Source organism: Mucilaginibacter sp. (assembly GCF_965225845.1).
Classification (GTDB): Bacteria; Bacteroidota; Bacteroidia; order Sphingobacteriales; family Sphingobacteriaceae; genus Mucilaginibacter.
Map to the genome: position 1 here is coordinate 1,959,111 of NZ_CBDDBL010000002.1, position 57,671 is coordinate 2,016,781.

Annotated in this window: 45 protein-coding genes and 1 tRNA gene (2 of these 46 cut by a window edge); 14 read left to right on the plus strand and 32 right to left on the minus strand. The window is 39.4% G+C overall.

From position 1 onward, the window contains the following. On the plus strand, window positions 1-387 hold the 3' portion of the coding sequence (locus ACYZ0U_RS12805) for a 2-C-methyl-D-erythritol 4-phosphate cytidylyltransferase (protein ID WP_461452828.1). 333 nt of this gene lie to the left of the window's left edge; 387 of the gene's 720 nt are visible here — the last part of the coding sequence; its start codon lies beyond the left edge, outside the window; its stop codon occupies window positions 385-387. A 32-nt stretch (window positions 388-419) separates the two neighbouring features. Here ACYZ0U_RS12805 and ACYZ0U_RS12810 read toward each other — a convergent pair whose 3' ends face one another. The 3 genes from ACYZ0U_RS12810 to ACYZ0U_RS12820 all read right to left on the minus strand — a co-directional run bounded on the left by ACYZ0U_RS12810 (window position 420) and on the right by ACYZ0U_RS12820 (window position 1,537). After that, window positions 420-566 (minus strand): lmo0937 family membrane protein, encoded by a 147-nt coding sequence (locus tag ACYZ0U_RS12810; RefSeq protein WP_158995895.1) that lies wholly within the window; start codon window positions 564-566, stop codon window positions 420-422. 112 nt (window positions 567-678) lie between these two features. Then, window positions 679-900: a DUF2795 domain-containing protein gene (locus tag ACYZ0U_RS12815; RefSeq protein ID WP_002996718.1), complete on the minus strand. Its 222-nt coding sequence runs from the start codon at window positions 898-900 to the stop codon at window positions 679-681. Window positions 901-988: 88 nt separating this feature from the next. Beyond that, entirely contained in the window at window positions 989-1,537 is a 549-nt protein-coding gene (locus ACYZ0U_RS12820; RefSeq protein ID WP_461452832.1) for a cob(I)yrinic acid a,c-diamide adenosyltransferase, read from the minus strand. A 110-nt stretch (window positions 1,538-1,647) separates the two neighbouring features. Here ACYZ0U_RS12820 and ACYZ0U_RS12825 point away from each other — a divergent pair, with 110 nt between their 5' ends. Further along, window positions 1,648-2,655, plus strand: a complete 1,008-nt coding sequence (locus ACYZ0U_RS12825) for a chitinase (protein ID WP_461452834.1) — start codon at window positions 1,648-1,650, stop codon at window positions 2,653-2,655. A gap of 9 nt (window positions 2,656-2,664) precedes the next feature. Here ACYZ0U_RS12825 and gpmA read toward each other — a convergent pair whose 3' ends face one another. Then, the gene (gpmA, locus tag ACYZ0U_RS12830; protein WP_461452836.1) at window positions 2,665-3,354 is read right to left on the minus strand and encodes a 2,3-diphosphoglycerate-dependent phosphoglycerate mutase; all 690 of its coding nucleotides are present in this window, start codon (window positions 3,352-3,354) and stop codon (window positions 2,665-2,667) included. A gap of 80 nt (window positions 3,355-3,434) precedes the next feature. Here gpmA and ACYZ0U_RS12835 point away from each other — a divergent pair, with 80 nt between their 5' ends. Then, window positions 3,435-3,815 (plus strand): SRPBCC domain-containing protein, encoded by a 381-nt coding sequence (locus ACYZ0U_RS12835; protein ID WP_461452838.1) that lies wholly within the window; start codon window positions 3,435-3,437, stop codon window positions 3,813-3,815. Window positions 3,816-3,821: 6 nt separating this feature from the next. Here the strand turns inward: ACYZ0U_RS12835 and ACYZ0U_RS12840 are convergent, their stop codons facing one another. From ACYZ0U_RS12840 to ACYZ0U_RS12935, 20 genes are all read right to left on the minus strand, one after another. After that, entirely contained in the window at window positions 3,822-5,438 is a 1,617-nt protein-coding gene (locus ACYZ0U_RS12840) for a fucose isomerase (RefSeq protein ID WP_461452840.1), read from the minus strand. 197 nt (window positions 5,439-5,635) lie between these two features. After that, entirely contained in the window at window positions 5,636-6,577 is a 942-nt protein-coding gene (locus tag ACYZ0U_RS12845) for a dihydrodipicolinate synthase family protein (protein WP_461452842.1), read from the minus strand. Between the two features lie 10 nt (window positions 6,578-6,587). Further along, window positions 6,588-8,156: a sodium:solute symporter family protein gene (locus ACYZ0U_RS12850; protein WP_461452844.1), complete on the minus strand. Its 1,569-nt coding sequence runs from the start codon at window positions 8,154-8,156 to the stop codon at window positions 6,588-6,590. 240 nt (window positions 8,157-8,396) lie between these two features. Beyond that, window positions 8,397-10,697 carry a GH92 family glycosyl hydrolase gene (locus tag ACYZ0U_RS12855; RefSeq protein WP_461452846.1) on the minus strand — a complete coding sequence of 767 codons (2,301 nt, stop codon included), beginning with the start codon at window positions 10,695-10,697 and terminating at the stop codon, window positions 8,397-8,399. 159 nt (window positions 10,698-10,856) lie between these two features. Continuing rightward, complete coding sequence (locus tag ACYZ0U_RS12860) at window positions 10,857-12,179, minus strand: paraquat-inducible protein A (RefSeq protein ID WP_461452848.1); 1,323 nt, start codon at window positions 12,177-12,179, stop codon at window positions 10,857-10,859. A gap of 34 nt (window positions 12,180-12,213) precedes the next feature. Then, the gene (locus tag ACYZ0U_RS12865) at window positions 12,214-13,470 is read right to left on the minus strand and encodes a paraquat-inducible protein A (RefSeq protein WP_461452850.1); all 1,257 of its coding nucleotides are present in this window, start codon (window positions 13,468-13,470) and stop codon (window positions 12,214-12,216) included. A gap of 386 nt (window positions 13,471-13,856) precedes the next feature. Continuing rightward, on the minus strand, window positions 13,857-16,145 hold the full coding sequence (gene bglX, locus ACYZ0U_RS12870; RefSeq protein ID WP_461452852.1) for a beta-glucosidase BglX: 2,289 nt from the start codon (window positions 16,143-16,145) through the stop codon (window positions 13,857-13,859). Between the two features lie 31 nt (window positions 16,146-16,176). After that, window positions 16,177-17,520, minus strand: a complete 1,344-nt coding sequence (locus ACYZ0U_RS12875) for a glucoamylase family protein (RefSeq protein ID WP_461452854.1) — start codon at window positions 17,518-17,520, stop codon at window positions 16,177-16,179. 16 nt (window positions 17,521-17,536) lie between these two features. Further along, window positions 17,537-19,210 (minus strand): glucoamylase family protein, encoded by a 1,674-nt coding sequence (locus tag ACYZ0U_RS12880; protein ID WP_461452856.1) that lies wholly within the window; start codon window positions 19,208-19,210, stop codon window positions 17,537-17,539. A 93-nt stretch (window positions 19,211-19,303) separates the two neighbouring features. Then, window positions 19,304-20,152 carry a LamG domain-containing protein gene (locus ACYZ0U_RS12885; protein ID WP_461452858.1) on the minus strand — a complete coding sequence of 283 codons (849 nt, stop codon included), beginning with the start codon at window positions 20,150-20,152 and terminating at the stop codon, window positions 19,304-19,306. Between the two features lie 19 nt (window positions 20,153-20,171). Beyond that, window positions 20,172-21,659, minus strand: coding sequence for a RagB/SusD family nutrient uptake outer membrane protein (locus ACYZ0U_RS12890; protein ID WP_461452860.1), 1,488 nt, complete (start codon window positions 21,657-21,659; stop codon window positions 20,172-20,174). 11 nt (window positions 21,660-21,670) lie between these two features. Next, window positions 21,671-24,697 (minus strand): SusC/RagA family TonB-linked outer membrane protein, encoded by a 3,027-nt coding sequence (locus ACYZ0U_RS12895; RefSeq protein WP_461452862.1) that lies wholly within the window; start codon window positions 24,695-24,697, stop codon window positions 21,671-21,673. A 257-nt stretch (window positions 24,698-24,954) separates the two neighbouring features. Next, window positions 24,955-27,852 (minus strand): triple tyrosine motif-containing protein, encoded by a 2,898-nt coding sequence (locus tag ACYZ0U_RS12900; RefSeq protein ID WP_461452864.1) that lies wholly within the window; start codon window positions 27,850-27,852, stop codon window positions 24,955-24,957. Between the two features lie 230 nt (window positions 27,853-28,082). Then, the gene (locus tag ACYZ0U_RS12905; protein WP_461452866.1) at window positions 28,083-28,640 is read right to left on the minus strand and encodes a DUF1543 domain-containing protein; all 558 of its coding nucleotides are present in this window, start codon (window positions 28,638-28,640) and stop codon (window positions 28,083-28,085) included. Between the two features lie 200 nt (window positions 28,641-28,840). Further along, complete coding sequence (locus tag ACYZ0U_RS12910) at window positions 28,841-30,532, minus strand: FAD/NAD(P)-binding protein (RefSeq protein ID WP_461452868.1); 1,692 nt, start codon at window positions 30,530-30,532, stop codon at window positions 28,841-28,843. Window positions 30,533-30,534: 2 nt separating this feature from the next. Next, the gene (locus tag ACYZ0U_RS12915; RefSeq protein ID WP_461452870.1) at window positions 30,535-30,657 is read right to left on the minus strand and encodes a hypothetical protein; all 123 of its coding nucleotides are present in this window, start codon (window positions 30,655-30,657) and stop codon (window positions 30,535-30,537) included. A gap of 295 nt (window positions 30,658-30,952) precedes the next feature. Next, window positions 30,953-31,025, minus strand: a tRNA-Lys gene (locus tag ACYZ0U_RS12920). A gap of 397 nt (window positions 31,026-31,422) precedes the next feature. Next, window positions 31,423-32,250, minus strand: coding sequence for a formyltetrahydrofolate deformylase (gene purU, locus ACYZ0U_RS12925; RefSeq protein WP_461452872.1), 828 nt, complete (start codon window positions 32,248-32,250; stop codon window positions 31,423-31,425). 140 nt (window positions 32,251-32,390) lie between these two features. Further along, window positions 32,391-32,717, minus strand: coding sequence for an RNA recognition motif domain-containing protein (locus tag ACYZ0U_RS12930; protein ID WP_461452874.1), 327 nt, complete (start codon window positions 32,715-32,717; stop codon window positions 32,391-32,393). A 9-nt stretch (window positions 32,718-32,726) separates the two neighbouring features. Next, a complete protein-coding gene (locus tag ACYZ0U_RS12935; protein WP_461452876.1) occupies window positions 32,727-33,173 on the minus strand; it encodes an RrF2 family transcriptional regulator in 447 nt (148 codons plus the stop codon). A gap of 276 nt (window positions 33,174-33,449) precedes the next feature. On the opposite strand from ACYZ0U_RS12935, the gene ACYZ0U_RS12940 reads away from it, so the two are divergent. After that, the gene (locus tag ACYZ0U_RS12940; protein ID WP_461452878.1) at window positions 33,450-35,624 is read left to right on the plus strand and encodes a tetratricopeptide repeat-containing sensor histidine kinase; all 2,175 of its coding nucleotides are present in this window, start codon (window positions 33,450-33,452) and stop codon (window positions 35,622-35,624) included. Here the strand turns inward: ACYZ0U_RS12940 and ACYZ0U_RS12945 are convergent. Genes ACYZ0U_RS12945 through ACYZ0U_RS12955 form a run of 3 tightly spaced genes read right to left on the minus strand, consistent with a single transcriptional unit; the run spans window position 35,621 to window position 38,157 of the window. Next, window positions 35,621-36,223: a TMEM175 family protein gene (locus ACYZ0U_RS12945; protein WP_461452880.1), complete on the minus strand. Its 603-nt coding sequence runs from the start codon at window positions 36,221-36,223 to the stop codon at window positions 35,621-35,623. The two genes, ACYZ0U_RS12940 and ACYZ0U_RS12945, sit on opposite strands and share 4 nt — an antisense overlap. Window positions 36,224-36,271: 48 nt before the next feature. Then, a complete protein-coding gene (locus ACYZ0U_RS12950) occupies window positions 36,272-37,705 on the minus strand; it encodes a phytoene desaturase family protein (RefSeq protein WP_461452882.1) in 1,434 nt (477 codons plus the stop codon). Between the two features lie 17 nt (window positions 37,706-37,722). Next, window positions 37,723-38,157 (minus strand): DUF6526 family protein, encoded by a 435-nt coding sequence (locus ACYZ0U_RS12955; RefSeq protein WP_461452884.1) that lies wholly within the window; start codon window positions 38,155-38,157, stop codon window positions 37,723-37,725. Between the two features lie 127 nt (window positions 38,158-38,284). Here ACYZ0U_RS12955 and ACYZ0U_RS12960 point away from each other — a divergent pair, with 127 nt between their 5' ends. Further along, window positions 38,285-39,145, plus strand: a complete 861-nt coding sequence (locus tag ACYZ0U_RS12960; protein WP_461452886.1) for an aldo/keto reductase — start codon at window positions 38,285-38,287, stop codon at window positions 39,143-39,145. A 94-nt stretch (window positions 39,146-39,239) separates the two neighbouring features. After that, window positions 39,240-39,995 carry a hypothetical protein gene (locus tag ACYZ0U_RS12965; protein ID WP_461452888.1) on the plus strand — a complete coding sequence of 252 codons (756 nt, stop codon included), beginning with the start codon at window positions 39,240-39,242 and terminating at the stop codon, window positions 39,993-39,995. Window positions 39,996-40,066: 71 nt separating this feature from the next. On the opposite strand, the gene ACYZ0U_RS12970 is transcribed toward ACYZ0U_RS12965, so the two are convergent. Then, window positions 40,067-40,357 (minus strand): YciI family protein, encoded by a 291-nt coding sequence (locus tag ACYZ0U_RS12970; protein WP_461452890.1) that lies wholly within the window; start codon window positions 40,355-40,357, stop codon window positions 40,067-40,069. Window positions 40,358-40,511: 154 nt separating this feature from the next. Here ACYZ0U_RS12970 and ACYZ0U_RS12975 point away from each other — a divergent pair, with 154 nt between their 5' ends. Both ACYZ0U_RS12975 and ACYZ0U_RS12980 read left to right on the plus strand, forming a co-directional pair. Then, the gene (locus tag ACYZ0U_RS12975) at window positions 40,512-41,666 is read left to right on the plus strand and encodes a galactokinase (RefSeq protein ID WP_461452892.1); all 1,155 of its coding nucleotides are present in this window, start codon (window positions 40,512-40,514) and stop codon (window positions 41,664-41,666) included. Window positions 41,667-41,705: 39 nt separating this feature from the next. Then, window positions 41,706-42,254 (plus strand): RNA methyltransferase, encoded by a 549-nt coding sequence (locus ACYZ0U_RS12980; RefSeq protein ID WP_461452894.1) that lies wholly within the window; start codon window positions 41,706-41,708, stop codon window positions 42,252-42,254. Between the two features lie 38 nt (window positions 42,255-42,292). Here the strand turns inward: ACYZ0U_RS12980 and ACYZ0U_RS12985 are convergent, their stop codons facing one another. Beyond that, window positions 42,293-42,418, minus strand: coding sequence for a hypothetical protein (locus ACYZ0U_RS12985; protein WP_461452896.1), 126 nt, complete (start codon window positions 42,416-42,418; stop codon window positions 42,293-42,295). A 74-nt stretch (window positions 42,419-42,492) separates the two neighbouring features. Between ACYZ0U_RS12985 and ACYZ0U_RS12990 the strand changes: the two genes are divergently transcribed. Beyond that, window positions 42,493-43,152, plus strand: a complete 660-nt coding sequence (locus tag ACYZ0U_RS12990; RefSeq protein WP_461452898.1) for a YdeI/OmpD-associated family protein — start codon at window positions 42,493-42,495, stop codon at window positions 43,150-43,152. A gap of 57 nt (window positions 43,153-43,209) precedes the next feature. Here the strand turns inward: ACYZ0U_RS12990 and ACYZ0U_RS12995 are convergent, their stop codons facing one another. The 3 genes from ACYZ0U_RS12995 to ACYZ0U_RS13005 form a co-directional block, all read right to left on the minus strand. Continuing rightward, window positions 43,210-44,688, minus strand: coding sequence for a glutamate synthase subunit beta (locus tag ACYZ0U_RS12995; protein ID WP_461452900.1), 1,479 nt, complete (start codon window positions 44,686-44,688; stop codon window positions 43,210-43,212). Window positions 44,689-44,695: 7 nt separating this feature from the next. After that, entirely contained in the window at window positions 44,696-49,219 is a 4,524-nt protein-coding gene (gene gltB, locus ACYZ0U_RS13000; RefSeq protein ID WP_461452902.1) for a glutamate synthase large subunit, read from the minus strand. 261 nt (window positions 49,220-49,480) lie between these two features. After that, complete coding sequence (locus ACYZ0U_RS13005) at window positions 49,481-50,872, minus strand: S41 family peptidase (protein WP_461452904.1); 1,392 nt, start codon at window positions 50,870-50,872, stop codon at window positions 49,481-49,483. Between the two features lie 175 nt (window positions 50,873-51,047). On the opposite strand from ACYZ0U_RS13005, the gene ACYZ0U_RS13010 reads away from it, so the two are divergent. The 5 genes from ACYZ0U_RS13010 to ACYZ0U_RS13030 form a co-directional block, all read left to right on the plus strand. Further along, window positions 51,048-51,539: a D-glycero-alpha-D-manno-heptose-1,7-bisphosphate 7-phosphatase gene (locus tag ACYZ0U_RS13010; RefSeq protein ID WP_461452906.1), complete on the plus strand. Its 492-nt coding sequence runs from the start codon at window positions 51,048-51,050 to the stop codon at window positions 51,537-51,539. Between the two features lie 3 nt (window positions 51,540-51,542). Next, window positions 51,543-53,051, plus strand: a complete 1,509-nt coding sequence (locus tag ACYZ0U_RS13015) for a hypothetical protein (protein WP_461452908.1) — start codon at window positions 51,543-51,545, stop codon at window positions 53,049-53,051. A gap of 161 nt (window positions 53,052-53,212) precedes the next feature. Next, window positions 53,213-54,823, plus strand: a complete 1,611-nt coding sequence (locus ACYZ0U_RS13020; RefSeq protein WP_461452910.1) for a CTP synthase — start codon at window positions 53,213-53,215, stop codon at window positions 54,821-54,823. Between the two features lie 16 nt (window positions 54,824-54,839). Next, window positions 54,840-56,687 carry a membrane protein insertase YidC gene (gene yidC, locus ACYZ0U_RS13025; protein ID WP_461452912.1) on the plus strand — a complete coding sequence of 616 codons (1,848 nt, stop codon included), beginning with the start codon at window positions 54,840-54,842 and terminating at the stop codon, window positions 56,685-56,687. Between the two features lie 170 nt (window positions 56,688-56,857). After that, window positions 56,858-57,671: the 5' portion of a hypothetical protein gene (locus ACYZ0U_RS13030; protein ID WP_461452914.1), read on the plus strand. 236 nt of this gene lie beyond the right edge of the window; only the first 814 of its 1,050 coding nucleotides appear in the window; the start codon lies at window positions 56,858-56,860; the stop codon falls past the right edge of the window.

Consider the following 57,671-nt stretch of genomic DNA (forward strand, 5'->3'; position numbering starts at 1 on the left):
ACCGTAATAGCTATACAAGACGCTGTACGACCTTTAACTTCAGGAAGCATAATAGATAACTCCTTTAACTATGCAACGACTTATGGGAACGCTATAACGGCAGTTAAAAGTCGCGACTCGATCAGACAGATGCAGGGAAACCACACCGTAAATTTATTGCGTGAACATATTTACCTGATACAAACTCCACAAACCTTCCGGTTCGAGATACTTAAAAAAGCTTATGATCAACCTTTCGATCCAAAATTTACAGATGACGCCAGTGTGGTAGAAAGCTCCGGCGAAAAGATACACCTGATTGATGGGAATTATGAAAATATCAAACTAACATTCCCGGAAGATATCGCTATAGCCGAAGCTTTATTAAATAAAAAGCCATTTGCCTGAAGCAAATGGCCTAATAATTTTATTGAGTATACTCAAGCCCTTCTAATCAAACCTAAAAGTAATGCGATAATAGCTATTACTAATAATACGTGGATTAATCCGGTAGCCGAATAAAAGAATACTCCTAATGCCCATCCAATTATCAGGATAACAGCAATGATGTATAATAAACCTCTCATCTTTTAAGTTTTAGTTGATAAATATATAATCATCATTACTAAAATCATTCCAAAAAAAGTGAAAATAAAAAAACCCCGCGAAAGCAGGGTTATTTAGCTAAAAAAGTCTCAACTAATATTCGTCTTCGTTAAAAAAGAAGTCGTCTTTGGTCGGATAGTCCGGCCATATTTCTTCAATGTTTTCGTAAGGCTCACCATCGTCTTCAAGTGCCTGCAGGTTTTCAATAACCTCTACGGGCGCGCCTGAACGTATAGCATAGTCAATCAATTCGTCTTTTGTGGCAGGCCAGGGTGCATCTTCAAGGTGAGATGCTAGTTCAAGTGTCCAGTACATATTTTATTTTTATAATAATTACACTAAATTACTTTTTCGCAAAAGTAATTTATTTTTAAATTGAATATCAATATTTTTTTTCACATTTTCAAATGCGCGGAATCCAAATATTTTCAGGTACCGATTGTTCATTTCCTACCTTACGAGCTAAAGTGAACAGGTAATCGCTCAATCTGTTCAAATAAATGTTCACTTTTTCATCCACATGGCTGTCCTCGGCTAAATGAACAGTTATGCGTTCTGCCCTACGGCAAACACATCTTGCAATATGGCAAAACGAAATGGTATTATTACCACCCGGCAAAATAAAATGTTTTAAAGCTGGTAATATATTATTCATCGCATCCATTTCCTGCTCCAACAGCACAATATCTTCATTATGCAAATCAGGAATTACCATTTTTGATTTTTCAGGATCAGCAGCTAAAGAAGCACCAATGGTAAACAACCTGTCCTGTATTAATTTCAATATCTCCTTGTCGTGTTCTGTTATTTCCTGATCACGTATCAAACCAATATACGAATTTAGCTCATCTACAGTACCATAACTTTCAATACGCAGGTGGTGCTTAGGCACACGCGTGCCTCCTATCAATGAAGTTAAGCCTTTATCCCCGGTTTTAGTATATATTTTCATTAATTAAACACACATTTGTGTTGCTTTAAAATTTAAAAGTACGCTTTTAAACTATTTAAATTAAACCTGTTTAAATATAAAGTGTTATACCTTAATTCGCTATATAAATCATGAGATCTATCATACTAACAACCAGGTTAATACTTATTTTACTTTCGGCAACATTATTATTAAATGCCAAATGCCATAGCACGCCTATTAACTATGATGCTACCAACATGCCTGTTATTAAAAAAACACCTGTAAGCAGTTTTTTAAGTGAGGCCGAGTTTAACTCCTTATTTCCAATGCATGATAAATTTTATAGCTATGCATCATTTATAAAAGCTATTAACGAATTGGGGGACATCAAAGTAAAGGTTACTCGCAGATCAACCTCCATCTTTCAATTCATACGTACAGATGAAGTCACCGGTAAATCAACCATCGTACGCCAGGATGCTGATTGGACTGAGACATGGGCAAAGACAAAACCTGACACCTCTTACATCATTGATTATGGGGCTTTTTGTAGCGGAAGCAGCCTGCAGTTGGATAAAAAGGAATTGGCCGCATTTTTTGCTCAGATTGCTCACGAAACACGTCATGGCGAAGATGGTAAATATAACGATGGCTTAATGTTTACCCACGAATTAAATACAGCTTTAACTTACATTGCTGATAATGACGACTATCCTGCCGTTAAAGGCAAAAAATATTATGGTCGCGGACCTATGCAATTGAGTTATAATGGAAATTATGGCTATGCATCCACTTGTATTTTTGGAGATAAAAACGTGTTATTGAATGATCCGGATCTGGTGCAAAACGACCCAGTTATAGCGTTTAAAACCGCTATTTATTTTTGGATGACACCCCAATTGCCAAAACCATCTGCCCATGATGTAATGACAGGCATATGGCAGCCCAGCGCTGCCGACAAAGCCGCAGGACGCACACCTGGATTTGGTATGACTGTAAATATTGTTAACGGATTAATAGAGTGCAACAAAGGCGACAATATTCAAAGCATGAATGACCGAATAGGTTACTATCAGCACTTTTTAAAATTGATGGGCGTAAGCGATCCTAATTGCGCTTGTAGTTGCGGTAATATGAAACCATATACCCAGCAATAGATATATCAATTAATGTAAAGCATAGTGCCTAATGCGGTTTAGGCCTTCGTCCAGTTCATAAACTATGGGCACCCCAGTTGGGATCTCTAATTTGGTAACGTCTTCATCTGTAAGGTTATCGATATATTTGATGAGTGCCCTTAAACTATTACCATGAGCGCAAATGATTGTTTTTTGATTTTTACGCATCGCAGGCACAATTACCTCGTTCCAGTAAGGCAACACACGCTCCATGGTTTCGCTTAAGTTTTCAGTTAGTGGCAACTCACGTTCAGTAAGGTCTTTATAACGAATGTCTTTTCCGGGATAACGCTCATCATCCTTGGTGATTGGAGGCGGTAACGAGTTTGGGTCGCGTCGCCATAAATGCACCTGCTCTTCGCCGAATTGTTTAACCGTTTCGTCCTTATTCAACCCTTGCAAAGCACCGTAAAAACGCTCGTTCAATCTCCATGATTTTTGAACAGGAATCCACAAATGATCTAATTCCTCCAATAAGATATGTAATGTTTTTATTGATCTTTTTAATACCGAACAGAATCCTGCATCAAAATTATACCCATTCTTTTTGAGCAATTGCCCTGCAAGCTTTGCCTGTTCCATACCTGCGGGTGATAGGTCAACATCGGCCCAGCCTGTAAAACGGTTCTCTAAATTATAAACACTTTCTCCGTGGCGTATTAGGACAAGTTTTTGCATACCTATTTAACATTAAAGGTAAGTATCAGTTTGTGTTAAATTGAACGGAATGATTTAAATCATTTAATTAGATTTGCGCATTGAAAGATTTTAAAAAATACTATGTTCTTCCGGCCACGCCCGAAGAAATATATACGGCATTAACTAACCCGCTAACCATTGAATTATGGACAGGCGAGTCAGCTGTTATGTCAACTGAGATTGGTTCAGAATTTTCTATGTGGGACGGCAGCATTGTTGGTAAAAACCTGGAGTTTGAAGAAAACAAAAAGATCGTTCAGCAATGGTATTTTGACGGACAGGAAGCTGAATCGATCGTTACCATTAAACTTCACCCCGACAAAAACGGATGCTCTGCCGAATTAAGGCATACCAACATACCGGATAGCGATTATGAAGATATGACCGAAGGCTGGAGCGAAGCTTATTTTGGATCACTATTTGAGTTCTTTAGCTTATAAATCCATTTAACTCATCTCTACATTTCCACAAAAATGCACTTCAATGCCTAAACCATCCATTGCTGCTGCTTTAATTCGGCAAGCCTTGTGTGCTTGTTCCTTACTATCAGTATAAACCACATGAATATGGTTTGCCTGGTGCCTTGCCATCAATTGGTCTCTGGATACTCCATCTAACACCGCATGCATAATTGGCCATTGCGGTGTTGTTAGCTGCCAGCGACGCTCTGTTTCCTCGTCGCTCAATTTAACAGCCTCACCCACCCCAAGATCGCAGTGGAGCTTATCGTTCATCACATATACCCTGCTCCAAACTAAACTCCCCGGTTTACTTACACCTTTTAATGTTCCTCCGCCCATTTTAAAATACATCGGCGGTTGGCGATCGCTGCTCGCATCTTTATATCCATTGGCAAAATGCGCAGCAGGCACAGCCCCTGATATCAGGAAAACCCAAACAAAATCATCAATACCTTCACCTTTATAATGCTCACCCCACCTGATGTCGTGCAGCGTATTTTCGCCGGACATTCCAAGTTCATTCCAGAGACGATAAGTTAGCAGCGTATCAATTCCTGCGCATTCGTCAACTTCGTTAAAATGCGGCAATGCTTTACCCGGATATAACTCCCTACTGTTTTCTGAATATACCGGTGGGCGTTCTGCATTATTTAATAAGCCTTCGACTAAATCGCTGGCTGGTACTAAATCTTTTAAACCCTGCTGATATTGTATACCGATAGTATCGCAGCCAAAATCATCAGCTATCCGCATTGCTGCAATGTACATTTTACATTGTTCAAGCGTTTGTCGTCTGGTTAATTCGGTATCGCCGTTGTTGCCCCAATTAAAACTCATCCCTTCATTTAGCAACCACTTTAAAACATCTTCAGCTTCTTCATCTTTAACCTGAAGCATTCGTGCATACAATGTAGATTGACTCAATCGCTCCTTAAAAATACCCGTAGTATGTAATAAATTATCAGGCACTATAGCATTGTACATCCCCATGCACCCTTCATCAAACACCCCCATAATTGCCTTATCATTCTTGAATCGGGCAGCGAAGTCAGCACCAGTTTGATGTTCATCTGTAGGTATTTTAATTAAATTAAAATCCTTAACGTGCCCCTGATCATGTTTTAATTTACCAGTATTTAACCATTCGGTTAAACCTTCCTTAAAAAATGCATCTGCAAAATTTTCACTCCATAAAGTACTGTAAGCAACGCTGGCTTTTGTTAATGAGCCGTTCATATTTAACATCCCGACCAACCCTGGCCATTGGCCGCTCCAATTGGCTACCGTCATTATCGGGCCTTTGTGGGTTGTTAAGCCGGCCAAAACATGATGAGTATATTGCCAAACACTTTCAGCAACAATTAAAAGAGCATCAACCGGTATATTTTTAAACACCTCAATACCCATTCGCTGCGAGTCAATAAAACCGTGTTTCTTTTCTTCGTCGTATTTATGAGCACGGATTACAGTCCATCCTTCTTGTTCTATTGCTTTATTAAGCATAGCTTCCATTCCAGCCTGAGCAGCCCAGCAGTTTTGATTTGCCGACAAACGTAAGTCGCCGCTGCAAACCAGGTAAACTTGTTTTTCTGATTGTATCATGAGGTTATAATTGGTAATTTATGTATATTGTTAAAGAACGCCCTTTGCCAGATATTAAACAAAGATGTATTCCTTAACGCATGAAAACAGATAGGTTTTTTGCTATTTTATGCAATATTTTATCATAATTCCTTAGTTATTATTTTGACGTATTATATATAATTTAAGTATTTTAACGCAACGCTTCCATTTATCAGTTAAACAGAAACGTGCTTTATTCCGATCTCATCACATAATAGATTATACCTATCATGTAAAGCATCAATATCACTTTCAATTTTGGAATTAAAAACACTAATATCATTTCTACGGGTAAAAGTTGTTATATCCATACCCCTTTTTTTGAGGTAATATTTTGATACTGTTGGATAAGCATTATGCATCACATCCATATTATCAATGAAGAACTTCTGCACAATATTTACTTCATCTTTCAACTGTTCATTATCGTAATTATCACAAAGCCAAACAACCAGTTCCGGAAAGAAATTACCTTGTATGCAGGAAAGCCCTGCACAGCCAGCCTTTAACGATGTTACGGCATGGGCCATATAGGCATCGTACAATCCAAAATCATGTCCATTTGTGGCTTCAATTTTTGCTTTTATCTGGTTAATATCCAGGCAGGTGTCTTTATGGTAAGTTACCCTTCCGGTAGCAACTATGCGCCCCAATAATTCCGGGCTGATTAACCTTTTGTAAGGCACGGGACATTCATAAAAACCCATGGGTATATTTTCAGTAAGGTCCAGTAATTTAAATATGTTTGCTTCAAACACTTGGTTGTTTTCTTTCTCGGGGGCCAATAAGCCCGTAATGCCGATTACGGCTTTTACACCTGTAGCATAAACTTTTTTAATAAAATCAGCATGTTGCTGTAAATCTGTACCGAATGTACCTGTAGCTACTACGGGTATCTTGTCGCCGGATATTTTAATAACTTCTTCTATTACCTGAATACGTTCAGTCTCTGAAAGTTCAAACATCTCGCTCGACAAACAATTCGCAAATAAGCCTGCCGCTCCGGATTCTATGTATAGTTCAGTCAATTTTGCTAATCCATAAAAATCGATATCTCCATTATTCTTGAATGGGGTAAGCATTACCGGAATAAAACCCTTAGCTGATTTAGTTGTCATTTTTTAATATTTAAGTAATAATGTTTAAGCGTCTGTTTTTTAATCTTGAAAAGAATGTGCCGGACAAAAAGATGGCAAGCGTTCCTATTACAATTACCATATTGGCATTTAACGGATTCCGGAGATAATAATATTGATCTGGAATTAAGTAGGATAGCGACATCCATATAATAACCAATATACCGATTATCGTGGCTGCCAATGCCTCAATGTTTCCAGTTCGTTTGCTGATGATGCCTAATAAAAACAAACCCAACATCCCACCTGCAAACACACCTGATAACTGCCACCATATATCCAATATGCTCTTCACGCCTATCATAGTTATGCCGCATCCCATTCCCGCCAAGCCAAATATCACAGTAAGGATATGTAAGGATTTCAGCGTTTGTTTAGAACTTTCATTAGCTTTAAAATATCTTTTATAGATATCTTCTGAAAAAACAGTCGCCGATGAGTTCATCCCAGAGCTGATCGTACTCATTGCGGCAGAAAGGATCGCAGAAATAATTAACCCAACCAGGCCGGTTGGTATCATGGTAACCATAAAATGTGGCATTACCTTGTCGCCATAATCCGAAGGCAGCAACGTTGAAGCCAAGTGATGTATATTTAGCGATGACGCACCTGCTCCTAAACGTTCTGCGGCAACCTGCAGCTTAACAGGTTGTATCATAGCCGGATTTACCTGATAATAAGCATACAAACAAGCACCTATAACAAAAAAAAGAAAAGATGCGGGTACGTAGATCCAAACGCACAACCAAACTGATTTAGAGGCTTCTTTTACAGTTTTAGCCGTATGATAACGTTGTACATAATTTTGATCCATACCAAAATTATTCAGGTTAATAAAAAAACCATACAACAACACTACCCAAAAGCTGGCTTCTGTAAAATTAGGCACAAGGGTACCGAGACCAAATTTGTGATCTTTCTGTCCTATTTCAATAATTTTAGATATACCTCCCGGCATATTGCTTACTACTAAATAAATAATAAGTAAAGCACCAAGTGTTTTTAATATGCCCTGTACAACCTCGGTCCAAATTACGGCTTCAATTCCTCCAAGTACAGTGTAAATAATAATGCAGATACCAGTAACCGTCATTATCGCTTCCATGCTATAACCTGTAAGTGCCTGCAACGTTAATGAAATACCAAAGAATATAGAGCCTATTCTGGCTAATTGCGTAAGCAGGAAACAAACAACAGCATAGGTTCGCGCCCAAGACCCAAAGCGTTTTTCTAAGTTGGTATAAGCAGAAACCTGGCCTGTACTACGATAAAAAGGTACAAAATATTTGGCTGCAACCCACGCTGCAAACGGCATAGAAATACTAAATACAAAGGCATTCCAATTACTGCCAAATGCTTTGCCGGGTACACCAAGAAAGGTGTTGCTGCTTAAAAACGTGGCGTAAATTGACATTCCAATTGCCCAGCCAGGTATCTTACCAGATGCACTGGAATATTGCTCAGGGTTTTTATTTTTACGTGAGAAATATAGCCCCACGACTATCATACCTATAAGGTAAAGTGCAATAATAACCAGATCAAGTATTGGAAGGCTTTTCATAACAGGATTACTTATAATGCAATTCCATTACTGAAATCCCGTCATTATAAATTAAGATTGATAATTAGTAGAAGACAAATCTATTTTAAAAACATACCAACGCTGTTTAATATTTTCGCCATAATCTGTACGATATTATCACAATTGGAATTACTACCCTTTACGAAATGTAGTTACTGGTTAAAAGCAAAAAAGCCTGCTTTTTACAAAGCAGGCTTTAAATAAATGTTATATCTTATATTAATTATTGTACCCCCACATTGGTGGCACATCATCTGGTTTGCTTCCCCAGTTTTTATTAGGTTTTTCACCCATTATAAAATCTATTTTACCACCACTCATAATATCTTGTTGGGTGATGTAGGTTTTACGATAAGCTACACCATTTAACTTTACAGATTGTATATAGCAATTTACAGGCGAGCTGTTGCTTACTGTTACAGTAAAGGTTTTACCATTGCTTAATTGCATCACAGCGTTTTTTAGTATTGGCGACCCAATAGCGTAAATTCCATTAGCAGGATTTACCGGGTAAAAGCCCATTGAACTAAAAATATACCATGATGACATTTGCCCACAATCTTCATTACCCTGGTAACCTGATGAAGAGTTATTGTATAATTCATTCAAAACTTTAGCTACGTAAAATTGAGTTTTCCACGGTTGGCCTGCATAATCGTATAAGTATGCAATATGATGGCTTGGCTCATTTCCATGTGCATATTGGCCTATAAACCCTGATGCATTTCCGTTTACATCTCCTGGTTTGTTAGCAAGTGTAAAAAACGTATCCAATTTAGCTACAAAAGCCTGTTCGCCACCCATTAATTTAATTAGGTCAGGAACATTTTGTGGTACATACCAGGCATATTGCCAGGCATTAGCTTCTGTATATGGACTACCGCCATTGCCCCCGTAATCCAACGGATTAAATGGGGTAACCCAATTACCATCCTTATTTTTTGCCTGGAAGAAACCCGTTTGCGGATTGTACAAATTCTTATAAAAGGCCGATCTTTTCATAAAATGCTCGTAATCGGCTGTTTTTCCTAATTTTTTAGCCAATTGCGCAACACACCAATCATCATAAGCCATTTCGACCGTAATTGACACTGACTGCGATTCTATATCTTCAGGAATATAACCATATTTTTCCCATACAGTAAAAGGCGAACCGGGGTGGTCAGTAGTTGATGAAGCTTTTACTGCTTCATAAGCTTTATTAACATCTATACCTGGGATGCCTTTTAATATCGCATCGGTAATTACAGGAATAGCGTGGTTGCCAATCATGCAATAATTTTCATCGCCCCATAATTGCCAGATAGGTAAATAGCCATAAGTATCATATTGCCTGATCATGCTATTAATGAATGCGGCAGATTTCGCAGGCTGGATAAAAGTGTAAAGTGGATGTGCCGCCCTGTAAGTATCCCATAAAGAAAATGTAGAGTAATGGGTTTTATCCGGAGCATTACCAATAGTCAGATCAGATGTTTGATAGTCGCCGTTTACATCCGCAACATTGTTGGGCTGAGTAAAGGCATGGTATAAGCCGGTATAAAATATTTGTTTTTGTTGAAGAGTTCCTTCAATTTTTATCTTTTCCAGTTCTGTTTCCCATTGGGTTTCACTCTGCTTGCTTACCTGGTCAAAATTCCAGCCGGGTAGTTCAGCCTGCATGTTTAAGCGGGCATTCGCCACGCTAACCGGCGACAGTGCTACTTTTACTAAAATTTGCTCACCATCTGTTGTGTTAAAGTTCAACGACGCTCTTAAAGAAGTGCCATTAATTATTGGCATATTTTCCATCTTGCTGCGTCCATTAGCTAAAACAGTACTGGCAAATGGTTTAGAGAATTCAGCATGGAAATATACTTTACGCAATTTAGCCCAGCCTGTTATAATGCGGTAACCTTCAATAGTGGTATTATTAACTACTCTTATTTCGGCACCGATAATACGGCACTCCCAATAAGTTCGTTTTTTATCAAGTGAATGGTTCAAATCAATGATAATATGCGCGCTGTCGCTTTTTGGGAAAGTATAACGATGTAAACCAACATGCGAGGTTGATGTCAGCTCTGCATTGATACCATAATCCTGCAATTTCACCTGGTAATAACCGGGTTTTGCCGATTCATCTTTATGCGAAAAAGCAGAACGGTAACCGCTGCCTGGCACTGTCGCTTTGCCCGGATCTAATTTTACTTTACCCGTTGTAGGCATCAATAAAACATCAAACATGTCGGCTACTCCGGTACCGCTTAAATGGGTGTGGCTAAAGCCCACTATTGTTTTATCATTATAATCATATCCCGATGCCGGGTCATCCGGTGCATCACGCGTATCCGGGCTTAATTGTACAAAAGCAAACGGTGTAGTTGGGCCGGGAAAGTTGCTACCTGAAAGGCTATTAGTATCGACCGCTCCTGTACCTATAAAAGGATTTACATATTGAACTAAATCGACTGTTTTTTTTGTTTGTGCGAATAATAACTGCGTCGAAAGAATAAAAGCAGCTAATAGTGTTTTTCTCATTTATATAATATTAATTAGAAGTCAGTTGCAGTTGATTAATAATCCCGAAAACATTGTTTCTTTTTACGGATAGATGTAATATCTGCGAGGCCAAATATCTTATATTTATTAATATAAATGTTTGTTGCGCATAAAGAAATTTTGTTATAAATAATTTCTTTATGTGGCGCTGTAAGGAGTTATTCTTTTTACAATTGTAGTTAACACTAAACTGTAAAGAACAAAAGCTACAAACACAAAATAGCCAAATTGAAGAGAGGTACTGTTTTGGGTAGCTGTTGTAAGAAAACTATTATGAATATTAAGATTAGAAAGCTGGCTTTCCAATATACCGTTTAAACCTATATAGGTCATTAATATCCCTACTATCATCACGTCAGCCATTGTCCAGTGCCCCGACTCAAATGTAAAATATCTGACTATTTTATTTTCAGCAAATTTCTTTCTGCTCAATATGTGAATACCTGTAAATACCAATCTTAATACCGGGAAAACAATAACAAATACAAGTATAAGCACCCCAACTAACACTGCATCAGCTTTGGGTTGTTTGAGGAGCACTTCAACTATACCTAAAATACTTTTGCTTTGAAAAAACAATACCTGATTATCAAAAGAAACTTTTTGGTCCATCAGTATAAAATTAAGCGTACCGATCCTCGCGTCTACTTCAATTATAGATGTTGTTATGCCAACAGTAATTAATACAAAGGCAAATAAAAGCGACATCACATACAAAATGGCCTTTAAATGATACTGATTACGCAATAACCACCAAATCACCAGTACCGCTAAAAGAAAGCCAAGCATCCCAAATGAATATTTAAATGACGCAATACGGTTGGCAACTAATTGTGCCTTAAGTTGTTGGTCAAACTGTACATTATTGGAAACATGATACTTGTGGTACATAAAACTATCAACAGCCGCAGCTGCAGTTTTTGTACTATCATAGGTTTCTTTTTCCAGCTGGTTTATTTTACTTGTTGCTATATCTTTCAGCCTGCCGGTACTTGCCGGGCTGTTCACTTTGTTAATGATGGTTCGTGCAAATGATGGCACCAATTCTTGTATTTGATTAGTATCGATAAACTTATTAAACGCAAACTTTTTCAGCTTTCCGGCAAAACTGGTTTGCGGCTTATTAATAGTTGCAACAGCCTTGCTAACCAAACTGTGAAGTGCTTGTGATACTTCAGCCTGAAGCGCTTTTTTTTGTTCAGGAGTTATCTTAAAATCATGAACCTGGCTATGCACAACAGTTGCAATCTTATCACGCCACTGATCTACCGAAAATAAGCCAAAAGTTATATTATTGATAGTACTGTAATCTTCTTTGATCTGTTTCCGCTCAGTGGAAAGCGTATGCAATCTAAAACCACAGTAAGCCTCACCGCAAAGCAGGATACCTAACCCAAGTATGACCAAAATATTAGCTATTCCGAATTTCCCGGCTGCCGATTTATGTTGGTGAGTTGTCAATGTTGTTATTGTTAATTTAATTTGGGTTAATAATCTATTTTGAATCGTATGGCGTAATAAATTTCAATATGGTAGAAAGCACCAATCCATATAACACAAAGCTAATGAATATGATATAACCGGGTTGCAAGGCCGTATTATTTGTAGTAATGATAGTTAACTCATTACTTTTGATATTCAGGCTTTGTAATTGGCTCTCTAATAAACCATTCAAACCTATATAAGCCATCAATATTGCAATAACAATAACATCGGCCATACTCCATTTACCCGATTGGAAAGCAAAGTATTTTATAAACCTGTTTTCAGCTATTTTTCTTTTACTTAAAAGATGGATTCCGGTAGAGCTCAACTTCATAATCGGGAACAGGATACTGAACACCAATATTAACACACCAACCAATATGGAGTCGACCTGTGGTTGTTTTACCAATACTTCAACCACATCAAGGATACTTTTACTTTGAAAAAATAACACCTGGTTTTTAAAGATCACATGCTCCCCTAAAAGCACAAAGTCCAGTGATTTTATCCGGGCATCCACTTCTATCATTGAAGCTGTTAAGCCTACTGCAAGTAATATAAATGCAAATAAAAGCGACATTATAAAAAGCGTTGCATGCAGCTCAACCCGCTTTCTGAATACCCACCATAGCATCAAAACAGCTATAATACAACCAAGCATTGCAAATGAACAATCATACGTTATTGTCCTGATATTATCTAATGATGCTGTTAGTTTACTATCAAATTCCTCTGCAGAAGAAACATGATATTTAGCGTACATTTTATTCGTTACCGAATCATTCGCATTAATTGTACTATCTAAATAACCACTTTGTTGCGCCTTTTTGAATTTACCCAAAGCCAATGTACTTAGCTTATTTTTATTTGCGGGGTTATCTATTTTGGTAATTATACTTTTGGCAAAAGCAGGAACCTGCGCTTTAATTTTATCGGTATTTACAAATGTTTTTACTGCCAGCTTTTTAATTTTTCCACCTAATGATTTTTGTGGTTTGTTTACTAAAGCTTCGGCCTTGTTAATTAATGCCAGTATAATTTGTTCAACTTCAGTTTGTAATTCTTGTTTTTGTTTAGGTGTTAAGGTAAAGTGACGAACCTGGTGATTTACAATACCTGCAACTTTATCGCGCCATTGTTCAACCGAAAAAAGCCCAAAAGTAATATTGTTAATATTGGAATAATCCTCCTTTAATTGTTCCTGCTGATCTGAAAGTGTATGAAGCCTATAACCGAAATAAGCTTCACCACAAAGAAGTATGCCCAACCCGAGTATTAACAGAAGTTTTGATACTTTGAAGCGTTTATCAGTAATTGATTGTTGTTTTACGGCCAAATCCGGTTTGATTAAATGGTGGAATGGTCTAATAACTTTAAATTTTTATAAATGTTTGAATCTTTTTAAACACCAAAGATGTAAACTAATAATTCACCTAATTTTTCAAATTATATCAATACTACAAGTGCTGTTTGGTTGTCATAAACATATAGGTTATTTGCTTATCAAATAAAATGAGGCGGTTAATATAATTATTTCCGAAAATTAATCAGCTTATCCTCTGACAATAATCGACTTATTTAAACAGCTTTTACAATAACAATAAGCAAATGAACGATAAATCCCATCATTTCTGATGGGATTTAAATTCGACCTTAATTCATCAACTTAAAATCAGCCTCTTTAACATCTCTCGAATTCGTGCCCACAAATACTTTAAAATCGCCCGGCTCGTAAGTATACTTCATGTTAATATCATAAAAACGCAGATCATTAGCGCTAATGGTAAAGTTAACCACCTGGCTTTCCCCTGCTTTCAGGAATATCTTTTTAAAGTTTTTGAGTTCTTCCACAGGGCGTGTTACTGAACCAACCATTTGGCGGGTATATAATTGTACAACCTCGGTACCATCGTACTTACCTGTATTGGTAACTGTTGTACTAATATGCAATAATTCACCCGGATTAATGGTACTGTTATTGAGCTTAATATCGCTATATGCAAATGTGGTGTAACTTAAGCCATAACCAAACGGATACACCGGATCATTCGATATATCCAGGTAACGCGATTTGTATCGGTCAACAAAATCTCCCTGGTATGGGCGGCCTGTATTTTTGTGACTGTAGTACAAAGGTATCTGGCCTACATCCTGCGGGAAAGTAATGGTAATTTTGGCTGATGGATTATACTCACCAAATAAAACATCGGCGATGGCATTACCTGCTTCAGTACCTGCAAACCAGGTTTCCAGTATCGCATCGGCATTATCATTTTCCCATTTAAGCGTCAATGGGCGACCGTTCATCAGGATCACAACCATTGGTTTACCGGTAGCTTTTAAAGCCTTAAGCATATCTTCCTGAGCTTGCGGGATACCAATTTCGGAACGGCTTGCAGCCTCACCCGACATACCATAGGATTCGCCCACAACGGCTACAATAATATCGGACTTTTTAGCCACATTTACAGCCTCGTCAATCATTTCGTTCGCCGGGCGCGGATCGTTATTTAGCTGATCTGCACCTAAACGTTTGATCAGCCAATCATCATTAGTAATATTGGCTCCTTTAGCATAGTTGATCTGTACCTGGTTGCCGGTCAGTTTTTTGATGCCTTCCAATACACTAACCGATTTCTGCCAGTCGCCTGCCCCACTCCAAGGTCCTATCATATCGCGGTGATCATCGGCCAACGGACCAACTAAAGCAATTGAACCAACTGCCTTTAAAGGCAAAATTCCATTATTATTTTTTAACAAAACGATACTTCTTTTAGCGGCTTCGGTAGCAGCTTCTAAAAACTCGGGTTTCATGATGGTTTGTTGCGCGCGGTCATCATTGCAATAACGGTACGGATCGGCAAAAAGGCCCAATTTATATTTAGCTTCCAATATCCTGCGACAAGCTACGTCAATTTGTGAAGGTTGAATCTTACCATCTTTAACCAGCTTTCTCAAATTATTTAAAAATGCTTCGCCAACCATATCCATATCTATACCGGCATCCAAAGCTATTTTTGCCACGTCATAATCCGTTTCGCCCATACCATGGTGTATCATCTCGTTAATAGCTGTATAATCGGTTACTACAAAGCCTTTAAAACCCCATTTTTTGCGAAGCAGATCAGTCATTAACCATTTGTTACCTGTTGCAGGCACACCATTGATCTCGTTAAATGAAGACATGATACTACCGGCACCGGCATCTACCGCAGCTTTATAAGGTGGCAGATAATCCTGGAACATCCTGCGGTCGCTCATATCTACGGTATTATAATCCCGTCCTGCTTCAACAGCTCCATACAGCGCAAAGTGTTTTATGCATGCCATTACCTTATCGTTATTCAAATAGGTATCTCCCTGATAGCCCTGTACCATTGCTTTAGCGATCTGCGATCCCAACCAGGTATCTTCACCGGATCCTTCAGCAATACGGCCCCAGCGAGGGTCGCGGGCTATATCAACCATTGGGGAGAATACCCAGTTAAGCCCATCGGCACTGGCTTCCTTTGCAGCAATAACCGCGGTTTGCCTAATCATGTCCAGATCCCAGCTTGATGCCAGGCCTAACGGTATCGGGAATATGGTTTTATGGCCGTGGATCACATCATAGCCAAACATCAACGGAATTTTTAAACGTGTATGTTCAACGGCTATTTGCTGTAATTTGCGCACGGCATCTGGAGTGTAGGTATTTAACACAGCTCCTACATTTCCCTTCTCGATATTTTCGTTCACATTTTTACTTACTATCGGTCCGGTAACATCAAACCCAACTGATACCTGGTTCAGCTGCCCTATCTTTTCGTCTAACGTCATTTTTGACATCAGGTTATTGATAAAAACATCCATTTTTTTCTGTTGTGCAGGAGTTACTAACTGTGCAAAAGCACCGCTTCCTGATGCCATCAGCATAAAAAGTAAAATTGATTTACGTAACATATAAGTTTGTAATTGAGCGTTATAATTTAGTTTATTTTGGGCTTTCAAAGTCCATTTTCTTTAATCCTGCCTTTATCTCGGGGCAACTCATAAATAAATTCCAGATCAGGCCACTGCGGTAATTCTCTATCATTACCACAATTGGCCCCTGGTCTATAGCAAGGTATGAGTTCGCATACCAGTTATGCGATTCGCTAAAGGCATCGGTAAAGCCATACTCGCCCCATATCTTATCGCCCAGGTCATAATAAAAATGACGCAGCGCTTTCATCGAGTATTTTGGCGTGTACGGAAATGCCGATAAAGCCGCTGTTGGGGATATTACCCCCAAATCGTTAGTTGGCGAATGGGCGTTATAGCCTTCAAAATTATCACTGGCTGTTAGTCCCCAGCAATTCTCTCCATAACCTTTAAATTTTTTAGGGTTATCAAGGCAATAAGCCTTGTTAATTAAGGTGTGATCTTCATTTTGCTCCCAATAATCGGCGTATTCATCTTTCAAGCCATGCGGGTTAAGCCCCATAAATGAGTATTGCGAAAAGAATAACGGGCCACCATATGGAAAGCCTAAAGGCAATTTATAGCCATAATAGGTGTTCCCGTTTTTGAAGAAACTACCCTGCGCCCAGCCTTTATGATATACCGATGCCGGAACCGGATATCTGGTGCCTGATTCAGCCAATACGTAAGTTATTAGACATTCATTAAACCCATGGATAGGAAAATTCATTGCCCAACCGTTGTTTGGCGACCAGTGCCAATACAACACATCCTGTCCGTCGCGGGTAAACCAGCTCCATTCAACATCATTCCACAGGCTGTTTATCATATTCCTTATCTCGTGCTCTTTGTTATTGTCAGCATTGTAATATTGGCGGGCGCATAGCAATCCCTCAAACAAATAAGATGTCTCCACCAGATCGGCGCCATCATCTTTGCGGCCAAAGGGGATCACCTTGCCGGTTTCCCCATTTAACCAATGAGGGAACGCTCCGTGAAAAGAGTCAGCTCTTGACAGGAAGTGTAAAATTTTAAGCATGCGGTTATCCGCCTGCTCACGGCTTATCCATCTGCGTTCGGTAGCTACGATCATTGCCATAATACCAAAGCCGGAACCGCCTATGGTAACTACTTCATTTCCGTAATTAAAAGATCTGTTGCTACGCTCGCGGGCAAGCCCACTAACCGGGTGACCAAAATCCCAGAAGTACCGGAATGTTTGGCGCTGTACCACATCAAGCAAAGCACTATCAGATAGATTTTTAATGATGCCAACAGGTTTAATACCATCGACAACCGGTTTAATTTTAACCGACTGCGCTCGGCCCAAAAAAGCGAATAATATTAGTATAAAATATATTAGTATTTTTTTCATTTACTTGTTGTAATAGCTATAAGTTAGGGCTGCTAAAGCCTAAATTTTTCATACCGGTTTGTACTTCAGGACAGCTCATGAACAAATTCCAGAGCAAACCGGTGCGGTAATTTTCAATCATGTTGATGATCGGGCCTTCGTCAATCGCCAGGTCTGAAGTTGCAAACCAGGCGTCGTTCAAATCAAAGGAATCATAAAAACCATAAGGCCCCCAGGTTTTATCCCCCAGTTTATAATAAAAAAAGCGCAGGGCTTGTAAAGATTGTGTTGGCGTATATGGCAACGAAGATATAGCCGCGGTAGGCGCAATAACCCCAACATCGTTAGTCGGTGAACTGGCAGTATAGCCGTTATTTTCAATATCGCTTGCGGTAAGCCCCCAGCAATCGGGGCTGTAACCTGCGTTATTATTGGGGTTTGCTACACAATAGTTATAGTTGATGGTGGCGTGCGCCTGGTTTTGTACATCGTACGCAGCATAAGCATCGGTTAAACTGTTTGGGTTGATGCCCATAAATGAGTAATGCGCGAAGAATAACGGGCCACCGCCTGCAGGGCCCAATGGTAATTTAACGCCATAATAAGTACCACCATTCCTCATACTGCCATTGCCTGCCCAGCCATTGTCATAAACTATTTTAGGTACGGAGTGTGTAGTTGAAGATGCTGCCAGCACATAAGTGATCAGCGCTTCATTCCAGCCATTTACCTGCTGATTGGTAGACCATGCATAATCCGGGCTCCAATGCCAAAACAATGTATTCTGACTGTTTTGCCTGAACCAATCCCATTCCACGTTATTCCACAAGGTATTAATATCTGTTCTTAACTGGGTTTCAGCAGCAGATGCACCATTGAAGTATTGGCGGGCAGTAAGTAAGCCTTCCATTAAATAGGATGTTTCAACCAGGTCGGCACCATCATCCTGGGTACTGAAAGGTACTACAGCACCAGTTGCCCCATTTAACCAATGCGGAAACGCGCCATGAAATGTTTGCGCGTTATTTTTTAAAAATGCTACGATAGTTTGCATACGCGTTAAGCCATCGGCACGCGAAATAAACTGGCGGCTGATACCTACAACTATAGCCATAACACCAAAGCCTGAACCACCCGTAGTAACTACATCGCCGGATGTGTTACGTTCACGTGCTAATCCGCTTACCGGGTGGCCAAAATCCCAGAAGTATTTAAAGGTTTGCTGCTGCACCAATGTTAGCAATTGATCATCAGTAATAGTAGGGAACTTATTGGTGGAATCAATAGAAGTGGTTAGGTTAACATTTAATGCGGATTGCAAAGTTCCGCCTGCTGAAGATTTAAGGCTGGTTGAAACAGTAAGTGTATATTTTGTTAGATAAGACAATTTTGGAGGCGAAATTACCACAACGCTGTCGCCATTTTGATAGGCAACAGTATAATTTACCGCTATACCGCCTGATGTTTTAAAAGTAACGTTATTACTTACAGATGAGGGGTTAACAGCTGCGTTAAAAGATAATTTTAAAACCGGTGTGGCATTTACATTAGGATAATTGTAGCCATTGCTTACGCCATTAACCTTAACCCCGCTAAAACTAAATGAAGTGGGTGATGGCTGGGGAGTTGCATCAGCGCCCCTGGCGCTTTTTGAGCACGAGTTTAACCCGGCGAGCGTAATAAATAATAAACCAATATTGAAATATTTCATGCCTTATATGCTAATTATCTGAATGGCCACCAACCTAATGTAAGTGTAAAATGGCTGCCCGGCTTTCGCCGGGCAACCCATGAGAAACAATTATTACCTTCCAGTTTTTTCTAAACTGTATAAAGCGGAGGCTTGTGTTGATGACAGGGCAATATTATATATCCTCACCTGATCAATCACACCATTAACACTGGCTGCCCAGGGCTGTGAAGCAGAACCGGCAGTAAGTGAGGGATTAGTTTGAAATTGCAATGTGCCAAAAACCATCTGACCAACTTTCGACCAATCCAGCGGGCCAAATGTTTTAACAGTGTTAGAACCTGCTGAAGCACCGTCATAATAAACAGTTACAGTTTGTGAAGTTGCATCATAAGTTACGATGATCTGTGTCCAGGTATTCCATGGTTTGCTTACAGTATAACCGCCTTCCCAGGCATCAGTGCCCGCCGTTGAAGCACTTTTATCGTATACATGTACTTTAAGTACTCCTGTGGTGGCCGTGCCGCCATTATCAAAAAAGATGTCAAAATTTCCCCAGAAATTTTGCGTGTGTGCAACACTAACAATACCTGCTGCTCCTGTATTTAATGGCATATTTACCCAAACACTCACAGTAAAACTTTGAAGGCTTTTTACAGCCGGCGGTGTATTAGTAACCATATAGCCTGTTGATGATACTTGCAAACCCTGGCCCGATAAGCCGGCGCCAAATGTTGTAGCAGTAGATACACCAGTCGTAGCTGACAGGCTATCGGCTAGTGAACCGCTGAAGGGCCAAAAGGCAACCAAGTTTGAAGTAGCGATCTCTTTTGAGCTGCTGTAACCATTATAAGTAGGCAATGGCTTGGCAGGCGCGTAAGTTTTGGGATCAAACTTTTTTTGGCATGATGATAGCCCGGCAAATATTATCGTTGCTATCATAAGTATAAATATCTTTTTCATTACTGATCTGATTTAATAATTAATAACCCGGATTTTGAGTAAGTACACCTGCGCTCAGGTCGATCTCATTTTGAGGAATAGGCCATACTTCGCTTTTACCTGCTTTAAAACCGAGGAAGCCGAATACTGCCGCGCCGCGCCCCTGGCGTATTACATCTGCATGGCGATCAAACTCCATTCCTAACTCTACCCTCCGTTCGTGATATATTGCATTACGTAAAGTTGCCTGGTCAGTTGTAGTAACCGCTGGCAGAATAGCTGAGTTGCCCTCACGTGCCCTTGCCCGAACCATTTCCAGGGAGGCTAATGCGGTAGAGGTGCTACCCAACTCATTATTAGCCTCTGCATTCATTAATAATACATCGGCATAGCGCAAAACCATAAAATCCTGCTGGCAGCCCTGGTTGAATCCGGAAACATACTGAGAAAAGGGCACATAAGATTTGTAATTATAATAAGGATCGGGCGCTGATGCATCGATCATATCGCCTTCGGCTGTTACTTGTCCGGTATAAATAACTGTTGCTGCCAAACGCGGATCGCCGGCTTCAAATTCAGCTATCAGGTTTGGGCTTGGGTTATTGAAGCCCCATCCGCCTGCAGGCTCAGTAACACGCGGCATTTGCACTTGTGAATATTGTGAATTTGATTCCTCCGGATGATTGGGGATCAACTCGTTTTGAATTTCAAAAATAGATTCAGAGTTATTTTTATTTTGAGTCCGAAACATTTTCTCGTAGTTCGGGAATAGAGAATAAACACCTAAAGCCGTAACCTGGTTAGTGTAAGTTACCACATCGGTCCATTTTTTCTGATATAATGCTACTTTAGCGTGTAGGGCTAAGGCTGCGCCCTTTGTAACATGGCCAATATCAACAGAACTGTAAGTAGTAGGTAATACCGATGCTGCAGCAGTAAGATCAGCTTCTATTTGTGCATAAACCTGGGCAGCTGGTGTACGTGCCAGGTTATAATCTGAAGCTGTTACCGGCGGATGTAAACGTAGCGGCACAGCGCCGAAAGCGCGTACCAGCCTGAAATAATCATATGCCCTGATGAATTGCGCCTCTGCCAGATACCTTGCTTTTAAGGTAGCATCCATATTAATGGCAGGTACATTGGTGAGTATTTGATTAGCGAAGTTGATGTTATTATACACACCTGTCCAAAAACCTTCTAACTGGCCTTCTCCGGGTGTAACGCTAAAATTAATGTATTCCTGCAAAAATGTAGCATCTGTAGGTACCGATCCTTTTGTAACATCATCAGAACCCATGCTTTCTATGGCGATAGCAGGAAAAGCAAGTTCGGCATAGCTGTGCAAATCGGCATACATGGCAGCATTAGCTGCTGTAGCATCAGCAGAAGTTTTCCAGAACTGGGTAGCAACGGTGGTACCGGCAGCAGTTCTGTCTAAAAAGCTTTTTTTACATCCTGCGAAAAGAGATATCGCTGTAATAAGGCCCAGCCCCATTACGTTTTGTAAATTATATTTTTTGTTTTTCATCGTTATCCGATTTAAAATGAAACGTTAACACCAAAATTGTAAGTAGCGTATAAAGGATATACATTTGCGTCAATACCCTCATTGGTAGGGCCGCCGCCAACTTCAGGGCTAAAGCCTTTATATCCAAATACGTTAATAGCATTTTGGGCATTTGCGAAGAACCTTACACTTTGCATTTTCAATCTTCTTGCAACATCAGAAGGCAATGTATAGCCTAACTGCAGGTTACGAACGCGGAAATAAGCACCGCTGGTTACATAAAATGAGTTAGGGGCTGAATCATAGGTGGAACCCAAGTTTACAGACGGGTAAGTATTGGATGTACCCGGCCCATGCCAGCGATTGTCATAAAAATTCTGAGTAAAGTTTTCATTCCCATAACGGTAAGCAAGGTTAGCATTGTAGATACTAACATCGGCGCGTCCTTGCAGGTCAACAGTAAAGTCGAAGCTTTTGACCTTTAAAAACATGTTTACACCGTAACCATATTTCGCATTCGGATTACCCAGGTTAACCCTATCCGCGCTGGTGATCTGGCCATCGCCATTAACGTCCTGATAAATAAAATCACCTGGTTTAGCGGTTCCGGCTTCGTTAGAGGCTGCGACCTGTGCAGGTGTTTGAAATATTCCAGTAACTTTATAGCCGAAAAACTCGCCAATAGGCTCTCCTTTTACAGTACGTGTAGCCAGCGCACCATTCGTAATACCATTTCCACCGCCATAAATTGGGTTATTGCCGGAAATTACTTTGGTTACCATGTTGTTGTTTATACCCAGGTTCGGGCTTATAGAGTAAAATACACTGCTGTTAAGCTGTTGTTTCCAGGTTAAGGTAAATTCAAAACCATTGTTCCTGATATTGGCCTGGTTTGCTACTAAACCACCATTTGGACCATTTTCTCCGGTTGAACCCGGAATTGGAACCGCGAATATTGCGTTCTCGGTGAGCCTGTTATAATATTCAGCTTCAAATGATAAATGATTATTTAACAGCGATCCTTCTATACCAAAATCAATAGATTTTGCCTGTTCCCATTTAGTAGTTGGCGGTACTACTGTATTCACGCTCTCACCATTGATCGTGTATTGGGGATTTCCAAAAATGGCAGTATAATTAGTAGGGTCGTTTGTGATGGTTTGCACACTTACCTCGTGTGGTACACCTGCGTTACCAACAGTTCCATAGCTTCCACGAAGTTTTAATAAATTGAAAACATGCTGATCTTTCATAAACGCCTCATTGCTGATAACCCAACCGCCACCAACTGAGTAGAAATATCCGTATGGAGTAGGATAAAATTCAGAAGCACCGTCGTGCCTAACAGAAGCATTTACTAAATAGCGATCATCATATGAATAATTAACACGTGCGAATTCACCGATAAACGCTGTTAAAGCCTGTGATGCAGGTGGGTAAAGAATCGGCGCTCCATTTGGGAACGACGTGTGTAAATTGCCTTTATTAACATCAGCAACACTATCAGCAAAAGCTGAAGCATAACTGGTTCTGTCTACTTGGGCGCTGTAACCAGCAAGTGCCGTTAAGCTACTTTTGCCGAAGGTTTTGTTGTAAGTTAACGTATTTTCCCATATCCAGTTACGTGTTTCTGTATGATCCAAACCTAATGACGGAGTTTGATTTTGCTGTGCACCAGTAGCATCATATACCGGATCAAAAACCCTTACCTCGGCTTGGGCTAACTCCCCACCAAAATCTGATTTAAATGTTAAACCTTTGATAATAGTATACTGACCGTACACTTCACCTGACAATTCTTTGTTTTTTGAATGTTGATTAAAGAAGTCAATAGTAGCTTCAGGATTGTAATTTGCGCCACCACCAACATTGTAATCAGCAGGGTCCCCATATTTACCATCAGCGTAATAAACAGGCACAATTGGTGCTGCTGTATATAACTGGTGAAAAATAGAGCCGTTTACATCGCGGGAGTTACTTGATAAAACGTTTGCGCTGAAACCAAATTTTAAATTCTTTAATGGCGTGTAATCATTTGTAACGTGAAAGGTATATTTCTTATAATTATTAGTTTTAACAATACCGTCCTGATCAAGATAAGCGAACGATAAATTATACCTGTATTTTTCAGAACCGCCTGATATTCCTAACTGATTATTGCTTACCGGAGCATTATGCAAAATTTGATTATACCAGTTAGTTCCGGTGCCGTATTGCGATGGATTAGCGCTGAATGCAGGTGTGATACCATTATCAGCATATAGCTCGTTAATAGCTGTGGCATATTCGGTACCATTCGCCATTTTAACCTGGTTGGTAACAGCCTGCCAGCCGAAATAATCATTATAGGTAATAACCGGTTTTCCCTTTTTACCGTGTTTGGTTGTAATAATAACCACACCATTAGCAGCCTTTATCCCATAGATAGCGGTACTTGATGCATCTTTCAACACAGTAAGCGATTCAATATCGCTATTGCTTAAAAAGCTGATATCATCATACCATACATCGTCAACTATATATAATGGATTTGTACCGCCATTTACTGTACCAACACCGCGTATGTTGATAGTTGGTGAAGCACCTGGCTGACCGTTATTGATGATTTCGACACCAGCAACCTGGCCTTGTAAGGCGCTTAAAGGGTTCGTGGATGGTTGCTTTGCAAGATCTGCACCTTTTACTGTTGCAACAGCACCGGTATTGTCAATTTTACGCTGTGTACCGTAACCAATAACAACAACCTGGCTTAGGTCATTCGCTGCTGCTGCAAGTTTAATTGCATAATATTTATTGGTGGCAGTGATTGTTTGCGCTAAATAACCTATGTAGGAAATTTGCAGTATTGAATTTGGTGATACGTTAAGCGAAAATTCGCCGTTTGCATCTGTTTGGGTTCCTGTTGTTGTGCCCTTTACAACCACACTTACACCAACGAGCGACTCGTTTGTGCTTACATCTGTAATTTTACCCCTAACGGTAATATTTTGCGCAAATGCAGTGTTAACTAATAAAAAGAACAATAAGAAAACCCCTGAAATTGTAAAATTTCTCTTCATGTGGGTAATAATTAAGGTTACTAAAAAATAATTGGTTTTTGAATAACCCGAAATTGCTGAGATATAATATCCTTAACAAATAAATCACCTCTACATTAATACACCAATACACTAACCACTATCTCAACCAGTCAATAAATTATTATAAAAAATTAAAAGACAATACGTTAAAAAAAATAATATATAACATTTTTACTATATAAAAAACAATCAAGCGTAAATTATACACTATTGGTATGAGAGGTAATGATGTAGTGTTACAGCTCCATGAGAAACTCCACGAGGTTCTTGTCGTGGTCTAAATTGAGCTTTTTTCGCAGCCTGTAGCGCCTTATCTCAACACCGCGCAAAGAAATGTTTAATAACGATGCGATTTCCTTGCTGTTCATGTTCATTCTTAAGTATGCGCATAGTTTCAGATCGTTTGGCACAAGGTCAGGGTGATGGACCTTTAATTTTTTGAAAAAACTTTCATGGGCCTCGTTGAAGCTGCTTTCAAACAAATTCCAGTCGCGCTCATCAGTCATGCCCTCATTAATTACTTTCTGGATCTTTCTAAGCTGCTCATCAGATAGCTTTTTGCCGGCGCTATCTTTTAAGTTCAACATTTCATCGCTTATCTTTTGCAGTAATTCATTCTTATAAACAATATTCATTGCCGAATTAGCCAGTTCCCTGCTTTTCCCTGCAAGATCAGCCTGTAGTTGCTCGTTCTTAATTCTTACAATTTCCTGTTCGTTAGCAATTGTTTCCTGTTTCAGGAATTCTTCCTGTTCCTTTTGTAATTTTTCTTGAATATCCTGCTGATGGCGTATTAGCTTTAATGCATATAACCGCCTTAAAACATAATAAACTATTATTAACAAAAGCACATAAATAGCAATAGCTATTTTATTGCTGTACCATGGAGCTAGTATGGTAAAGGTAAAATTGGTAGCAGAAGTAATATTGCTATCATTTATTTTCGCTTTCACACTAAAAATATAGGTTCCCTGGCTAAGATTAGTGAACTCCTTTTGTGTTTGCGATGTCCAATCCGACCATTGCGATGAATATCCTTTTAAATAATACTGATATTTAATTTTTGCCTGCCTGTAATAAGGCAAAGCATATAAAATGCGGATGTTATTTTTGGTGAAAGGAATATCAACCGCGCTATCATTTCCATTATCACTGATAGCGGTTACTTTATCTGTTATATTCTCAACTCTACCAATCAATACCGACGGCAAGTTGACCCTGGCATTGGCATTAGCATCTGCATCATTATAAATTACAAACCCGTCATCTACGCTAATCAGGTACATCCGGTTATTTATACGGCTAATGTTTTCATAATGCTGTACCATTTGCCCATTGAGTACCGTGAAACTGTTTGAGTCTATAGATATCCTCCCGGCCTGTGAAAGATCGGCTAAGGCTACCCTGCCGTGATTTATGAACCAATATTTTTTTCCATCAGCCGAAATAACTTTGTTGGATGAAGCGAAAGAGCCCAGGTTACTGTTTAACTGCTGATATTTATAAAAGTGATCGGTAATATCATCATAAACATAAAACCCTGAATCAGATGAAAAAATTATCTTATTATCCAGGTTAAATACATTGATGTTATAGCTTCCAGGCAGGCCGTTCCGTTCATCATAGTATCTTTTTGAAGTTACTGTCGTTAAATTATTATTTAAACTAAGTTTATAAATACCCTTATAAGCATGACTAACCCATATCTGGCCTTTAACATCCTGCTCTACATATCGCGAAGGCTCACTAAAACCATTTATTTTACGGTTGAAGATCCAATTACCCGCGCCATCTTTGCGATAAGTAATTAAACCTGTATAGGTACCCTGTACCAGCATATCTTTGTTTAGCTTTCTTACCGTCCATCCGCCGTTAACTTCCGATATTTTTCTGATATCAGCATTACCAACCAAATAGGTACCGTCATTATGCCCACATAACAATTTACCATCCTGTGTGGAAAGATCCCATACCTGGCCCTGTGAGCCGGGTATTAATTGAAAATTTAATTTATTAAACAACTGGCTGGTGCTATTTGGCGACCACTGACTGTAAAATAAACCCTGGTTAGTACCCAGGTAAATCTTATTATTATAAATACTGCTGGAGTATACAGTCCCGAAATTTCCTGTCTTATCAAAATAAAAATAAAGCGGTGAGTTTAGTTCTATACGATCAATCCCGTTATCCAGCCCAGCCCATAAATTCTCTTCGTTATCAGTATATAAACTTAAAACGGTATTGTTTTGTAAGCCTGTTGATTTATTGATATGCTGTACAACATTCCCGGCCGTGTCAATAATAATCACACCATTTAGTATAGTACCATAAGCATAATATTTACCGGATACTACTGTACCATTATTAAGTTGATATGCCTTTAAAAAAGTGTTCGCCTGATTGGCCCAGGGCTGGATTTGCTTACCATTGTAAATAAACAAGCCATTTTTTGATGTGCCGATAACAAACTCATCTTTTTTATATGGTAAAATAGATAGCACCCCACTACTACCCAATATATTACTTCCCGGTACAATCTCCAAGTGATTCTTTTTTAGATCGAATAACCCAGCGTTCAGCTGTTCTATAAAATAACGGTTGCCGAGCTTATATAAAAACAAATATGGGTTAGGAGATTTGATTACATCAATCTTACCATCAGCATACATATAAACAGTGCTGAAGGACTCAAACAAAATCCGGTCACCGTCAACATATATTTTCCAGATCTCGTCATTAGGGATGTATTTTTTAGGCACTTTTACAATCAATGAATGATAAGTTAAAAAGCCTCTGCTGTTATTTTGCCAGTAGCCAAATTCACCAAAGCCACCTACATATATTTTACCTTTACCATCTGCTGCAACTGCCCTTACAATAAGCCTATTAGGCATGGCATGCAATTGCCAGTATTTGCCATCGTATGAAAGCAAACCATCGGCATTACCAAAGTACATAACACCGCGCTCGTCTTTAGTTATTGACCAGTTTTGGTTGCCTGACTGGTATAGTGATTTCGAGTAATTTTGCACATAAGGCACCCCGATATTTTTGATATCATTTGCCGCAGCTGTGCGAAATATCAATAAAAGAAACAATACAGTATAGATACGTTTATTAACGATACGATGCATTAGCGGTATAATTGGGGTTGAACTTAACTGTGTAAAGTTAAATATTATGAATGCAATGTAAATAATATGCTGCTAATAGAATAATATTCGGCAAAACTGATTAAACTAAATAGCATTGCAAATGCTTAATGTGTTAAATAAAAAACAATATATAATATTACATCTATACATTACTAAAAAATAGTTTACTAAATATATTGTAATACCAGATAAGAGGTTTGCCAAGTGGATCACCTTATTTTAGTTAATTTAAAATAACCTAAATGAATTTTATCTTCGGGCAGTTTGGTTCCATCTTCAAATAAAATCCTGTATTTTGCTTTTAAATCCGGGGAAATAAGATCCTCTATATGATGTACACTATCCACATCAATCCCATATTTCTCGTCAATATGTGCAGTTGCAATGCCTTTTAAAGAATTCGTTTTAAAAAACAAGTTATTTTTAGCCTCCTGTACGGCTTTTAAACGGCTCTCCCTAATCGTGAGCAAAGTATAATGCTGTTCCTCAAGTTTACCGGATGTGTAACCTCCAAGGTTTAAAAAGAAAAGTTTAAGTGTAGCGATGGGTGCCGAATCTTCAATTTTAACAACCCGTACCGCATGGCTATCCACTTTTGTTACTTCCCTCCAGCCATCAATGTGCAGGGTGGCACCAGCTTCCGGCCAGAATGATTTTACGGCTGGCACAAGCTCTGCTAGATTTTCAGCAATGCCAAAGAAATAATCATGTTGTTCTACAACCCTTCCCGGAACTTCGGCACCTAATAATAATAAATAAAGCTTCATCAAATTACACTTTGCAATTAATACAATAAGCCATTTGCTTATTAATACTGACACCGTTATCCATCTTGAAGATCGGGTCAATCAACACCTAAGGTAATCAAAACCTGTTAAGTTTTAATTATTTTAAATGCAACAATTAATACGGATGTGCTTGTTTATATATACTTAAACAGCTACTACCTGGCATGTAATTTATCTGCCTAAATAAGCTTTTCGATGATTCGGGCAGATGCCGCTTCGCCAAAATCCAGTCCTGAATAATCAGGATTAAATCCTCCAATAAAAGGCACAGCCATCATGTAAATTTTTTCATTGATCGCGCCAGAATTATCAACTACCCGAAAATGGTCATCGATGGTAATACCAGGTACTTTTAAATAAAAGTCACCGCTGTCATCACGATAAACGTTTTTAGCTCCTTTATCTAAATAGGTTTTTGCGATTTGTTTGTTCCTGAATTTTATCCTTGCCGCTGCTATAATTTGTTTCGAAATCAAACCAGGGAAAGGTATTTCATCAAAATTTAAATGGGGCTGGCCTATACAATCTATAAACGTATTATAATGTAAGGACACTTTTTGCCCGGTTTCATCAAAATACCTGTAGTTAACACCACCCTTTTCATCAGGCCTGACCTCGCTTTTTTCGCCTACCTTGATCAACTGTAAAATCCCGGCTTCATGTAGCGCAATCATCTCTTCTACGGAATCCTGCGGAGCAAAAGCGATCACAATAGATACCAACGGCATCAGTGTTTTTTGTAAACGCAACATATCCTCTGCTGAAAAATATTTTGCGGGGTAATTCATCGCAAAACTTAAAATAGCCAGCATCTCTTTCCAGTACACAGAACGCTTAAGTTTGATCGAACGTTGAGCTTCAGCATATTCTGCTTTTAGTAAATCAAAGGCTGGTGTTTCTTCGCGCCTGATCATCATCAATTCAACAAAGTCTTCCATGCTAAGGTCTTTGATTAGCTCATAAAAATCAGGCCTGTGAATCTTTAACCCGTCTAAAAAGTTTCGTTTGTAAACATAGTCAAGCGGCAAAAAACCATCATTTTGTGCGCGAACGGCTTCAACCTCTTTTTGATCAAGTACTGAATCTTTAGCCAAATGGGAATCCTCGAGGTGAAACCGTACTGCCGGCAACATGCCATTTCTCGAATGCAGGACAATCCTAAACTCGCTACAGTTTTCCTTCAAACGATAAACTTTCTTTCCCATTGAATCATAAGAAAAAGAACCATTGTTTAAGGCCAGTGTTCGCAAAGCGTCAATCGCGGTAAGCGAAGCTCCCCTAATTGCAATGGTATGATTGACAAGATTCGCTAATTTTATAGGCGGATATGGTGAATCGAAATATCCGGGTACTTTATCTTCATGATATTTAGGCCAATAATGACCGCTGCAAACGATAACCTTATCAAAAGTGAAGACTTCTTCATTCAATGTATAAAGTTTCACATTGCCACTTGCTGCTACGTAACTGATATCGTTAATCTGAGTTTGATAATGCACATTAACTTTCATACCGAGTTCACCTGCTTTAATCAACAGCAAATCGAACTGCTGAGACAGATATTCCCCGAACAGCAATCGCGGTAGAACTTTATATTCATTAAACTTTTTAACTGAAATATCATAATTGTTGGCCACCTTATAATTCATGCCCACCCAGTCTTCAACTGTTGTAACTAGGTCGGGGATTTCGTTACCGGAAACGTTTGTGATGTGTTCCCGGCAGGCACCTTCATCACTATAGGGCATGCCAACACCGAGTTTACTTTTTTTTTCGAAAATATCAATGCTAAAATCTGATCGTCCCGATTCAACCAATCTCTTCAGCATAAACATGGAGCTGGGGCCTCCCCCAATTATACCAATGTGCATCTTTAAGCTGCAATTAAGTTTTTACGGCGTTTACGGGTTCTTAGTTTTTTTAGGTCAGCTTTCAGGTCCATTAAAATTTTAAGGTCGAATAACTGTATTTGAAGTAATATATCTACAGGTTTCATAATAATATAACTTATAAAAGTTATTACATATATCATTCCGAACCTAAATAATAGCTATTTATTTGTAATTGTCTTAATAGTAAATAAATATTCTTTTAGGATATGCCTGTTTTTAAATGCACACCGTATAGAATAAGCGGCGACTATTTATAAATTGCTTTTCCGCCAAAATTGAAATTTGACTAGACTCAACATCCACTCTTAAAATAAATGAATATATTTTTTTGATAGCGTAAAGGCTGTATTCATACAAAAAACCGCAAAATAGACTTGAAATCTAATTTGCGGTCAAGGGTGACCTGGGAGAGGATCGAACTCTCGACCCACTGATTAAGAGTCAGTTGCTCTACCGGCTGAGCTACCAAGTCGTTGTAAACACGGGTGATTTAATTAGGGTGCAAAGAAAAGCTTTTTTAAGTATAAAAGAAGTCTTTTTTGCTAAAAATTAATTTAGATTAAGAAGTAACTAAAATAGAGTTTTTTATTGCGTCAGGTTTAAATGCGTCACTAAGTGCGTCAGTTAAGCCCATTTTATGTTCAAATCGTGCGTCAGTAACTATCTACATGGCTCTTAACCAAAAAAGTTCCAAACCTTTACCTTCAACTTCTGAAGTTAAACGTTTACAAGGTTTAAACAATTCATCTTTTTACCTTTCTATATCTATACCAATTCCATTGTCAACTATTTTAATAATAGTTTCATTTCCATATTGATCAATGGCAGGTTTGATTGTACTTGCAAATCAGTATGTATATGCATTAATTTTATTCAAAAATTACTGTTTTGTTATTGTAAACAAACACTCTATCTTCGAACACAAGCTTAAGTGCTTTGGCTAAAACTGCAGTTTCAATCTCTTTTCCTGCCTTTACCATATCGGCGGAGGTAAAAGAATGATTAACCGGAATTATTTGCTGCGTGATGATCGGTCCTTCATCTAACTCGTTCGATACAAAATGAGCCGTGGCCCCTATAAGCTTCACTCCTCTTTCAAACGCCTGCCGGTACGGGTTAGCACCAATAAAAGCAGGCAAAAAGGAATGGTGAATATTAATAATCCGCATCGGGAATTTAGCTACTACTGATGGTGATAGAATCCGCATAAATTTAGCGAGTACAATATAATCAGGATCATATTGATTTATAACTGAAGCTATTTCTCCTTCAAATTCAGCTTTACTTATTCCCTCGTGGGATACTGCGTAAAAAGGCATATCAAAGCGGTTGCATATTTCCTGTAACAAACTATGGTTACCAATAACACATTGCACAGTTGCCCCAAAAGTACCAAAGTAATTACGTATCAATATATCAGCCAGGCAATGATATTCTTTACTTACCATTACAATTACCTTTTTATTTGGCTTTGGATTTATAGATATAAATGCACCATCTGGTAATACACCTTTTATATAACTTTCAAGCTGCGCTTCATCATTTCCATCGTCAATGGTGAGGCGCATAAAAAACATATTCTCGTTTTTGTCCACATGCTCGCGCATGGAAATTATATTAAGCTGATACTTTGCTAAAATTGCCGTTATGTCGGCAACAAGGCCTACCCGATCGCGGCACTGAATTACAATGATCATTAATTTTGGATATAGATTTTTTTAAAGATATAAACCTGTTGGTTATTTTCGGCGAGGCGCTTACAATAAGGAGGTCATAAATGAAACCGCCTCGCTTTAAACAAGGCTATATACTTAACAAGGAGAATCAAAAATACTAATTATCGTATTTTTCGCGGGCGTTTTGCTTTTACACCTGGCTTTGGCACCTGGCGGTAAACAGGCTTCGGCGGTTCAGGCTCCGGTTTCGCATCAGCTATCCTAACTGATATTGTTCGGTCGTCAATTTGAGCCCCGTTCAGTGCCGCTATAGCCCTTTCAGCACCTGCCTGGTCATTCATGTGAATAAAACCATAACCCTGGCTTATGCCTGTATTTTTATCAGTAATTACGGTAACAAGATCAACCAAACCATGTAAGCTAAAAAGCTCAAGCAGTTCTGTTTTATCCATATCACGCGGAAACCCTACAACAAATAATTTGGTCATATTTTAAGTTTACATGCTGAGAATAGAAGCCCCTAATGTTGATTCCCGCTCAATAAGATCAGCAATCGTTGTTTCTGCAAGAATTTTTAAAGTGGAGTCCCTGATATCAATAAACATAGCCCTTATACCACAGGTAACCTCATCGCGACATTCATCACATTTGTGATAAAAGTTAAGGCTTGCGCAAGGCACCATTGCAATCGGCCCATCAGTAAGCCGCAAAATTTCAGACAGAAATATTTCTTTAGGGCTTTTATTTAATGCATATCCCCCACCCGATCCTTTTTTGCTGTACAAAAATCCATGGTTACGCATTTCAAGCAGTATTGATTCCAGGAATTTTTTGGGTATTCTTTCTAACTCAGCTATCTGTGCAATTTGCATGGGAGGCTTATCAGTATTTTTTCCCATTATAATAAGCGCTTTAATAGCGTATTTGGTTTTTTTGGACAGCATAAAACAAATTAACCCTCAAAAATAAGAATAATTTAACAAACTAAACATAAGTGCAGATTTTGAGCGTGCAAATTGAATATAATATCAGATTACTTTGCCTTTTTAATTGAACGATTGGCATTGTTGTTAAACGAAATATTACATATATTGCCATAGCAAATGAAATATGTATAATGTTAACTTATAATTATCAATAAAGAACATTTTTTCCTGATTTTTCGTAAAACAGGAAACTGATACTTAGTATTGACTGACTAAAAGATAGATAGGTTTACATTGAAATTTTTCTTAATTTTTATTTTTTCATTTTCTTGCCTGTCGTGTTTTGCTAACGTAAACGTTGGTGAAATAGATAGTGTAAAAACATTATTAGCAAATTCGGGCCCCACTCCCGACACTTCGGTAGTTAATAAACTGAACAAATTGGCGGAAGATTATTTTCGCACTAATCCGGATAGTACTTATTATTACGGAACAAAAAGCATACAATTAGCAAAAAAAATAAACTACAGCGCAGGCATAGCCGGTGGGTTATTACAATTAGGACATGTTACTTATTTTAAAGGTAGATCGGAACAAGCTAAAATTGATTTTGATGAGGCTATTGCTATTTATAAAAAATTAAACAACAGAAAAGGGCTTAGTGCCAGTTACGTTTTGTACGGCCGCATGTACAATTTGCTTGCAAATTATAGTATGGCCCTTTATTACTTAAATCTTGCGGAACAAATAAATCTTCAAATAAATAATCAATTAGGGCTAAGTGATACTTATAAAAATATAGGCATTGTTTATTATAGTGAGGGATTAATTCCACAAGCATTAGATTTTTATTACAAAGGGCTTTTTATAGCGCTTAAAAATCATTATAAAGCATTAGCTGCCGAGAGTTATAACGATATTGGTGTTATATTACAAAGTACCGAAGTATGGTCAGACGCACTTGATTATTTCAGCAAATCAATTAAAATTTCAAAAGAAATAAATGATCTTCAGGATGTTGGAACTGTAAATGAAAATATAGGTGAAATTTTACTTGCTCAAGGGCAATATGAAAGTGCAATCAGTCATTTAAAATCGGCTTTGGTAATTGCACGTAAACAGGATGATAAAGATGGTTTGGGATCTATATATACTGATTTAGGATTGTGTTACGGACATCTTAATAATATTAAAGCTGCTACAAAATATTTAGATACATCTTTACAAATTGCCTCAAACTATAAATTTGTTAATAATGAGGCCAATGCTGTTATTGGATATGCAACAGTTTATAACTTGCAAAAAGATTATAAAAACGCCTATAAATATGCATTTGCAGGGCGTGATTATGCCAATAAATTAGGTGATTTAGAGGTTAGGGCGAGGGCAGTGATGCAATTAAACATAACACTCGCGGGTTTAGGTAATTATACAGAAGCTTACAAATATTTAAAAGAATATGTAGACTTAAAAAATCAACTCAAGAGCAGTGAAAGCATGCAAAAGCAAGCTTCATATAACCTGGCGTTAGATTTTGCAGCTAAAGAGCGCCAACAACAACAGCAAGAACAGGAAAGGGAAATACTTTATGCACAAAGGCTGCACAATCAGCGTTTATTAAATACCATATTCCTGATAATTATTGCCGGTATGGTGGCTACTGTTGTTGTTTATTACAATCAAAAGCGCAAACAGCAAAAGATAAACCTGAAACTGGAAGAAAAGAACAACGAAGTGCTTATTCAAAAAGCTAATCTTGACGAACAAGCTCATAAACTAAATGACTTAAATGTTTTAAAAGACAGGCTGATATCGGTATTAGCACATGATCTTCGTGCGCCATTGAGCACATTGAGGGGATTATTTAGTTTGCTCCAGGATGACACAATATCACACCAGGAGTTGGTTGCCATGATACCTAACGTATTAAAGAAATTGGAGTATACATCTGATTTCCTGGATACATTGCTATTTTGGATCAACAGTCAAATGGAAAATTTTGAGAATTCAGTCAAAAGTTTTTCAATTAAGGAAATTGTTGAATATGAAATAGAAAACTACCAGGAACAAGCTGCTCAAAAAGGAATTACTTTGATTGACAGTGTGCCTTTGGATACTATAGCTTCGGCAGATCCAAATTCGATACGTATAGTAATAAGAAACCTAATAACGAATGCCATTAAGTTTTCTGGTGAGAAGGATACTATTGAAGTTATAGCTTCATCCGGAGTTGAATTCATCGAAATAAAAGTAAAAGACAGTGGTATGGGTATCCCCGCCGAAAAACTTAAAAAACTGTTTAAAAGCAAGGTTGATAGCAGTACTGGTACAAACCAGGAATCCGGTACAGGGATGGGTTTACTTTTTTGTAAGGACCTTGTTGAAAAATGCAACGGCAAAATATGGGTAACCAGTAAACAGGATGAGGGTACAGAATTCTCATTTACAGTACCTATATATGCATCTTAGTCTTCTATTAAATTCTCTTCATTTAAAATATGCTTTTCTATACGCCTATCAGGAATGAACCATATACAGGCTACTAGAAAATATAAAGCAAAGCTAATACACGGATTTACCCATGCCAAAAGTATAGCAACAGCATAAATCACTATTGATATTTTCCCTTTTTTATCAGTCCCTATTGCCTTTACAAAAAGCGAGTCCGGGCCTTCGTGTTTCTTTAAAATAAACACTAATATCGCATAGGCTACGGCACACATGATCAGTGAAACTCCGTACATTATCGTTGGCCATTTGGTAAAATTATTTTCTCCCATCCATTCTGTAACTAAAGGCACTATCGAAAGCCAAAAAAGCAGATGCAAATTCGCCCAAAGTGTACTTCCATTTACGCTGGTTACAGCCTGCATTAAGTGGTGATGATTATTCCAGTAAATCCCCACATAAATAAAGCTGATCACATAGCAAATAAATATCGGGTAAAATGGAATAAGCGATTGCAGGCTATCATGATGGGCGCCGGGCATTTTTATCTCCAGAACCATAATGGTGATGATAATCGCAATCACACCATCGCTAAATGCCTCTAAACGTCCTTTATCCATATTACCGAAAATAATAATTATTTGCGAATTTGAGATACGAGGGTAATCCTATTTGCTAAATACATCTTTTAAGACCCTTTTAGCTGTATTATATCCACACATGCCATGCACGCCCCCACCCGGTGGTGTTGATGATGAGCATAGATAAATACCCGTTGCAGATGTTTTATAAGGGGACCAGCGTAATGCAGGACGGGTGAACAACTGGCCAATATCATTTACCCCACCGTTAATATCACCGCCGATATAATTAGGATTATATTCCTCCATCTGTACCGGACTCATGGTATGCCTTGCCAGTATAGTATTTTTAAAACCGGGAGCAAAACGTTCAACCTGGTCTTCTATGGATTGAGTCATATCAACTGTTGACCCATTTGGAACATGACAATAGGCCCAGCCGGTATGTTTACCTTCTGGAGCGCGTGATGGGTCAAAAACGCTTTGTTGTGCTAATAAAACAAAAGGCTTATCCGGATGCCCGCCATCCCATGTTTGTTGTTCACCAGCAGTTATCTCCTGCATGGAATTTCCGATATGAAGTGTTCCGGCTTTGGTGCATACTTCGGCTTTGAACGGTATTTGCGCATCTAAAGCCCAATCTATCTTAAAAACACCCATCCCATAGCGGTAGCGTTCAAGCTGCCATTTATATATTGACGAAAATTTATGACCTGCTATCTGCAATAATTGTTTTGGCGATACGTCAAACAAAACCGCATGTGCCGACGGCAATTGACTGAGCGATTTTACATAAAAATCAGTTTCTATCTTTCCTCCTATAGATAGGAAATAAGAGGCTAACGCTTCGGCTATTTTATTTGATCCGCCTTTGGGGATCGGCCATCCTTTTAAATGTCCATTAGCCATCAAAACTAATGCTGCTGCGGATGTAGTTAAATTAGTTAATGGCTGCATGGAATGCGCAGCCATCCCGGCTAAAAGTGCTTTTGCTTTTTCGGTTTTAAAACGTTTGGAAAGATGCGTGGCAGATGTTAATGCTGATAAGCCAAACCTGGCCATCTGCAACGGATGTTTAGGAAAATGCAGCGGGCCTAAAACATCGGGCGCGATTGCAGGCCATGAATTTACGATTGGCTGCATCAGCTTTAAATAAGCATCTTTATCTTCACCTAACAATTCAGCGGTTTCTGTTAAGGATTGTTTTAAAACAACTGCACTCCCACCATCAAGCGGATGAGCCGCTGCGATTTCAGGGTATATATATTTCAGGCCATGTTCGGCTAATGGGAGTTGCTGAAAAAACGGTGAACCAACTGCTAAAGGATGTATGGCAGAACAAATATCGTGAATAAAACCAGGCAAGGTTAACTCAGCAGAACGAAGCCCTCCACCTATTTCGCTTTTACCTTCGAGTAGTAATACAGATAAGCCTTGTTGTTGCAGGTAAATAGCAGACGCCAATCCGTTAGGTCCGGAACCGACAATAATGGCGTCAAAATCGCGTTTTTCAAGCTTCATTTATCAATTTAATGAGATTATACCCGGTGATGATCGCTTCTCCAGTTTTTAATGGACTTCTTAATATCATTCGCCGATAAATTTTCGGCAACGGCACGATCAACCAAGGGAATCAGTTCATCATCAGGCGCAAAACGTAGCGCGGCAATTTGGGTTATGGTAATGCGGCTATCTATCGGTTTGCGGGTAAGTATAAAATAGCGCAGGCCCTCTTCAGCGCGAATTGCCCTGTCCTGCGCCTTTAGTGGAAAAGTACGTAAAAATGTCATCAAGAAAAATGAGCACACAAATAGCAGCACAATCAATACCGAGCTTAAAAACCCACCATGATAGGGTTTGTGCCTGAACACATTTACAACAGAAGTTATTAAACCAACTAACAGCAAAGCGCTTAACACACGATGATAGCCTGTTACATAACGGCGGTGATTACTATAATTCTGCTCTTCCATATTAAATTATTTGCTGCAATATACCATTATTTGGTTTAGCATAATTTATTCTAAAAATAACATATCTATTGTCTTTGTTACCGAACAAAATCATCGCAAAAAGGTTAGTATTTAAAAACAAAATATCATGTCAGATACAAAAATAGCATTTGAAAAGACTTTCAGCATTGGTGGCGATCTTACAGTTAACCGATTGGGTTATGGCGCTATGCGCATTACCGGCAAAGGCATCTGGGGCCCGCCTAAAGATCATGATGAATCCATCCGTGTATTAAAACGCGCTGTTGAGTTAGGAGTAAATTTTATTGATACAGCTGATAGCTACGGCCCTAATGTTTCTGAAGAATTGATTGCCGAGGCATTACATCCTTACAAATCAGGTTTGGTTATTGGAACTAAAGGTGGCTTATTGCGTACAGGCCCGGATCAATGGCCGGTAGACTCAAGCCCTGAGCACCTGAAAGAAGCTTTGGACGGCAGTTTAAAACGCCTTAAGCTGGATCAGATCGACCTATACCAATTACACCGTATCGATCCAAAGGTGCCAGCGGAGAAAACCTTTGAGTTTTTAAAACAAGCACAACAGGATGGTAAGATCAAACACATTGGCTTATCAGAAGTAAGTGTGGATGATATTAAAAAAGCGCAGGAGTTTTTTGAAGTGGTTTCTGTACAAAACATGTACAGCGTAGATAACCGCAAATGGGAATCTGTATTGGATTACACCAAAGAAAACAACATTGCTTTCATCCCTTGGTTCCCATTGAATGCAGCCAACGTTGCCAGCCAGGAAAAACTACAAAAAGTGGCAGATAAGTATAGTGCATCTGTTTACCAAGTTGCTTTAAGCTGGTTGCTGCACCACGCAGATAACATATTGCTTATCCCGGGCACATCAAGTGTAAAACACCTTGAAGAAAACATGAAAACAATAGACGTACCGCTTACTGAAGAAGATATGCAGGTATTAGAAGGAATAAGCTCATAACATTATTTTGTGTTAATCTATAGCAATGATTAAACCTTTAGGATATTGTTTTATCTAACCAACAAACAATATCTTAAAATTTAATCATTGCTATATGAAAACACTTAGATCAATTGCCTTTATAGGATTAATGGCAGGTGCATTATTTTCCTGCAACAAAAACAATTATAATACGCAGCCAAATACAAACGCTACTGATGAAGCTGCAGATTTAGTTACAGCGTCCATCTCAGCAAACTCGCAAGGTTCGTTAAATGGCTTTTCTGATATGACCCTATCATCTGAAACCAAGATCAAAATTGATTCAGTATGTGGCACCGTATGGACCGATAGTGTTAATAGAAGCATTCCATTTACTACTACAGGCTCTTATGGTTATTCTTACAAAGCCAATTACACCTACGCGTTAAACTGTACTAACGGTGTATTTAATCACAGTTCAACTTCTACATCAACTTACAGTGGTTCTGTTCGTAATGCCATACTTTCATCCACCTTTACAGGCAGCTCTAATATTACCATCAGTGGTTTAGGTGTTTCCTACCCCGCTTACATTATTAATGGAAATTATACTCGCAGCGGTTCCTTTCAATCACAAACCGATACCAGTTATCATGGCACGCATACTATTAGCCTGACACTTACCAACGTAACTCTTACGAAACCTTTAGAAGTTTTGCAGAGCGGCGGTAGTGCATCTTTCACAATTACAGGTAATATGCCATCAAAGGGTGGCGCTTTCAGTTCTACCGGCTCTATTGTGTTTAATGGCGGTTATAATGCAACGTTAACCGTGAACGGAATTGTTTATTCAATTAACTTGCAAACAGGAACAAAAATCAAAAAGTAAAGAACTTATATACCCTAATTAAAAAGCCCGTACTTTTTGGAGTTCGGGCTTTTGTATTTGTAAGCGTGTTGTTAAATCTGCGCAATACGGTAAGGTTTAATATCAACAGTTTCCCATATTTTTTCGGTGATGTAGATCTCACCTTGTTTCCAGGCTTCTAAACCTTCTTCAGTCTCAAATTGCATAATCATAACTGACCCTATCATTTTACCCTCATCGTTTAAAATGGCGCCGCCTAAAATATAATTATTGTTTTCTTTTAAATGTTTCAGGTTATCTAAATGATGCTGGCGAACAGCCATACGGCGGTCAAGCGCGCCATCGTCTGTATAATCGTAACCGGTGATAATATATTGATTCATGGTGAAATAATTTATATTATCAACAAGTATAAATGTATTCTGTTTGGGTTAATGGGCCGATTGTATAATCAAAAAGTAATTGTAATAACTGTAAATAAAACATTTAAATAAGCTAAATATTTACAATATTTGTGGTTATTACCTCCCCTTAATTATGAAGGACCAATTAGAACAACAATTTAGTAAACTATACAATAAAACTGCAACAAATGCCTGGTTTTCACCCGGCAGAGTAAACCTTATCGGTGAACATATTGATTATAATGGCGGCCTGGTAATGCCATGCGCTATCACCTTTGGCACATACCTGTTAACAGCACCTAATGATGATCATGTTTTCCGCTTCAGGAGCACAAATTTTGAGGAAACATTAGAAATACCCCTACAGGCTCACTATAAAAAAGACGGCAAAGGGTGGTTTAATTATCCTTTAGGTGTTATTCAACATTTAGTAAAAGCCGGGCACGTGTTAGGCGGCCTTGATATGTTTTTTTATGGCGATATCCCGATAGGTTCAGGGTTATCTTCTTCTGCATCTATTGAGGTGGTTACCGCTTTCGCACTCAATAAATTATTTAACGCTGGATTATCAAAGCTTGACATCGTGAAGCTTGCGAAATCTGTAGAAAATAACTTTATCGGCTTAAATAGCGGTATAATGGATCAGTTTGCCGTTACCTTTGGTGAGAAGAATAAAGCATTAATGCTGAATTGTGATACGCTGGAATACGAAGCCGTTAATAGTAATTTAGGCGATCATGTACTGGCGATCATCAACACCAACAAACCCCGAAAACTGGCGGAGTCGAAATACAATGAGCGTGTTGAGGAATGTGCCATGGCCTTAACAGAATTGCAGCAACTGCTGGATATTACCAATCTATGTGATATTGATACCGATACCTTTAACCAATACAAGCATTTAATTACTAACGAGACCGTCAAAAACCGCGCAACACACGTAATTGAGGAAAATGACCGGGTAAAATTAGCTGCAAAAGCGCTTGCTTCAAATAATCTTGCTGAATTTGGTAAGCTAATGTACGCTTCTCATGATTCCCTGCGCGATCTGTACGAGGTGAGCGGCAAGGAATTAGATACCGTTGTTGAATATGCCAAAACTGATAAAGACGTTGCCGGTGCAAGAATGACCGGTGCCGGTTTCGGTGGCTGCGCGATAGCTTTGGTTAAGGCAAGTGCCTTTGATGATTTTAGTGCGGCTGTAACCAAATATTATACCGATAAAATCGGATATTCACCTTCAGTTTATAACTCGCTGATTGGCGATGGTGTTGGGCCTTTGCTGTAATTAGTATCGGAAGCAAATTCAAGATGTATATTTGCACCGATGACTGAAAACACTGACTACCGCAAATTAAAGTTAAATGAGCTGAACCGTGCCTCGATAGATGAATTCAAGGCACAGGATAAATTGCCGGTTGCCGTAGTGCTGGACAATGTGCGTAGCATGCACAACATCGGTTCCATATTTCGTACTTCGGATGGGTTTGCAGTTGAACAGGTTTGCCTTTGCGGGATAACCGCCCAACCTCCGCATCGTGAGATTGAGAAGACCGCTTTGGGTGCTACGCAATCCATAGCGTGGACTTATTATGAAACACCTGTTGACGCTATTAACCAGTTGCGCAAGGATGGGTATAAGATCATCGCCATTGAACAGGCCGAAAACAGCATTATGCTGAATACCTTTACCCCGCATAAATCACAAAAATACGCGCTAATATTTGGCAATGAAGTTAATGGCGTAAGTGACGAAGTGATGCAACTGATAGATGCGTGTATAGAGATCCCTCAATTTGGCACCAAGCATTCCTTTAATATCGTTGTATCGGCAGGTATTGTGCTGTGGGACTTTTTTGTGAAGATGATCGGGTAATTTATTACGCAGTCATTTCGCTGTTGATCATCATAACTTCACGTAAACGCTTTATATGCAATTCCAGTTGCTTTATGTGATGGTGCAAACTTGTTGAAGTCGTTATTGATGGCCATCTTCCTGCCCACATCTTCACTTTCTCTTAATTTTTCTATGGCTTTCATAATTGTATTATCTTGTTAATAAGTAGTATATAAATTTCAATCCACTAATTATTTAACTTAGACTTATACAAATCATGAGCGATCTAAGCAAAAAACTCCAAATTAAACCATGCAGCAAATGGGTGTTTTATAATGCTCCTCTGAATTATTTACCCTTAATAGAACCATTGCCGCATGACGTCGACATCAGCTATGATTTATCTAATATGTTTGATGGTATACAAGTATTTGTAAAGAATACAAATGGTCTGGCTTCATCATTAAAGACCATCCTTCCCTTATTGAAACCTGAAACCATATTCTGGATCAGCTATCCGAAGAAAAATTCCGGCGTTAAAAGCGATGTAGATAAGATGTCGATTTGGGATGAGCTTTATTCAATTGGGTTTAAGATTGTCACCTCTATTTCTATTGATGATACCTGGACAGCTTTCCGTTTTAAACCTGTTAAGACGGTGAAATTTTCGGATAGCCGCAATGCTAACATCGGGCAAAATGAATACGGCAATTATATCGATATAGATAACAAATTGATCATGCTTCCACATGATATTTCGAATAAGCTGCGTGAAAATACGGCGGCAATGTCGTTCTACCAGCAACTCTCCTACTCCAACAAAAAGGAATATGTGGTTTGGATACTATCAGCCAAACAGGAAAAAACAAAGCAAAACCGTTTGGATAAAATGATTGAAAAACTTTCAGACGGAAAGAAAAATCCAACGGAAAAATAAAAAAGCCGGGATACTGATGTATCCCGGCAGGCTATAATTGATTAATAAAGGTTCTGTTTAAAATACCTGCTCAAACTCGTTAACCGCATCTTTGCTCTCTAAAGTTGAATGCCCCATCAAAAACTGGTCAACCTTACGAGCGCATTCGCGGCCTTCGGATATCGCCCAAACAACCAGTGATTGTCCGCGGCGCATATCACCTGCTGCAAATACTTTGCTTACGTTGGTACGGTATGATTTATCATCGGCATTAACATTTTTACGAACATCAAGCTCAACGCCTAATTTTTTAAGCATTCCCTCGTGTTGCGGATTAACAAAACCCATCGCCAAAAACACACGCTGACAAGCGATCTCGCGCTCTGAACCTTCAACCTCGGTAAATTTAATTGGTCGACCTAAAACGTCAACCTCCCAGCTTACATCAGTTACTTTAATGGCCCTTAGCTCGCCGTTATCGTCGCCTAAAAATTCTTTGGTGTTAATCCCCCAAAAACGCTCAGCGCCTTCCTCGTGCGAACTGGTCACTTTCAGCACCATCGGGTAAGTTGGCCAAGGCATATGGGCGGTACGTGCCTCAGGCGGGCGGAACATCACCTCGAACTGTTTAACTGATGCAGCACCCTGGCGGTTTGATGTACCTACACAATCCGAGCCGGTATCACCACCACCAATCACTACCACATCCTTACCTGTCGCGAAAATATCTTCAGCATCAAATTTGGTATCACTAACGCGCTTATTTTGTTGTTTCAAAAAGTTCATCGCGAAGTGGATGCCTTTCAACTCCCTGCCGGGGATAGGCAAGTCGCGCGGGATGGTTGAACCACCGCTTAATATTACTGCATCATGGTTACGCACCACTTCGTCGGCAGAAAGGTCTTTTCCAACTTCAACATTGTATTTAAACTCAACGCCGTCTTCTTCCATTACTTTAATACGACGATCGATCACCCATTTTTCCAGTTTAAAATCAGGGATACCGTAACGTAATAAACCACCTGCCCTGTCGTCACGCTCAAAAACAGTAACCGAGTGACCGGCTTTGCTCAATTGCGCGGCAGCAGCCAATCCCGCAGGGCCAGAGCCTATTACCGCAACTTTTTTACCTGTTTTTATTACAGGTGCTACAGGTTTAACTAAATTGTTAGCATAAGCTATTTCGATAATATGCTTTTCGATCTCCTCAATGGCTACAGCAGGTTTGTTGATACCCAGCACACATGCTGATTCGCATGGTGCCGGGCAAATTCTACCTGTAAACTCCGGGAAATTATTGGTTGATGATAGAATGTTGTATGCTTCTTCCCAGTTTTTACGATATACAGCATCGTTAAACTCAGGTATTATATTACCCAGCGGGCAACCTGAATGACAAAACGGTATACCGCAATTCATACATCGTGCAGATTGCTGGTTTAGCTTTTCATCGGAGTATAAGCCAACAAATTCATTATAGTTCTTCACACGGTCAGCTACCGGTGTTTTTTGAGGGAGTTCCCTGTCAAATTCCTGAAATCCTGTTACTTTTCCCATATTGTGATTAGCTTACAGCCTGATATTCTAACTTTTCTAATACTTTTTTATACTCTCTTGGATACACCTTAACAAACTTGCCTGATGCATCCTTCCAGTTGTTCAATAAACTTTGGGCAACTTGGCTGCCTGTTAACTGGATATGCTTGCGTAGCAGTGTAAGGATCTCTTCTTCATCTTTTATCGACAGCGGATCAAGATCAACCATTTCCATGTTGCAATTCCCGGCAAATGTGCCATCCGGGTTATAGACCCAGGCAATACCGCCACTCATACCAGCCGCGAAATTTCTGCCTGTTTTACCCAGGATCAATGCACGGCCGCCTGTCATATATTCGCAACCGTGGTCGCCAATACCCTCAACAACTGTTGTAGCACCTGAGTTACGCACCGCGAAACGCTCGCCTGCCATACCATGGATAAATACCTCGCCTGATGTAGCGCCATAAAGGGCCACGTTACCTACGATTATGTTTTCAGCGGCAGTAAATTTTGCTTTTTCTGATGGATAGATAGCCAGCTGCGCACCGGATAAGCCTTTACCAACGTAATCATTCGCTTCTCCCTCTAACTCAAAAGAAATGCCTTTTGTAGTGAAAGCGCCAAAACTTTGACCGGCCGAACCCTTAAATTTTATATTGATGGTGTTATCAGGCAATGCTGCTGAACCGTAGATCTTAGAGATCTCATTCGATAGTAATGTACCTATTGTACGGTCTGTATTTTTTACATCAAAACTTGCAAATACCGGGGTTTTGTCTTCCAATGCAGGTTTGGCAGTTTCCAATAGTTTCCAGTCCAGTATCTCGTCCATGCCGTGGTCTTGCTTCTCGCTGTTATAAAGCGTTAAGCCCTTAGCATTGGTTACAGGGTGTAATAAGCCTGCAAGATCAACTTTCTTAGCTTTCCAGTTAGTCAGATTATCTTTTACCTTCAGGAATTGTACACGGCCAACCATTTCATTTATGGTACGGAAACCTAATTCCGCCATAATCTCGCGCAACTCTTCAGCCATAAACCTGAACAGGTTTACCACATGCTCCGGTTTACCGCTAAATAATTTCCTTAATTCAGGATCTTGGGTAGCAACACCTACCGGGCAGGTATTTAAATGGCATTTACGCATCATGATACAACCGCCTGCAACTAAAGCTGCAGTAGCAACGCCCCATTCTTCAGCGCCCAATAAAGCGGCAATTGCTAAGTCACGACCTGTTTTTAACTGGCCATCAGTTTGCAGTACTACCCTGCTACGCAGTTTGTTGCGAACCAAAGTTTGGTGAGCTTCTGATAGACCAAGCTCCCACGGTAAGCCCGCATGTTTAACAGAGCTTATTGGCGATGCACCAGTACCGCCATCGTAACCTGCGATCAGGATCACGTCGGCATGTGCTTTGGCAACGCCAGCGGCAATGGTACCGACGCCTGCTTTTGATACCAATTTAACATTGATACGTGCAGCGCGGTTAGCATTTTTCAAGTCGAAGATCAGTTGGGCCAGATCCTCGATAGAATATATATCGTGGTGCGGCGGCGGCGATATTAAGCCAACCCCGGGTGTTGAGTGACGTGTTTTAGCTATCCATTCATCAACCTTATGGCCCGGTAGTTGCCCACCTTCGCCTGGTTTTGCACCTTGCGCCATTTTAATTTGGAGCTCATCAGCATTAGTCAGGTAATTTGAGGTCACTCCGAAACGTGCAGAAGCTATTTGTTTAATAGCAGAACGCATCGAATCACCATTCTCCATGATCTCGTAGCGCATTTCGTCCTCACCACCCTCACCGGTATTGCTTTTGCCACCGATACGATTCATAGCAATAGCCATGGTGCTATGCGCTTCATGCGAGATAGAACCGAAAGACATGGCGCCTGTTGCAAAGCGTTTCATAATATTTTCAGCTGGTTCAACCTCATCTATGCTGATAGATTCGCGGTGATGGGTAAAATCAAGTAAACCACGTATGGTGAAGTGCTTTTCGCCCTGCTCATTAATTACTTTAGCGTAGTTCTTGTAAACGTTATAATCATTGCTGCGGGTAGCATGCTGCAATAAGTGAACGGTAGTCGGGTTAAATAAGTGTGCTTCGCCGCGGCGTTTCCACTGGTAAATACCGCCTTCGGTCAGCAACTGATTATCGGCATTTTTAGATGCGCCAAAACCAATCTTATGTTTACAAAGTGCTTCGCGGGCTATTTCATCAAGGCCCAAACCTTCAATACGGGTAACTGCACCGCAGAAGTATTTGCCTACAACATCTTTATTTAAACCTAATATTTCGAAGATCTGTGAACCATGATAAGACTGTAAAGTCGAGATCCCCATTTTTGAGAAGATCTTCAGCAAGCCATCATTAATGGATTTCACATAGTTCTTTAACAGATATTTTTCATCAAGGCTGGTTTCCAGGCTACCATCGCGTTTAATGGTTTCAATGGTCGACATTGCCAGGTACGGATTGATGGCAGTCGCACCAAATGCCAGTAAACAAGCAAAGTGGTGTACTTCCCAAACATCCCCTGCTTCAACAACTAAGCCCACCGAACCCCGGCGGCCTTTTTTGATCAGGTGGTGATGGACTGCAGATACTGCCAACAATGATGGTATAGGCGCGTGCTCAGAATCAATAGCGCGGTCGGACAAAATTAACACCTCGAAACCGTCTTCAACTGCATCCTCAGCATAACGGCAAACACGCTCGATTCCTTTTTGTAAGGATCCAGGTAAACCGTCAGCTTTAAAATAAGTCTGCAATGTTTTAGCATGGAACATGCCGGTATCAATACTGCGCAGCTTTTCAAGCTGGTTGTTTTTTAATATCGGGTGTTTAAGCATTACGCAATGGCAATGCATTTTGTCTTCATCCAATAAATTGCCATTATTACCTATAAAAGTAGCCAAACTCATTACCAAACGCTCACGGATCGGGTCGATCGGAGGATTGGTAACCTGCGCAAAGAACTGTTTAAAATAACTTGATAAATGTTGTGGCCTGTCGGACAGGATCGCCAAAGGCACATCTGTTCCCATTGAACCGATAGGTTCTTTTCCATCAACCGCCATTGGTTTAATGATGGTATCGATATCCTCACGGCTGTAACCGAATACCTGCTGGTAACGGAAAACCGAATCCGGGGATAAACTCGCGAAAGCCAAACGTGGCTCTGCCAGGTCTTCCAAACGGATCTTATAATTTTCCAGCCAACGGTCATAAGGCTGGCGCGACGCGATCTGGTGCTTAATTTCATCATCAGTAATGATCTTACCTTTCTCGGTATCGATCAACAACATTTTACCCGGCTGTAAGCGGCCTTTTTTGATAACGGATGATTCGTCAATAGTCAATACACCGGCTTCTGATGCGGCGATGACACGACCATCATTGGTGATTACATAACGTAAAGGGCGCAGGCCATTTCTATCTAACAAAGCACCTACCAGTTTACCATCGGTAAATGTGATAGCAGCCGGACCATCCCAAGGCTCCATTAATGTAGCGTGGTATTCGTAAAATGCCTTTTTGATCGGATCCATTTGCTCGTTGCCATCCCATGCTTCAGGAATCAGCATCATCATTACGTGCGGTAACGACCTGCCTGAGTGCAACAAGATCTCGATAATATTATCCAAACAAGCAGAGTCAGATTGGTTATTATCAATAACCGGTAAAAGCATATCCATTTCCTCAGCAGTAAAATAAGAGGATGCGTATGATTTTAAACCTGAATAGAACCAGTTTAAGTTACCAGTCAAGGTGTTGATCTCGCCATTGTGAGCGATCAACCTGAATGGTTGTGCCAATTTCCATGACGGGAAAGTATTGGTTGAGAAACGCGAGTGGATCATGGCAAAGCCGGATGCAATACGCGGATCAGCCAAATCAGCAAAATATTTACGCAGCTGGTAAGTAGTAACCTGGCCTTTGTAAATAATTGTTTTGCAGGAGAAAGAAGTAAAATAAAAATGCTCACCCGCACCAGGAATAGTTTCGGTGATGGTTTTATTGATGTACCTTCTTAATATATATAGCTTGCGCTCAAAATCATCAACATTAGTAATGTTATGCGGCCTTGAAACAAAGATCTGTTCGCAATCAGGTTCGGCCTGGCGCGCTGTTTCGCCAATAACTGATGAATCAACCACCAATTTACGGTAACCTAAGCTGTGTAAACCTAATTTTTCTATCGCATTGGCTATCACCGTACGACAAGCTTTTTTAAGTGTTGGCTCCTTCGGGAAGAATATCATGCCCACACCGTACTCGCCGGGTTGCGGCAGGCTCATTTCTAAATTTGAGCATTCTTCCATTAAAAGCTCATGGGGCAGTTGAATTAAAATACCCGCGCCGTCGCCGCTATCCGGGTCACATCCGCACGCACCTCTATGCTCCATGTTTTCCAACATGGTTAAAGCGTTATCAATAATCTGGTTGGACTTGTGTCCGTTTATATTGGTTATAAATCCTGTTCCGCAGGAGTCGTGTTCAAATTCCGGCCTGTAGAGACCCTGGTGGCTATCATCTTGGTTCATCGTAAAATCGCCCTTATTAATTCAGGTGTAACCACGAAGATACAAAAACAGAAAAAAAATTTACGATATTTTCTTGATTTTTGGCATATTATTAAAAAAACGACTGTAAAAATTCGCTGAATTTAGGATTTCATAAATTTAAATTCAATCCTGTTAAAATTATCATAATTAAATATCAATATGATAGACAAAATTTAATTTCAACAAGTGCCTATTTAACCAAATTTGAAGGCTTTTAAAGGCTAAAACAGAGATATAACGTTATTTTATTTGTTTGTTCATTTCTATAACGGCTGCATCTAATACGTTATCAGTACCATTAATTACATCATTAACATTACGCGGAATTTCAATATCGGGTATTACGCCTATTCCCACAAAATCACGTCCGTCCGGGTAAGTATCACGCTTGGTACAAATTCTTCCATCTATTGACATCCCCGGTAGGCTGATTGGAAGCGGTTGGCCTGTGCTGCCATAGGTACGCTGGCCCATAGTAGTGGCGCGCGGTTTTAATCCATCTAAAATCACTAAAAAATCTTCGGCTGCGGACGCGGTATTGTTACCGGTAAGCACGATAAGCGGGCAGGATAGTTTTTTAACATGCACATCGTTATCAAAGGTCATGGTATCGCCTTTAAACCAATAATCGCCTTTGGCGGATAGTATTACTTTTTTATCCCAATCGCTCCTTTTTTCAAATTTGGTAGTATCCTGCAAAGCATAATGCCCCCATGCCTTGTAAGCAGCTACATTATCGCGGGTGCGCCAGGTAGAACCTATCAACCTTTTATCAGTGAAATATTTCAATATCTCGGCCCCTATCTCCGTGCTGCCGCCGCCGTTACTTCTAATATCCAGTATAATACCCTTACAAGCATACAATTGTGGCAAAATAGCTTTGAATTTACCAATGATGGCGGTATCGCTAAAAGTATTCAGACTAACATAACCAACATCGCCAATCTTTTTAAATTCTAAAATTTGGTAGGGCTTATTTACGCTTCGTCGTTCCCATTTAGGGCTCACGGTATGGAATTGATAGTTATAAACTATCATTTTACCTTTTGGCGTACGCAGGGTAAGATGCCATACTTGTGCCGAATCTGTGCCGTAAAACATCATGGCGGCAGCAGTATTCCATAATATATGTTCGGTTGATGAACTGATATATGGTATGATCTCTTTTTCGGCATATTCTTTTGCAGGGATGCCGTTAACGGTAATCAATTCTGAACCTAATGGCACCATATCCTTAAACTGAACCGGCATATCGGTCACGAAAAAGTGCTTGTCGAAATTCTCAATATACATCCATTTATTTCTGGAATGATTATGAGTGAGTAACTGCGCCGGAAAACCGACATCGGTGTGCCCATCCTTTAATAAGGCACAAAATTTCGACATTACCAGGTAATATTCCCAGGTATTTTTTGTGGCGAGGATCTTGGGTATATATGCCCGGTAAGTACTATCCCAATTGATATGCGTATGATCAAAATAAGCGAAGTTATAACTGGTTTCTTCCCAAAATTTACTTAGTCCGTATAGCTTATCAGCATCAGATATATTGGCAATGGTATCAACTTGCGCAAAGCATGATGAAGAATAAAATAAGGCAGCGAATAATGTGATAGTAATGAGTTTTTTCATGGTTGACAGGTTTGCCTAATTATGAGCAAACCTCATACTAAATTTATAAATAGCTAAAAATAAGACAATTATAACAAGTACAGGGCTTTAAAACTGTACGATATCGTACAGTTGGTGTACGGATAAGAACGTATTTAAAATAAATACTAATTTTGCCCGAATAGAATAAAAGCAGATGCCAGAGAAAAATAAAGCAGTTTTTTTAGACCGTGACGGGGTGTTAAACCAGGAAATAGGTGATTATATAAGGTACATGAAGGATTTTCATGTGCTTGATAATTTTGAGGCGCTTAAAACTTTACAGGATAAAGGTTATAAGCTGATCATCGCGACCAACCAGGGTGGCTTAGCCAAGGGCTGGTATACCGAAGAAGGCCTGGCCGAAATGCACAACGAGCTAAAAAAACAATATCGCGAACACGGCGTTGAATTTACGGATGTTTATTATTGCCCACACCACCCCGACTTTACCGGCCCCTGTGAATGCCGTAAGCCGAAACCGGGCTTATTGCTGAGAGGGATAGCAGAACACAACATTGACCCAACCCAATCTTATTTTATTGGTGATAGGGAACGTGATGTAGAAGCCGGAACAGCAGCAGGGATTAAAGGGATTTTAATTGACAGCGACCAACCATTGAGCACTATTTTAGATCAGATAGCTTAATTGATGAAGCAAAACACGTATTTAAAAAATCTTAATTCTCTAGTTGCTGCGATAATTGGCTTTATCGCGATACATATTTATACTAAATACAGCGGTGTAGGTATCTCACCCGATTCTATTATGTATGCAAGTACCGCGAAGAGCATCTGCACACATGGCTCACTGATTACTTTTAATGGTACGCCGCTGGTTTTTTTCCCGGTATTTTATCCTTTCTTTTTGAGCGTTATCCTGTTTGTTACAAGGATTGGTACAATTGCTGCAGCGCCTGTAATAAACGGGTTGTTGTTTGCCGGGGTAATATTTACCAGCGGGGTGATTATCTCGAAATTCAAATCCTTCTCTCCTATTTATAAATGGCTGATGTTGATCGGTATTATATTAAGTCCGGGTTTATTAGAGATCTACACCTATTTGTGGTCAGAAACACTGTTTATATTGGAGATCATGCTATTTGTGTTGGCCTATCAAAATTATATGCAAAAGCATACCATGGGTAGCTTGATATTGGTTAGCGTATTAGTTGCAATTAGTTGCATTACCCGCTATGCAGGTGTTACGCTGATTGGTGCCGGTGGATTGATGATGTTGCTGGACAATCAATTGGTGATCTGTAAAAAAATCGGTCATATTTTAACATTCGGATTTATCTCTATATCGTTATTGGTTTGCAACCTGATATTGAATAGGCTATCTACCGGTTTAAGCACCGGTACCCGTGAGCCGGCTATTACCCCGCTAAGTAAAAACCTTTATTATTCGGGTAATGTAATGTGCGATTGGCTTGGCTTGCCGCATTCGGCTTATCCTTATTCTATATTGATAATTTGCTTTTTATTACTGTTTTTAGTGGCGATCATTGTTTGGCGGGCATTTACCCGTAAAATTAATTCTATAGAAAATATCGTAATTATGTTCGCAGCGTTTTATGGGATATTTATACCTGTATTAGCCAGTGTATCGCGATTTGAGATGCTTAATAGCAGGCTATTATCGCCAATGTACATTTGCTTATTAATAGGGTTAACTTGCTGGGTTCCGGATCTGTTAAAAGGGATTAAACTTAGTAGACAAATTGCTTTCGCTATTCCTTTTGTGGTGTTGATGTTATTTTCAGAGTATTCGTTAGCGATGACCGATTACCAGCGCTATGATGATGAAAACGACTACGGTGTACCGGGCTACAGTGATGATGACTGGAATAAATCGCAGTTCGTGCCGTTTTTAAAGTCGCATAAAGATATTTACAAAGCCGGTGTGCCTATTTATACCGATGCTGATGAGGCGGTTTACTTTTTTACGGGAGCTACATCTAAATTACTTCCGCACCGTTATTTTAAAAATACAGTCGACCAGTTTTTTGGGGTAAAGCATTATTATTTGATCTGGTTTAATAACTTGAATAACCCGGAGCTGATTGGGTTGCAGGATATTGTAAAGCGGGAAAACCTGACTAAATTATATCAATTTCCGGAGGGTTCGGTTTATGAATACACCGGACAAAGTAAATAATATTTCTTAATTCTTTAATTAATTACAATACGTGATTCTAATCCACAGCCACTTCTATTTTCTCAACAAATGTGGCGAAACCTGAAAATTTTGTTACTTTTGTATCCCGTACACAAACAATTTGTTCCGGCATAAAACCGGGGCCGATTTCACTCAGAATCATGACTAAATACATATTTGTTACGGGCGGCGTTACTTCGTCGTTAGGGAAAGGTATTATTTCAGCTTCACTGGCTAAGCTTCTCCAATCTCGCGGTTACCGTGTAACCATTCAAAAATTCGACCCTTATATTAACATCGATCCGGGAACACTTAACCCTTACGAACACGGCGAATGCTATGTTACCGAGGATGGCGCCGAAACCGACCTGGACCTTGGCCACTACGAGCGTTTCCTGAATACCCCTACTTCAAAAGCCAACAACATTACCACGGGCCGCATCTACCAAAATGTGATCAACAAAGAACGTGAAGGTGCATTTTTAGGTAAAACCGTTCAGGTAGTCCCGCATATTACCGATGAGATCAAAAGGAATTTCAGAATTTTAGGCGAAAGCGGGGAGTATGATATCGTGATTACTGAATTAGGTGGCACTGTAGGTGATATTGAGTCGTTACCATACATCGAAGCTGTACGCCAGTTTAAGTGGGAAGTTGGTTCAGGTAATTCAATTGTAATTCACTTAACCTTAATTCCATTCCTTGCTGCTGCAGGCGAATTAAAAACCAAACCTACCCAGCATTCGGTTAAAATGTTACTGGAGTATGGTATTCAGCCGGATATCCTGGTTTGCCGTACCGAGCATCACATCAATATGGATATCCGTAAAAAGATAGCCCAGTTCTGTAATGTGAATATCAATGCGGTTATAGAGTCAATAGATGCACAGACGATTTACGATGTGCCTTTGCTGATGCTGAAAGAGCAGTTGGACAAAACGGTATTGACCAAATTAAAATTATCGCACAAACATGAGCCAAACCTGGACAACTGGAAAGAATTTTTAGGCAGGTTGAAAAACCCTACTTCAGAGATCAGGATTGGTTTGGTAGGTAAATATGTAGAGCTGCCGGATGCTTATAAATCGATCACCGAGGCTTTCATCCACGCGGGATCTAAAAACGAGTGTAAGGTTAAGGTAGATTTTATCCACTCCGAGCAATTAACACCTGAAAACGCGGTTGAGCGCTTAAAAGGGTTGCATGGTGTATTGGTTGCGCCAGGCTTCGGTCAGCGTGGTTTTGAAGGTAAAATTGAGGCGATCCGGTATGTTCGCGAAAATAATATTCCATTTTTCGGCATCTGTTTAGGGATGCAATGCGCGGTTGTTGAATATGGCCGTAATGTTTTGGGCTTGAAAGATGCCAACAGCACCGAAATGAATCCTGACACCCCTAACCCGGTGATCAACATGATGGAGGAGCAGAAAAAGATAGTTAATAAAGGCGGCACTATGCGCTTAGGCTCATACCCTTGCGACCTTAAAAAAGGCAGCAAGGCTTCTGCAATATATGGTAAGCAGCATATCACCGAACGCCACAGGCATCGTTTTGAGTTTAACAACTCTTATCTAAAAGATTACGAAACTGCCGGTTTAACCCCATCAGGCATCAACCCGGAAAACAATCTGGTAGAGATAGTTGAGTTGAAAAACCACCCGTTTTTTGTAGGTGCACAATTTCACCCAGAATTAAAATCAACAGTTGCTAATCCGCATCCACTTTTTATTAACTTTGTCGCCGCTTCGCTGGCTTACGCCCGCAAGAACTAATTACGTTTAATACATAATGGATAGAAATACATTTACAGGATTATTCCTGATCATGCTGATCATTTTCGGATCGTTTTATTTAATTAAACCTTCTAAGGAAGATATTAAAAAAGCGGAGATCGCAGCGCACCAGGACTCCATCAAAAGGCACCTGATCAAAGGTGCTGAACCTGCTGTTGCAGTTAAAAAAGCCGATACTTCCAAGATTATTACCCAGGCTGATACCTCTCACTTAAAAGGTTTTGATGCAACTACGGTTGGAACACAAAGTTTTGTAACAATTGAGAACGAAGAATTACTTATTAAATTGAGTAATCACGGTGGCAGGATCTATTCGGTCCAGCTTAAAAAGTTTAAAACTTTTGATGGCAAGCCGTTAGTTTTGTTCACTGGTGATCAAAACCAGTTTGGCCTAAGCTTTATTGCCGATAACAAAAATATAAACACCAATAACCTGTTTTTTAAACCAAGCGCGCAGCAGCTAACCGTTGCAGCTAAAGATTCAGGTTCGGTTACTATGCGGTTAAGCTACAGCCCTACTCAATATGTCGATTACATTTATACCTTGAATGGAACCGGTTTTAAAGTTGGGTTCACGGTAAAGGAAACCGGTTTAGACAATGTAATTCCTAACAGTAATACCATAAATATCGATTGGTCGGCAAGCTTACCTAAACAGGAAAAAGATATTGACCAGGAACGCCGTTATACTGCTGCTTACTATAAAACAGATGATAACACTGTTGATGATTTGAGTACTACTAAAGATGACAGCTTAACCATCGCCGATAAAAAAACACAATGGGTATCATTTAAAGCGCACTTTTTTTCGAGCGTGATCTTAGCAAAGGATGCCTTATTCAGCAAAGCAAGTGTTGCTTCAATAACAGACACCAGCGAACATAACATCATTAAGGAAATGAAAACCAACCTTGTGCTGGCACGCAGCAATGACGGTACATTTCCGATGAATTTTTATTTTGAGCCGAATGAATTCCACATGCTAAAGGACGAAGGATTTAGCCTGGAAAAACAAATTGATTTAGGCCCGGGACCATTGAAATACATCAATAGGTTTGCTACACTGCCTGTATTCGACTTTTTGAAACAGTTTAACTGGAATTACGGCCTGATAATTTTGGCCTTAACACTAATTCTGAAATTGGTTTTATCGCCATTAACTTACAAATCGTACTTATCGATGGCCAAAATGAGGGTATTAAAACCTGAAATGGATGAGATCAAAGCAAAAGTTGGAGAGGATAACCCTACCCTATTACAGCAGGAATATTTAAAACTTTACAAAAAAGCAGGCGTAAACCCATTGGGCGGCTGTTTACCGCTACTGATCCAAATGCCTATCGTGTTCGCGTTCTTCCGCTTTTTCCCAAGTTTGTTTGAGCTGCGCGGACAAAGTTTTTTATGGATGCATGATTTATCGACTTATGATTCGGTGATCTCATTTGCGCCGGTACACATTTTATTCTTTAGTTGCGACCACATCAGTTTAATGTGTTTGTTGATGACCATATCGACGTTGATATACACTTACTTCAACAACCAGATCTCGGGTGCAACCGGGCAAATGAAATATATAGGTTATGTAACGCCTATCATTTTTCTTGCAACCCTGAATAGCTATCCATCAGGGTTGAACTATTATTATTTTTTGGCGAACATGCTAACCTTCCTGCAACAATACCTGATCAGGTTTATGGTTGATGACAAGAAGATACATGCCCAGATCCAGGAAAACAAAAAGAAACCCGAAGATACCAAAAAGAAAAAATCAGGTTTCCAGGCCCGTATGGATGAGATGATGAAACAAAAACAATTGGCAACAGCGCCGAATAAAAAGAAATAGAAATTAGAAATTAGCTCTATAAATTATTAAAAGTCACAACAAAAGTTGTGGCTTTTTTAGTTTTTAGTCCATGTCATTTTCAGGAGTTAGTTCGCGCAAATTGACTCGTGAAAATAAAAATAATTTAATGCGAAAAACGTACTTTAGTAATACTAAATCTTAACAACTGAATGAAGAGAAAATTATTGATATTGTTGTTACTCCGGGTGGTAACGATACAATCATCTTTTGCAAGTGAAAGACAAAATACGTATAGAGCAAATCTGTTCGGACATGTCATTTCAGAGTTTAATCTTACAGTTCCGTTAAATTATAATCATGATAAGTCAATTGACGAGTTTACTAATAAAACAAAAGGGCTTAAGGTTACAGAGTTATATGGCGATACTTTAAATAGTAAAACGTTTTCAAATACCTTATATAAGCTTATACCCGGGCATACCTATCGTGTAAGATTAGTTCTATTAACATTGGATACCACGCTCGCTGGTTGTGAAGAACTTTTAAAAAAACAACACGCTTATTTAGCAGGAACACAAGGATTATTGCTTGCGCGAGAAATATACCCTAATCAGTTCCCAATTGAAACGCCTGTAACCTCGCTCGGTGACGAGCCAACTTTAAATGCTAAAAGGGGAATCTGGGGATACACTGAGGTAACCAGACAAAAAAAAGGTCTTTGGCGATATGAATTATCCTTCAATTTTGGCAGTTTAAATAAAGGTACTTGCATCTTAACATTTTTCGATAAATCAACTAAACCGGAGATTCATTATGATAAATATTTTGTAGATCTTAATGAAAGTCCATCTGTACCATATGGCTGGAAAATTGTTAGTCATAAAAAGGAAGGTTTGTTTTCCTGGGATCCTGCGAAAGTAAAATTAATGCGATTTGATCAAAAAATCCATCGTTTAGTTCCTTTAAATACTTTCACTAAACAGCTTGAGGCAAGCAGAGCTTTTAATGCAAATCTGCTGGATT

Bases quoted from the DNA above. Each gene is read 5' to 3' on its own strand.
- ACYZ0U_RS12810 (WP_158995895.1), bottom strand. From the start codon at position 566: ATGAGAGGTTTATTATACATCATTGCTGTTATCCTGATAATTGGATGG.
- ACYZ0U_RS12815 (WP_002996718.1), bottom strand. From the start codon at position 900: ATGTACTGGACACTTGAACTAGCATCTCACCTTGAAGATGCACCCTGG.
- ACYZ0U_RS12820 (WP_461452832.1), bottom strand. From the start codon at position 1,537: ATGAAAATATATACTAAAACCGGGGATAAAGGCTTAACTTCATTGATA.
- ACYZ0U_RS12825 (WP_461452834.1), top strand. From the start codon at position 1,648: ATGAGATCTATCATACTAACAACCAGGTTAATACTTATTTTACTTTCG.
- gpmA (WP_461452836.1), bottom strand. From the start codon at position 3,354: ATGCAAAAACTTGTCCTAATACGCCACGGAGAAAGTGTTTATAATTTA.
- ACYZ0U_RS12840 (WP_461452840.1), bottom strand. From the start codon at position 5,438: ATGATACAATCAGAAAAACAAGTTTACCTGGTTTGCAGCGGCGACTTA.
- ACYZ0U_RS12845 (WP_461452842.1), bottom strand. From the start codon at position 6,577: ATGACAACTAAATCAGCTAAGGGTTTTATTCCGGTAATGCTTACCCCA.
- ACYZ0U_RS12850 (WP_461452844.1), bottom strand. From the start codon at position 8,156: ATGAAAAGCCTTCCAATACTTGATCTGGTTATTATTGCACTTTACCTT.
- ACYZ0U_RS12855 (WP_461452846.1), bottom strand. From the start codon at position 10,697: ATGAGAAAAACACTATTAGCTGCTTTTATTCTTTCGACGCAGTTATTA.
- bglX (WP_461452852.1), bottom strand. From the start codon at position 16,145: ATGTTACGTAAATCAATTTTACTTTTTATGCTGATGGCATCAGGAAGC.
- ACYZ0U_RS12875 (WP_461452854.1), bottom strand. From the start codon at position 17,520: ATGAAAAAAATACTAATATATTTTATACTAATATTATTCGCTTTTTTG.
- ACYZ0U_RS12880 (WP_461452856.1), bottom strand. From the start codon at position 19,210: ATGAAATATTTCAATATTGGTTTATTATTTATTACGCTCGCCGGGTTA.
- ACYZ0U_RS12885 (WP_461452858.1), bottom strand. From the start codon at position 20,152: ATGAAAAAGATATTTATACTTATGATAGCAACGATAATATTTGCCGGG.
- ACYZ0U_RS12890 (WP_461452860.1), bottom strand. From the start codon at position 21,659: ATGAAAAACAAAAAATATAATTTACAAAACGTAATGGGGCTGGGCCTT.
- ACYZ0U_RS12895 (WP_461452862.1), bottom strand. From the start codon at position 24,697: ATGAAGAGAAATTTTACAATTTCAGGGGTTTTCTTATTGTTCTTTTTA.
- ACYZ0U_RS12900 (WP_461452864.1), bottom strand. From the start codon at position 27,852: ATGCATCGTATCGTTAATAAACGTATCTATACTGTATTGTTTCTTTTA.
- ACYZ0U_RS12905 (WP_461452866.1), bottom strand. From the start codon at position 28,640: ATGAAGCTTTATTTATTATTATTAGGTGCCGAAGTTCCGGGAAGGGTT.
- ACYZ0U_RS12910 (WP_461452868.1), bottom strand. From the start codon at position 30,532: ATGCACATTGGTATAATTGGGGGAGGCCCCAGCTCCATGTTTATGCTG.
- ACYZ0U_RS12915 (WP_461452870.1), bottom strand. From the start codon at position 30,657: ATGAAACCTGTAGATATATTACTTCAAATACAGTTATTCGACCTTAAA.
- purU (WP_461452872.1), bottom strand. From the start codon at position 32,250: ATGATCATTGTAATTCAGTGCCGCGATCGGGTAGGCCTTGTTGCCGAC.
- ACYZ0U_RS12930 (WP_461452874.1), bottom strand. From the start codon at position 32,717: ATGACCAAATTATTTGTTGTAGGGTTTCCGCGTGATATGGATAAAACA.
- ACYZ0U_RS12935 (WP_461452876.1), bottom strand. From the start codon at position 33,173: ATGCTGTCCAAAAAAACCAAATACGCTATTAAAGCGCTTATTATAATG.
- ACYZ0U_RS12945 (WP_461452880.1), bottom strand. From the start codon at position 36,223: ATGGATAAAGGACGTTTAGAGGCATTTAGCGATGGTGTGATTGCGATT.
- ACYZ0U_RS12950 (WP_461452882.1), bottom strand. From the start codon at position 37,705: ATGAAGCTTGAAAAACGCGATTTTGACGCCATTATTGTCGGTTCCGGA.
- ACYZ0U_RS12955 (WP_461452884.1), bottom strand. From the start codon at position 38,157: ATGGAAGAGCAGAATTATAGTAATCACCGCCGTTATGTAACAGGCTAT.
- ACYZ0U_RS12960 (WP_461452886.1), top strand. From the start codon at position 38,285: ATGTCAGATACAAAAATAGCATTTGAAAAGACTTTCAGCATTGGTGGC.
- ACYZ0U_RS12965 (WP_461452888.1), top strand. From the start codon at position 39,240: ATGAAAACACTTAGATCAATTGCCTTTATAGGATTAATGGCAGGTGCA.
- ACYZ0U_RS12970 (WP_461452890.1), bottom strand. From the start codon at position 40,357: ATGAATCAATATATTATCACCGGTTACGATTATACAGACGATGGCGCG.
- ACYZ0U_RS12975 (WP_461452892.1), top strand. From the start codon at position 40,512: ATGAAGGACCAATTAGAACAACAATTTAGTAAACTATACAATAAAACT.
- ACYZ0U_RS12980 (WP_461452894.1), top strand. From the start codon at position 41,706: ATGACTGAAAACACTGACTACCGCAAATTAAAGTTAAATGAGCTGAAC.
- ACYZ0U_RS12985 (WP_461452896.1), bottom strand. From the start codon at position 42,418: ATGAAAGCCATAGAAAAATTAAGAGAAAGTGAAGATGTGGGCAGGAAG.
- ACYZ0U_RS12990 (WP_461452898.1), top strand. From the start codon at position 42,493: ATGAGCGATCTAAGCAAAAAACTCCAAATTAAACCATGCAGCAAATGG.
- ACYZ0U_RS12995 (WP_461452900.1), bottom strand. From the start codon at position 44,688: ATGGGAAAAGTAACAGGATTTCAGGAATTTGACAGGGAACTCCCTCAA.
- gltB (WP_461452902.1), bottom strand. From the start codon at position 49,219: ATGAACCAAGATGATAGCCACCAGGGTCTCTACAGGCCGGAATTTGAA.
- ACYZ0U_RS13005 (WP_461452904.1), bottom strand. From the start codon at position 50,872: ATGAAAAAACTCATTACTATCACATTATTCGCTGCCTTATTTTATTCT.
- ACYZ0U_RS13010 (WP_461452906.1), top strand. From the start codon at position 51,048: ATGCCAGAGAAAAATAAAGCAGTTTTTTTAGACCGTGACGGGGTGTTA.
- ACYZ0U_RS13015 (WP_461452908.1), top strand. From the start codon at position 51,543: ATGAAGCAAAACACGTATTTAAAAAATCTTAATTCTCTAGTTGCTGCG.
- ACYZ0U_RS13020 (WP_461452910.1), top strand. From the start codon at position 53,213: ATGACTAAATACATATTTGTTACGGGCGGCGTTACTTCGTCGTTAGGG.
- yidC (WP_461452912.1), top strand. From the start codon at position 54,840: ATGGATAGAAATACATTTACAGGATTATTCCTGATCATGCTGATCATT.